Here is a 42,554-nt window from a genome sequence, read left to right on the forward strand (position 1 = left end):
GAAAAATCTGATTCTTGACCTGATAATGCAAAAAGCGACCGATTTCCGTATGGAATGGTCGCTTTGTCTACAGTCTGACAGCTGCATTTTTTGCAGCTGTTTTTTTATTACCCTCTGTTTAGAAGATCCAGTTCTCTCTGAATCATGTCTTTCAGATACTGATCGATGTTTTTTTCATTCTCTTCACTCAGCTGATCAAGATATACCGCAGGAAGAAATTTCAGATGAACATCCACATCAGGCGTTACCCGACCCGTGTCTTCAAATACCTTATAAGCATCATTCACAACCATGGGGATAATCGGTGCGCCGGTTTTCTGTGCAATCTTGAAGCTGCCTTTATGGAATTCCCCCATTTGAGTGGATTTGCTTCTCGTTCCCTCCGGATAGATCAGAACATCATACCCTTCCTGTTTAATGAGCCTAATCGCCTCCAGAATCGTTTTTAATCCTTCACGCGGGTTTTCCCGATCTAGGAAGAGAACATTCATCTCTCGGCCTAACTGACCGATTATGGGAATCCTCAGAATCTCTTTTTTACCGATAAGGATCAGTTTGCGGGAAAGTGCAGTAACGGTCACATAAATATCGATATATGACTGATGATTGCCCATGAAAACAACCGGAACATCAGGAATGTTTTCCATGCCTTCTATGATGAGATTCATTTTGGAGATTCGGACAAGATCTCCCGTATGCTTTTTGCCCAATTTCAGAATTTCATTATAATAGGTATCTTTATCCACTTTCTTCTTTATCGGTTTTTTCCACATGAGACTGAACCAGAGCCCAATCAGCGAAAATCCAAATCGTATCTTACTGATGATATCAAACAACATATTTGCTAACTCCTTTTTCGTCATTATCTCAATTATAAATCATTATCCCATCTTCTCCTATAATTTTAATACTTTCCTCATAAAAATCCTCATGGAAGCTATAATATAGTTGAGAAAGCAATTACTTCTTTGTTATCTTTTTGCAATGATGTTAAAATATAGTTATCGAAATCAGGAGGTCCATATGAAGAAAAGAAGTTATCTGCCTATGATTCTGTTTGTGACAATGCTCATCAGTCTTGTGGGGATTTATGTCCTTCTTGATTATGGTATTGTCGGTGTAGAGAAGTCTTCCGAAGTTACAAGAATTCAGTCAGTCAATAAACCGGTCAAGGTTCATTTCATCGATATCGGTCAGGGTGATTCGATTCTGATTGAAGTGCTGGATAAAAAGATTCTCATTGATGCCGGTGAAAAGGAGCATGCACAGACCATAATAGATTATCTCGGAACCTATGATGTGGAAAAGCTCGATCTTGTGTTTCTTACTCATCCCCATGAAGATCATATCGGCGGCATGGGTGAAGTTCTCTCAGCATTTGAAATCGGAGAATTCTATATGCCGGAAAAGGAACTTGTGACCAGATCCTACCAGAGGATGACTGATGCTCTGATCGAAAAGGGAAAGACAATAAAATATCTTAAAGGCGGAATGAAGTTCGAGTTCGGGGAAACCATAAAGCTGGATATCCTCTCTCCGAATAAAGAAAGCTACATGAATCCGAACAACTACTCCCCTATAATGAGACTGTCCATCGGTAACAATGCATTTGTCTTCACAGGAGATGCTGAAGAAATTGTGGAAACTGAGGTCATACGAACAGGAGCCGAACTTTCTGCGGACGTTCTGAAAGCACCGCACCACGGTTCCAAAACTTCAAGTTCTGTTCCCTTCCTGGAAAAGGTCAGTCCTACGTATATCGTAGTCACCTCTGAACTGGGCAATGATCATAATCTGCCTTCTCCTGAAATTCTGGAGAGATATGGTGTTATCGGCGCCAGAACACTTCTTACTGAAGAGATGGGCAGCATCGTCTTCGGCGCAGACGGCAAAGAAGTGATTCCCTTAACCAATTGACAGAAATGCGCTGAATAGTATAATTAAGAATGACAATGAAGTTTTGGCAGAAGCTGAAACTTCATTAATCTGTAAGGAGGCCAATATGAGTAAAATTAGAACTAGGTTCGCCCCCAGCCCAACAGGCTATATGCATGTAGGTAATCTTAGAACTGCACTGTATGCATACCTCATCGCTAAACATGAGGGTGGAGATTTTATATTAAGAATTGAAGACACAGATCAGGAAAGATATGTTGAAGGAGCAGTAGATGTCATATTCAGCACATTAAGAGAAACGGGTCTGATTCATGATGAGGGACCAGATGTCGGTGGAGATTTCGGACCTTATGTGCAGAGCGAAAGAAGAGACATCTATAAGCAGTATGCATTGGAACTGGTTGAAAAGAAAGAAGCCTACTACTGCTTCTGCACCAAGGAAAGACTGGATATGCTAAGAGAAAATGCGGAGATCCAGAAGAAACCGTTCAAATATGACAAGCACTGCTGTGCACTCACCCATGAGGAAGTTGAAGAAAACCTTGCAAAAGGACTTCCCTACGTCATCAGGCAGAACAATCCTACTGAAGGCGTCACGAAATTTGAAGATGTCATCTATGGAACCATCGCTGTGGACAATGAGGAACTTGAAGATATGGTTCTTCTGAAAAGTGATGGACTTCCTACTTATAACTTCGCAAATGTCGTAGATGACCATCTCATGGAAATTACCCATGTGGTACGAGGAAGCGAATATCTCTCTTCCTCACCAAAATACAACAGACTTTACGAGGCGTTCGGCTGGAATGTTCCCGTATACGTTCACTGCCCTCCGATCATGAAAGATGCTCAGCACAAGCTGTCAAAAAGAACAGGCGATGCATCATTTGAAGATCTCCTTGCAAAGGGTTATCTCAAAGAAGCAGTGCTGAACTACATCACTCTTCTTGGATGGAATCCTGGAACAACTCAGGAAATCTTTACCCTTGAAGAACTGATTGAAGTATTCAACTATAAGAACATCAACAAGAGTCCGGCAATCTTCGATACAGAGAAACTGAGATGGATGAACGGGGAATACCTGAAGAAACTTTCTCTGGAAAAATTCCATGAACTGGCTCTACCTTATATCCTTGAGGACATCAGAGACAAGTCTCTGGACACCATGAAGATCGCAGAAATTCTACAAACAAGAGTTGAAGTGCTTAGTGAAATCACCGGACAGGTTGACTTTTTCTATGAACTGCCCGAGTATGATCTTGCTATGTATACCCATAAAAAGATGAAAACCAACAGTGAGGTTGCGCTTTCCTCACTTGAAACCATTCTGCCGGTACTGGAGTCCATTTCCGCAGAAAACTGGACTATCGATAATCTTCATGAAATCGTACTGGAAAAAGTGAAAGAGCTTGGACTGAAAAACGGACAGATGCTCTGGCCGATCAGAACTGCCCTGACTGGTAAGCAGTTTACCCCTGGTGGGGCATTTGAAGCCGCTGACGTTCTTGGAAAAGATGAATCTTTATCCAGAATCAGAACAGGTATAACCCTTCTGAAAGAAAGTCTTGGCGCTTAACATTTTCAAGAACCAGATCATTGCGATCCGGTTCTTTTTTTTGTCTGAATACTGGATCCTATTTTACGATGAAAAAATCCCGTAACTTTTCCAATGTCTTTTCACCGATCCGATTAACATTGATGAGATCATCGACAGATTCAAATCTCCCCTTTTCTTCCCGATAGGCCAGGATATTGTCAGCAGTTGAAGGTCCTATTCCAGTCACACTCATAAGCTCTTCTCTCGTTGCCCTATTAAGATCAATCTTACCATCTGATTCGCTTCCTCCTACAATAACGGATGTTTCAGCGGATACATCAGCCTCCTCCTCTTGTGAGGGAATATAAAAGGAATCTCCGTCTGTGATTTTCATAGCCAGATTAACACTTCTCAGATTAGCTTGCGCAGAGGCTCCCCCAGATATAATCAGAAGATCGTTCAGTCTAGATCCGGGATCCATGGTGTATACACCTGGTTTTTCCACTTCACCCTTGATTTCCACGATTATGTTCTCTTCAGTTTCCTCAGTTTCGGTTATGACGATTTCACTTTCTTCAGGTACATATATCCCCTCCTTATTTTCACTGCTGCAGGCCATGAGTATGGAGGTCAGACTCAAAACGATCAGGCAGCCTGCAGCTTTAATCCTTTTATCGGGGTTGTTCGTATTTGGCATATCAAACTCCTTCATCTTGTATCTTTAAAGAATACATATTTTCTTACTAGTTATTATGGTTTACTTTTCATTTTTTATAGTGCTATATGATGATATTTGTTATAATAATTTCAGCGAGGTGTGAATAGATTGAGACATAATTTTAAAAATGCATTGAAAACGATTATACTGGCTTTAACGCTCAGTACATCAATCACCCAAATGGCAGCAGGTTCGACAATTGGTACCGAGGTTTCCCCTCCTGCCACATCTTCAGAATCCATCGTCGTTATGGACGCGGAGACTGGAGTTATTCTTTATGATAAAAATGGCGATGAAGCACATATGCCGGCATCGACAACTAAGGTTATGACAGCCATACTTGCTCTGGAAATGCTGGAGCTAGACCAAATGGTCACTGTAGGAGCAAAGCCGCCATATGCAGAAGGTGCTTCCATGGGTTTTAAAGAAGGCGAAGAAGTCATGGTCATTGACCTGATCTATGCACTGATGCTGCATTCTGCAAATGATGCGGCAGAAATCCTGGCTGAGGCGGTCTCCGGTAGTACCGAAGAATTTGCCAAGCTCATGACAGAAAGAGCGCATAAGATCGGAGCGGTCAATACTATTTTCAAGAACCCATCAGGATTGCATGTTGAAGAAAATAATAATTATACGACAGCTAAAGATCTGGCACTTATAACTGCCGAAGCGGGGAAAAACGAAAAACTTCTGGAAATATCTAAAACCAGAAGTCATATGCTTCCTCTCACAAACCTGGTCACGGATATGAACAGATGGGCTACAAATAAAAACAGCCTGATGAGGCAGTCCAGCGAGTATTACTACGAGCCTGTGATTCTGGGGAAAACCGGGTGGACTCCAGCTGCGGGATATGCCCACACCGCAATGGCTGAACAGAATGGGAGGAAAATTGTCGTATCCATCCTTAAAGGTGTCAATCAGAGTACCTACTGGACGGAAACCCGAGAACTGATGGAATGGGCGTTTGGAAATACATCTGTTCATGTGCTTTATAAAAAAGGACAGGAGATGAAAAAAATTCTTCTTCCTAATGGTGATGAACAGACGTTGGTGGCTAAAGATGATTTCAGCTATATTTCAGCGGATCCTGCAGATAAACCCCAACCGATACTCGAATTTGCGGATAAAGAGATTACTGAAGGATATCGCTCTGGTGATACCATCGATACCGTCAAAGTTCTGCTTGGGGATAAACAGATCGGAACCATAGAGCTGGTCTGCGAAAATGATATTGTCTATTCTGAAGCGGAACAGGAAGAAAATTCTTTCCTAGACGAGACGGAGAATAAAGGTATTCTTAAAAAAGTGTTCTCCCTGCTCTTTGGCATAGCAGCCATCTTCGGGATTCTGCTGTTGGGATTCAGAACACTGCATAGGTCAAAGAGAAATAAAAGACGTAAAATGTCAAGCAAACGCCTGGAGTATCTCAAGCGTATAGAAAATACAAGAAACTGAAATGAAGGGGTCCGTATCAGTAATGATAAGGACCCCTTCATTTGCTTCACTGAGATAATCATTTCTTTGAGATATTCATGCAGCTGAACGACGCTCTGCTTAGCGGATATTCATCGGCTAGACATTTTCTGAACTCTTCCGGGACAGCTTCAAGCCCTATAACATCATTGATCACGAGACGGAATTCTTCGGGATCTCTGTTGACTGCTACAAGATAACAGTCATTTTCGTAAAGACGAAGGTAGCCAAAGACGTTTTCCTGATAAAAAGGAATAAAATCACCCTTGGAAAATGCATTACTTGTTTTTCTGAGTCTGATCATTTCGCTGTATGCACCCGTTATCTGAGTCTTTTCTTTGCCCCATGGGTACGGACCTCGATTATAAGGATCAGTCTCTCCTTTCATCCCTGCTTCGTCTCCATAGTAAATACAGGGTACCCCTGGAAATGTAAAGAGCATACCAATGGCTATATAAAGCTTATCAAAATCCGGAATCTCTGTAAATATTCGTCGTGTGTCATGTGTACCAAGGTTGTTTAAAGCGCTGTAAAACGCTTCTCTTGGATAGTTCTCTTTCAATGACATAAACCTCGTGTATAGGTCTCTCGCTCTGCTGGTGCCGTTAATAAATGAAATGACGCCATCTTTGAAAGGATAGTTCATGGTTGCATGGATTTCATCACCAAGAAGATATCTTCTTCTCTGACCGTAAGCGATCTTATTCGACGCGTCCTCCCAAACTTCCCCTATGAGCACAGGATTCTCTGAAACAGCTTCCATAGCTGTCCTGATTTCCCGAATGAAGTCATCAGGCATTTCATCAGCTACATCCAGTCGCCAGCCTCCGATTCCCATACGGGTCCATTTTTCTATGACTCCATCCTTACCCACGATAAAATTGCGGTAGGAAGGTTCATTTTCATTGACATTCGGGAGATCTTTGACACCCCACCAGCTCTCATAGTCATTGGGAAAATTGAAGAAGTTGAACCAGGGGTAATATTTGGAGTCCTTGCTTTCCGCTCCTCCCAGTTCGGGATAGGAACCGAAAGCATTGAAATATCTTGAGTCTGCACCCACATGATTGAATACACCATCCAGGACGATCTTAATTCCTCTCTTGTCTGCTTCACTGATCAGCATTCTAAAGATTTCCTCATTCCCGAACATTTCGTCGATGACCAGATAATCTCCAGTATCATATTTATGATTACTTCTTGATTTAAAAATCGGATTTAAATAGATTCCTCCTATACCCAGCTCATGGAGATAATCAAGTTTTCGGATAACACCAAGAAGATTTCCTCCGAAAAAGTCCCAGCGGAGAATATTATTCAGATTGTCTTTGATGTACATAGGAGAGTCATCCCATGTGGCATAAAGGAATGAATTTTTTTTGGGATTATTGATCTTCTGATCCTCATTACCGTTATAAAACCGGTCCACAAAAATCTGATAGAAAATGGCATCTTTGTACCATGAAGGTGAAGGTTCAACATAATTATGCATTGTAATCTGATAGGGTATAATATCCCAACGATTTTCTTTTATCACCTGTTCACCGCCGATACCATGACCAGGAGAACCGACATAAATCGTACGTCGATAGTCATAATCTGTATAACTGATAATGAAGAAGTAGAAACACAGCCCAGATTCATGAGCACAGTAATTAGAATGATACACTCCGCTACCGGTCGAAGTCATTTTCAGGTGCTGTTCACCATGCCCTTCCCGCTCAATCACTAGTGTGATCTCAGGATCTTTTGCATCCTCGACACGGATGAAAAAGTCGATTTCTTGACCGGTACATATTGCTCCGAATGGTTTTTTGTGTTGTTCGCTGAAAGAATTGTATTCTATATTGATGTCTCTATAATTCATTTTAATTGAGCTTAATGAGTAATTAAGCTGTTCACATCCTTATGGTTATATTAATATAAGTCCTGGATGATCCAGGACTTATATTTTTTTATCAGCATAACTGCAGTATTATCTCTCGATGATTCTTGTATCCCATATTCCTGATGCATACTGCATGACGGTGACATCGGATGAGAATACACCTGAAGATGAAATATTTTCGATGGACATTTTGTTCCAGGTGAATCTGTCTGCATAAAGCTCTTCAATTTTCTTCTGAGCTCCAACATAGGAATCAAAGTCTTTCAGTACGAAGAATTCGTCGTTGTAATCGATCAGACTGTTGAAGATATCATGTCCTTCAACCGGAATCCCCTTTATTGTTCCATCACGTAGACTATCCAGTGCACGCTTGATTCGCGGATCGGATTCATAGAAATCTCTAGAGACATAGCCCCCGTTTCTGTAGTAGCTGAGAATCTCCTTTTCCGTCATACCGAAGATCACGATATTCGGATCACCGACTTCTTCCAGAATTTCCACATTGGCACCATCTAACGTTGCAAGAGTAACAGCTCCATTCATCATGAATTTCATATTGCTGGTTCCTGATGCTTCCTTAGTGGTCGTCGAAATCTGTTCGGATACTTCAGATGCCGGTATGATCTTTTCCGCAAGTGTTACACCGTAATTCTCCAGGAATACGATTTTGATTCTTCCTTTGACTCTGGGATCGTTATTGACCTGATGGGCCAGAGCATTGATGAACTTGATGATTTCCTTTGCAAAATAGTAACCTGGCGCCGCCTTAGCTGCAAAGATATAGGTTTTGGGCAGCATGTCAAAGTTTGGATTTTCCAGAATTTCATGATACTGATGCAGGATATGAAGTGCATTCAGCAGCTGTCGCTTGTATGCATGCAGTCTCTTGACGTGTACATCGAAAATGGAATTAGGATCTACGATGATACCGTTCTTTTCCCTGATGTATTCCGCCAGCTTCTCTTTATTGAATTTCTTGATTTCTTCTACTTTCTTCTGCGCTTCAGGATCTCTTTTATATTTCTTGAACAGTTTGAGATCCTGAGGGTTTCTTCTCCACGATGTTCCGATGGTTTCATCCAGAAGCCCGGACAGTTTCGGATTTGCCAGCATCAGCCATCTTCTATGGGTTATGCCGTTGGTCTTGTTGTTGAATTTATAAGGATACAGCATATAGAAGTCGTTAAGTTCCTGACTTTTCAGAAGCTCTGTATGAAGCTTTGCAACTCCGTTTATGCTGTGTGTACCATGAATGCAAAGATGAGCCATTCTGACATTTCCGCCTGAAATGATAGCCATTTTTTCAATCTGTTCCCAGTTGTCGCCGAATTTTGTGGTCAGAATTTCCCGGAATCTTCTATCTATCTCTTCAATAATGAGATAGATTCTTGGAAGAAGTTCCTTGAAAAGATTGATCTGCCATTTTTCGAGCGCTTCACTCATAATGGTGTGATTTGTATAGCTCATGGTGTTCGAAGTGATGTGCCAGGCCTCTTCCCATTCCATGCCTTCTTCATCCATGAGAATTCTCATAAGCTCCGGTATCGCAACCGCAGGATGAGTATCATTGATATGCACGGCGACAAAGTTATGGAACTCGCTTAAAGGTCTTCCAGACTCTTTATGCTGAGTCACAATACTCTGGAGTCCGGCCGAAACGAAGAAATATTCCTGTTTGAGTCTTAGAACTCGACCTTCCTGATTGGAATCATCTGGATAGAGCACCTCTGATATGCTTTCAATTTCTCTCTTGTTCAGCAGAACTTTATTGAAATTAAGCTCTCCCGGGATATCCCCGTTGTATTGTGGCACTTCAGCATTCCAAAGCCTGAGTGTGTTGACTGTCTTGTTTTCATAACCGACAAGAGCTGTATCATAAGGAACAGCAAGAATTTCCTGGTAGCCTGTATGGATTGGTGTGAGTTTGCCGTCTTCCTCAGGTTTCATCCAGGCATCCCCGTAAAATCTCACCTTTACAGCTTTATCGCTTTTTCTGATTTCCCAGACATTGTCATCTCTCAGCCAGTTTTCAGGAAGCTCAATCTGATATCCATCCACGATTTTCTGCTGAAAAAGACCGTATTTGTAACGTATACCATTGCCGTTTCCAGGAATTCCTGATGATGCCATGGAGTCCATGAAACAGGCTGCCAGCCTTCCAAGTCCACCATTACCTAACCCGGGGTCAACTTCAACATCTTCAATCTGTTTCAGATTGAGACCCATTTCCGATAAGGCATCATTTACTGTATCTCTTATACCCAGGTTCAACAGATTGCTTGCGAGAAGTCTACCCAGCAGAAATTCAATGGAGAAGTAGTAAACCTGCTTTTCTCCATATTTCTTGTATCGGTTGGTCGTTTTTGACCATCCTTCAGAGATATATTCTTTCACGAGATATCCGAGGGTGAAATACTGTGTATAGGTTGAGGACTGATCCACTTCCTGTGCGTATAGTTTAAGCATTTTCTTCTCAAAGTCCTTTTTGAACTGTTCTTTTGTTATTATCATGTAGTTTGCTCCTTTATGATTAAAGAATATCCTTGTAAAGATCCTGATACACCTTAGCCGAAGATTTCCAGCTGTAATCGGTTCTCATGCCCTGAAGAATGATATCCCTGAATTTATTCTTGTCCCGATACGCTTCTAAAGCCCGATATACCGCCTGCATCATATCATAGCTGTCATAGTTTGAAAAGGTAAAGCCGATGCCTTCTCCTGTGAATTTATTGTAAGGAACCACCGTATCTTTCAGGCCGCCCGTTTCGCGGACGATGGGCACTGTACCATATCTTAAGGCCATGAGCTGTGAAAGACCGCAGGGTTCAAACTGTGAAGGCATGAGGAATAAATCTGATGCGGCATAGATTTTCTGAGCCAGTTCACCGTTGTAGGCAAGATTAGTGGAGACTTTGTTCGGATACTTATAGCTGAAGTACCTGAACATGTCCTCGTAACGTCTTTCACCTGTTCCCAGCACCACCAGCTGAAGATCCTGATTCAGCATTTCTTCAATTGCCTCTGCAATGAGATCGAATCCCTTTTGATCAGTCATTCTTGATATGATTCCGACCATGGGCACATCTTCACGTTCATCGAGCCCCAGTTCTTTCTGAAGCGCAAGCTTATTCTTGACCTTATCCTGAATCTTTTTCAGACCGAAAGGATATGGGATATGCTCATCAGTTCTTGGATTGAACAGTTTATAGTCGATCCCATTCAGGATTCCTTTTAGCTTATAATCGACTTTTTCCATCACGCCGTGAAGACCTTCACCGAAATATTCGGTCTTGATTTCTTCTGCATAAGTTGGACTGACTGTCGTCACAACATCTGCATAATTGATGCCACCCTTCAGGTAGTTCACGTTTCCGAAGTACTCAAAACAGAAATCCTGCAGAAGTTCATTTCCTAAGCCCAGCAGGTTACCGAGAACTTCAGGAGGATAAATCCCCTGAAATCTCAGGTTATGAATCGTGAGCATTGTCTTTACATTTTCGAATTTCTTTTCCCAGCGATATTTTGTCCGGATGAGGACCGGTATCACAGATGTGTGCCAGTCATTGCAGTGCAGAATATCCGGTACAAAATCGATTCTCGTCAGTATTTCCAGGATAGCCTGCGAAAAGAAGGAGAAACGCTCTCCGTCATCAAAATATCCGTAAGGTGTTTCACGGTGAAAGTAATACATATTGTCGATAAAGTAGTAATGCACACCTTCATGTATCAGATGTTTGACACCTAAATACTGCTCTCTCCATCCGATCTTGATTGTTGTATCAAAGACATGTTCCATTTTGTCGCTGTATTCTCTGCTGATGGTGCCATAATTGGGCATGATCACCCTGCAGTCTTCTCCGAGACTGATGAGTTCCTTGGGGAGTGCATATGCAACATCTGCAAGCCCTCCCGTTTTTAAAAAAGGATAACATTCTGAAGTGGCAAATAGTATTTTCATGGGTTCCTCCTTAGAGAACAGATCCCTTACTGACTACTACAGGATTTTTGGGGTTTCCTTTAAGTTCTGTATTGTCTGTCAGTATGACCTGTTTATCCGTGATCACATTTTCTAAATTGCAGTTCTCATGAACGCAGGTATTCTGCATGATGATGGAATCTCTGATTACAGCACCCTTCTCAACTTTAACTCTTCTAAATATGATCGAATTGATTACGGTACCTTCGATATGACATCCATTGGCAATGAGAGAATTGGTTACACTGCTGTCTTCAGAATAGTATGTCGGTGTTTCATCCATGACCTTTGTCTGGATTTTATTTTTACCGAAGAATACATCACTTATGTTGTCCTCATTGAGCATATCCATACTTGAGGCGTAATAGCTTTCCACAGAACTGACGTTTTTCAGTAAACCGGAGTATGCAAAAGCGCGAACTTTATACTTTGTAACTGCGTCATGCAGTACATCCGTCAGATATACATTTTCACCTGTGGTCACCGCATCGGTAATCATATCAACCAGAAGTTCTTTCTTGACGATATAGATTTCCATGGATATCTTCTTTTCTTCTGCTGCCATATCGGGTCTTCTGATATTCTTTCCGAAGCTGATCACACTGTTGTACTCATTGGTGTTCACAGTATTGCAACGTTCAAAACCTAAATCATGCTCATTTATGGACTTGCATACGACAGTTACGTCAGCCTTACTCTCCAGATGGCTTTCAAACACTTCTTTAAGGTCAATGTTGCAGACCATAGAAGTTCCTGTTATGACAGCATAATCTGCTGAAGCTTCTGTGAGATAGTCGATGTTCGCAAAATAAGTGGAAAGATCACCTCTTAGCTGGCTTTGAACGTCAGGTGTTGAATAAGGAGAAAGATAGAATATTCCCCCCTTCTTTCTATCCAGATTCCACTGTTTACCGCTGCCGATATGATCCATCAGCGAGCGATATTTATCGTTCAGAAAAATTCCGACCGTATCCACTCCTGAATTCACAAGATTTGACAGAGTGAAGTCGATCAGCCGGTATCTGCCGAGAAACGGTACAGAGGCCAATGGTCTGTTGTTTGTCAGCTGATTCATGTAGTAATCATTTTCGCTTAGGTTGATTACACCGAAAAGTTTGTTTCTAGCCATAACTATTTGCCCTCCTCATAGACTTCATATTCCCCTACTACGCTGATTTCACCATTTCCGTCGATGATGGAATTGTCCGGGATTACAGCATGGGAACCGATCATGGTTTTTCTGATGATACAGTTTTTTCCGATTTTAACGTCTTCCATGATTACAGAGTCATATATTTCTGTTCCTTCTCCTACTATGACTTTTGGAGAAAGGATCGATTTTCTGATTTTGCCGTGAACGATACAGCCTTCTACGACCAGTGAATCTTTCACGTCGGCAGTCTTTGAAAGATATTGAGGAGGCATTGACGGGTTCTTGGAATAAATCTTCCACGAACGGTCATTGATCTGAAGTGCGGATTCCTGATTAAGGAGATCCATATTTGCTTCCCATAATGATTCAAGGGTACCGACATCCTTCCAGTATCCCTGGAATGGGTAGGCATAAACTCTTTCGTTGGCTTCCAGAAAGGCAGGAATGACGTTCTGTCCGAAGTCGTCCATATTTTTCCCTTCATCGATGCTGTCGTTCATATATTTCTTCAACAGTTTCCAGTTGAAGATGTAGATACCCATGGAAGCCAGATTGGATTTCGGATTCTGAGGCTTTTCTTCAAATTCCTCGATTTTGAGCTCTTCATCGGTATTCATGATTCCGAATCTAGGTGCTTCTTCCCATGGAACCTCAAGTACTGCGATGGTCAGTGCGGCATCCTTTTCCTTATGGTAATCCAGCATGGTTTCATAATTCATTTTATAGATATGATCACCAGATAATACCAGGATATAGTCAGGGTCATAATCTTCGATATAGGAGAAGTTCTGATAGATGGCATGGGCGGTTCCTCTGAACCACTTTTCTTCGGTAGCGCTTGCGTAGGGCTGAAGGATGGTTACTCCTCCCTCGTTTCTGTCCATGTCCCATGGTGAACCTATCCCGATATGTGTATTGAGAATCAGCGGCTGGTACTGGGTGAGCACCCCTACTGTATTCATATTGGAATTGGCACAGTTGGAAAGAACAAAATCGATGATCCTGTACTTTCCCCCAAAAGGAACAGCCGGTTTGGCAAGGTTCTTTGTGAACTTACCTAAACGTGTTCCCTGACCTCCTGCGAGGATCATTGCTATGATTTCTGTTTTCATGATTTAGCCCCCTTGATTCTTTTAGGTTTTAGAATTAATACGGATAATGGTGGTACGATGACTTCTATTGCGTGTGATTTCCCGTTTACCTCCTCATTGGAAGTATTGTAGAATTTCTCGGAATAATCCCAGGCTCCACCATACGCACTCAGTTCTGTATTGAGCAGTTCTTCATATTGACCTTCAAAGGGAGCACCAACTTTAACGTTGTCTCTCTGAACTGGAGTGAAATTGCAGACAACGATGAGGAAGTCTCTTGGATTCTTTCCTTTTCTGATAAAGGTAAATAGACTTTCATCCTTATTGTCTGCGTCCAGAATATCGATGCCATCATATGAATCATCTATTTCGCTCAAAGCTTTATAATTGAGATAGATCTGATTAAGTTCTTTGATGAAATTCTGATGCTTCTGGTGGTTTTCGTATTTCAGCCCGACCCATTCCAGGCCTTCTCTGAATCTCCATTCCATCCACTGAGCAATTTCGTTGCCCATGAAATTCACCTTTTTGCCGGGATGGCACATCATATAGGCCATCAGTGTTCTTAGTCCCTGGAATTTCATCTGTTCGTCACCAGGCATCTTGTTCAGCAGTGAGCTTTTTCCGTGAACAACTTCGTCATGGGATAAGGGAAGGATGTAATTCTCATTGAAGACATACATAAAGGAGAATGTGATGAGATTATGATGATTTTTACGGTATAGAGGATCCAGTTCGAAGTACCTCAGAATATCGTTCATCCACCCCATATTCCATTTATGGGTAAATCCGAGTCCTCCACTTTCAATATCATGAGTGATCAGCGGGAAAGCGGTGCTTTCTTCTGCAATCATGAATGCGGATGGAAACTCCTCACGGATTACGGAGTTCAGTTTCTTAAGCAGTGCAACACCCTCAAGATTGGTATTGCCGCCATAGATATTTGGAGTCCATGGACCAGTATCATAATCAAGATAAAGCATGGAAGAGACTGCGTCTACGCGCAGACCGTCGGCATGGAACATATCCATCCAGAAAATGGCGTTTGAAATAAGGAAGCTCTGTACCTGAGGTTTGCCGTAATCAAAATGAGTGGTCCCCCATCTGTTGTTGGTCGCTTTATCCGGATCCTGATATTCATAAGTAGGTGTTCCGTCAAACTGGTACAGACCATGAGCATCTCTGCAGAAATGGGCTGGTACCCAGTCAAGGATGACACCGATATCCTGTTTATGGCATTCATTGATGAACTGCATCAGTTCCGTGGGTTCTCCAAAGCGTGAAGTCACGCTGTAATACCCTGTAATCTGATAGCCCCATGAATCATCAAGCGGATGTTCCATGACCGGGAGAAGTTCAACGTGTGTGTACCCCATTTCTTTTACATAAGGAATGAGCTCACTGATATATTCCTTAAAAGTGAAAAACCCGCCATCCCAGTGCTTTTTCCAGGAGCCGAGGTGTACCTCATAGATGTTCATTGGGCTGGCATTATGATTCTTACGCTTGTTTTTCGCTCTCCATGTGCCATCTGACCATTTAAACTGTGAAAGATCCTTGACTATCGAAGCTGTATTAGGTCTGTGTTCAGAATAAAAAGCAAAAGGATCGGCCTTCATGAACTCATATCCGTCATGTCTTCTGATTCGATATTTGTAGAGGACATCCTCCCCGATCCCTTCTATGAAAGCGGTCCAGATTCCTGTTGACCCTTGCGGGAACATTTCACCGTATCCCCACTCGTTGAAGTCTCCTGCAATGAATACACTCTGTGCATTGGGTGCCCACACGGTGAACTGTACCCCTTTTTTCCCTTCAAATTCTATGATATGTGCACCCATAAATTCATAACTTCTGATATGTTCACCTGTGTTGAACAGATAATGATTAAATTCGGTATTGAGAACTCGTTTAGGGTCTTCTTTAGTCTTAGCCATAACTTCCTCCTACTTCATTATTGCATTCTATCGATTAAGTCTTGAACTGATCTGTTCATAGTTGACTGTTTCATAACACCTCATCACTATGAAAATGAGCGTCTCTAATGTGCGAATATTTACTATTTTCTATCTATAATATACCATATTCCCGTGAAATCTAATAGCCCGAAGATAGTTAACAAGCCATGAACCATGAGCCTTGACAACCTTCCGGGCTATTCTGAATGCATATTTTCGTCTGCCTTCCTTCTTTTGCAGATGATGATTCTTCGGGATTATCAGTCATTATCTGCTCAGCCATAAAAACAGGAAAACAAGAAGACCCAGTACCAGGAAAAGTGACGTAAGGATCGAAACGATTCTTTTTATCCTTTCCAATTTGAACTTTTTTTCATCCAGATTATGAGAATCACTTCCTGTAGTGCAGTTTTCTTCACTGTAGGATTTTTCCTTTCTCTTATAATCTTCCAGGATATAATCCAGCGGTCCTCCTGAATCCGGACCTTTCTTTCTGCTGTCTGCCATGTTTTATCTCCTTTACAATCAGTTCCTCATTTACTCTTGATTAATTGTAACATTGGACATCTGTATCTTCAATAAGGACAGAAATATCAAAAAATAAAAGATGACAGGAATATCCCGTCATCTTGGTATCATATCAACAGTTATTTTGGTCATATCAAATCCGATTTCAGTACCTGCCTTTACCATATCCTCCAGAAGATCCGCAAATAGTTCCATCTTCTGGCCGGTTACAGGGTGTGTAAATGAGATATAGGTCGCATGAAGCGCCTGCCTGTCTATATACTGCAGTTCTCCACCGTACAGTTCATCACCTATAATCGGATATCCGATATGGCTGAGGTGAACTCTGATCTGGTGTGTTCTACCTGTCAGAAGCTTGAGAAGAAGCAGTGAATATCCGTTTCTTCGTTCAATTACCTCAACCTCTGTGCGGCTTTCCTGTCCTCGAGCATCGATGATTCTCTGATAGGCACCTTCCCCGTCTCGATAGATGGGCAGATCAATCAGCCGGATCTCCTCTGGAAAATCACCTTTGACTATGGCAGTGTAATACTTGTCGTAGTGCTCGTCCTGCATATCCTGAGAAATACGCGAATGCACAAACTGATTCTTGGCAAGAATTGTCAGTCCTGAAGTATTCATATCCAGTCTGGAAATCAGTCTGATTATGGTGTCCTCGTTATTCGATCTGTAATGATGAACAACAGCATTTGCCAGCGTCCCGGTCTGATGTCTCCTCGTCGGATGTACCACCATATAAGGCGCTTTATTTACGATGAGAAGCGCATCATCTTCATGAACAACATGCAGAGGGAGATCTTCCGCTTCAATATTCTGAGTCTCTTTACTGATAAGTGAAATGGAGAGATGATCTCCTTCTCTCAGTATATAGTCGAGTTTTACCGATTTCTGATTGATCCGTATCCTCTTGTCCATTGCGGCACTGCGTATGAATCTGGAAGACAGATCCATTTCTTCCTTAAGGTATGTTTTAATTTTATTTCCAGTGTAAGATAGGGGAATGTCTTTCTCAATGACTTTCATTGCGTTTTTCATTTGCTGTCCTTTCCGAAATCAGATTCTCATAGTAAATCCGGGCTTCTAATGAGGTTGACATGACATATTCATTCTTCTTTCTCAGGTAGGATATGCTGCTGTTCAGAGATTCAAACACAGCCCGGTCAAGATCCGATTCTGCTATAGCCCGGATCTCATCGACACCATCAAAAGTTCTTCCGGCTTCAATAAAATCAGCGACAAAAATGATCTTTTCCAGCAGACCCATACTTGCTCTTCCTGTTGTATGATAGCGCACAGCATTGAGAATTTCCAGGTTACTGATACCACCCTCACTTTTTGCGAAAATCGCTCCTGCCTGAGCATGCAGCGTTTTCCAGGCCAGCAGCCCTTCTCCCGGGTCTTCTCCCTCTTCTCTGATATAGGAGACCAGCCATTCTTTGTTTCTGTCCTTGAGGATATCATGATAATATGCAGCAACCTCAGCATCAGCAATGCTTTCACCATAATGGACGGCTAAAGATTTTGCCGATTCTGCAACACCCATGATATGCTGGAAACGCTCCTGTTTCACATTATTCATCAGAAAATGTCTGATTTTATCTATGCTCCATACACTTTTATCTGTATAATCCATGTTCATCAATATAATCCCTCACTTTAGATGGAACCAGGTATCCGATTTCTCTTTTGTTTTTTATCCGTTCCCTGATATCACTGCTGGATACTTCAAGAATAAGTGTATCAAGTATGATCGGCTCATAGTGATGCTCTTCAAAAAATCTGACTGAATCACGCATCTTATCGGCACCTACCAGTTCACGCTGAATGACGACAAGTTTTGACAGTTTCATGATGATTTCAGGATTTCTCCAGGAAGAAAAATTCACGTAAGAATCTTCCCCGATGATAAAATAAATTTCATCATTGGGGTAAGTCTTCGTGAAGTATTCTAAGGTTTCATATGTGTAGCTTAATCCTTTTTTCATCAGCTCATACGTGGAAAGATGAAAATCATCATAATTCTCAATGGCCAGTTTAATCATATTAAGCACATCTTCCGGATTCCTGTCCATCGCCTCTTTATGTGGAGGGATGTAATTAGGGACAAAGATGATCCGATCAAGATTCAGGGTTTTCTTGGCTTCAAAAGCCATATACAAATGACCATTGTGAATGGGGTTGAAGGTCCCCCCTAGAATACCTGTCTTCATCTCTTTGGAAGTTCAATTTTTTTGTTGTTCTTGCTTTCTTTATAAAGAACGATCTTTGAACCAATTATCTGAACACCTTCACATCCAATGGCTCCAACAAGATGGTCATGTGCCTCTCTGGCAGTCAGACCGCTATTTTCAAGCACTGAAATTTTGACGATTTCTCTTTTTTCTAAAGCGACTTCCACCTGTTTGATGAAAGGTGCTTCTATACCGCCCTTGCCGATCTGAAATATTGGTTCGATCTTATTTGCAAGACTTCTTAGGTAAGCTCTCTGCTTTGTTGTTATCATATGATTATTCTCCTATGCATAATATTCGAATTCGAAATCATTGAGTCTGATGGAATCTCCATCTACTATGCCCATTTCTCTCAGACGGTCGAGGACGCCTTTGTTTCCAAGTACTTTATGGAAATATCTCAGGTGGCTCGGATTATTCAGGTTAACTGCATTAAGCAGCCTATCTACAAATGTTCCATAAACCACGTAAACGCCTTCTTCATCAATTTCGATGTCATAGGTAAAGTGTTTCTCCTCAGGAATAAAGAAGTCATCCTCATCGTAGATGGTATCAACGATCGGAATGGACTGCAGCTTATCCGCACAGACCTTCATGATCGCTTCGACACCTTCTCCAGTCGCTGCGGACATTGCGTATACTTCCTTGTATCCAAGTTCATTGACTTTCGCCTTGAATTCTTCAAGATAGGATTTATCGTAGAGCAGATCGACCTTGTTCATGACCACGATCTGAGGTCTGTCTGTGAGGTCCAGTTTATACTTCTTGAGCTCTTCATTGATGAGTTTGAAGTCTTCCACAGGATCTCTTCCTTCTATACCGGATACGTCGACAATATGAAGCAGAAGTCGTGTTCTTTCAATATGTCTCAGGAACTGTATACCAAGTCCTATGCCTTCTGATGCTCCCTCAATGATTCCGGGGATGTCCGCGATGACGAAGGGATTGATTCCAGTCAGTGCAACGACACCAAGATTTGGCTCCAATGTTGTGAAGTGATAGTTTGCAATTTTAGGTGTTGCCTTGGACACTTTTGAAAGAAGTGTTGATTTACCGACATTCGGGAATCCAAGAAGTCCTACATCAGCAAGAAGCTTAAGCTCGAGAGTGATGTCTCTTTCTTCTCCTGGCATGCCTGGCTCTGCAAAATCAGGAGCCTGCCTTGTCGGGGTCGCGAATTTAGCATTACCTTTACCGCCTTTACCGCCTCTAAGGACAACAAAACGGTCATCAGTCTTTGAGAGATCTGCAATGATTTTGCCCGATTCCTTATCTTTCACGATGGTACCTAGCGGTACAGGAATCTCAAGATCTTCAGCGGCTGCGCCATAACATTTTGTCTGTCCGCCGTTTTCTCCGTTCTTCGCTACAAACTTTCTCTTGTACTTGAAGTTCAGCAGAGTAGTCATGGAATTATCAACGACAAAAACGACATCTCCGCCATCACCACCGTCTCCACCATCGGGACCGCCGTGGGATACATACTTATCTCTTCTGAAGGATATGGCACCATCGCCACCGTCTCCACTTCTCATATATACATCTGCTATATCTATAAACATGTTCATTTTTCTCACCTGCCTTAATTTTAGGTTTTTTATTTGCCCATCCTTAAAAGGATAGACTGTTCTTTTGTCATTATACTATAAAATCCTTACAATATCATTTAAGGATGCACTACTTCAAAAAAGAGGACCTGCTGTTGAAGCAGGCCCATTCTTTGCTTACTATTCTGCTACTGCTTCCAGTTCAACTGGGTAAACACTCGCTTTTTTTCTTTCCTTACCAAGTCTTTCGAATCTTACAACTCCATCAACTTTGGCGAATAGAGTATCATCACTACCCTTACCTACGTTTGTACCAGGGTGGATCTTGGTTCCTCTTTGTCTGACAAGGATATTTCCAGCAAGAACAAACTGTCCGTCTGCTGACTTAACCCCAAGTCTCTTTGACTCAGAATCTCTACCGTTCTTTGTACTTCCCATACCCTTCTTGGATGAGAAGAACTGAAGGTTTAATATAAGCATGGTGTTACACCTCCTCTTCAATTAGCTTTATAAAATTACCGTGCTGCAATTCAATTGCTTTGATTCCTAATAATAATGTTTCCATTAATATCTGCGCATCCTTCTTTTCATCGGGTGCTGCGCTGTCGATACTGACTGATAAATATCCGCCATCCTGATTCATGTCAATTACGTTTCTGATTTTCATGACTTCGTCCAGTCCGTTATATGTCATCATACACTGAGCAGTGACTGCTGCGCATACAATATCCTTTCCGTACTCATCAAAATCTGCATGACCCTCATAGGTAAATGCAACGAGTTGACCAGATTTTCTTAAAAACCTTACTTCAATCATGACTAAGCTTCGATTTTCTCAATAAGAATCTTTGTGAAAGGCTGTCTGTGACCCTGCTTCTTTCTATAATCCTTCTTTGGCTTAAACTTGAAGACAATAACCTTCTTTGCCTTGCCGTGACCGATAACCTTAGCGGTTACCTTAGCTCCCTCAACTACAGGACTTCCTATAGTAAGTTCACCTTCTCCGTTAGACACTGCCAAAACATCTGTTAGTTCGATTATAGAGTCCAGTTCAGCTGAAATCTTCTCAACTTTGAGAATATCGCCTTCGGAAACTTTATACTGCTTACCACCTGTGTTTAAAACTGCATACATATGAAACACCTCCTCATATCAGTACTCGCCTTTGAGGCACAGCAAAAAATGCTGTTTAATTAAACCTCTTCTGAGCGGCCTACATAGTATTATAACAATGATATTTCTCTATGTAAAGAAATATTTATATTGTGACAAGGAATTTCTCTTTTTCCTGAATCTGATTTTTAAAAACCAGAGGTTCGATACTGAAGTCATCATGAATGCCTGAAAATTCAAGATAGATTCTTTTACCTTCCGCACCGATATCAGAAAGGAAGAGCTCAAGTTCTTCTCTAATTCTTGATTCATAGGGCTTCCCGACAACAATCAGGTAATCTCTGATCTCAATATTGTCCACTTTTTTCATCAGTTCATTTTTGATCAGCTTTTTGAGATACTGATAGTTCAGCCTCTTTCCTTTATCGTCACAGGAATCGCAGGGTTCTTCGATATAGTGATGGATCGGATGCCCCTTCTTTTTCCGGGTCAGCTGCATGAGATTCAGTTCTGTAAGCGGATAGGTTCTCGAGAAAAGCGGATCATCATGAAGTTCTTTATCCATGGCATTCTGAAGCTTCTTTCTGTTTTCTTCTGAAGCCATATCGATGAAATCGATGATGATGATTCCCGAAAGGTTTCTCAGCCTGATCTGACGTGCGATTTCGTTAACTGCGGAAAGATTCATGGACACAGCCATATCTTCCTTATTCATCTTTTCTGTAAACTTTGCGCTGTTGATGTCAATGACCACCATGGCATCAGTTACATCTATTATGAGGTTTCCGCCTTCTTTCAGATGAACTTTGCGATGTCTCAGCTTCAGCAGATCCTGCTCTATACCGTAGAAGTCAAAAAGACTTCTGCCGTTTCCATGGACCAGTGAAGGCAGAGAATACTCGGCTTTAAGTCTTGCTGCAGTTTCCTTAGAATCTGAGTAGATCATGTTGATCTCATTGAACCGGTCTCTTAGGATGCGGTCAAGTATAGATGACTCGCCGTAAAGTTTCTTGGGACCGATGCCCGTATCGGACTTTTTCAGAATGTCCTTAAACTCCGCATAGAGTTCATCGATTTCCTTTTCAATCTCTTCCTTAGCTGCGTCGAATGAAGCCTCTCTGAAGAGAATTCTGACACCCTCTCTGGGTGTCTGGCTGCCATGTTTCTCAAGAAAATCATCTTTGCTGATCTTTTTGGAATAGTTGAAGCCTTTTCCCTCAAACAGAACCACGTATCGGCCGCCAACCGATATTTTTTCTGTGACTTTAGTCCCTTTGCTTCCTTCTTCTTCTTTGATGACTTCCACAAGAATGCTCTGACCTTCTTTATAATCCTGAAATTTATTTCTGTCGGTTACAAAGAGAAATGCATTCTTCTTCAGTCCGATATCGATAAAAACCGAATTGAGGGATTTCACCTTTTTCTTGATGATTCCGAGAAAAATATCTCCTGAACGCACTTCCTGATCCGTATCTTCAAAGTAGCATTCGGATAGGATGCTATTTTTCTTCAGAACGATTCTTCTATACTGATCTTCTTCAATAAATAATTCAATCATGATGATGCCTGCCTTTCAATTGCGGTACGACCCGTGATGTCTGCTAGTTTATCTTACAGGAATAATGTCGTTTTCTTCTTCATACCTACATTGAGGACCATTCCTATGGCGATGAATGTAGTCAGTACTGAACTTCCTCCATAAGATACCAGAGGAAGTGTGATACCGGATATCGGCATGATTCCCATGGTCATACCCATATTCTGGAGTATGGAGAACAGGAAGGAAGAGAATACCCCTACTGCTATACATCTACCGAAAATGGTATCGGTCTTTCTTGCGATTCTCAGCATACGATAGAGAAGAATCCCGTATAGAAGTAAAAGTGCAATACCTCCAATCAGACCGAAATTTTCCGCAACTACTGAGAAGATAAAGTCTGTATGATTTTCTGGAACTCGATTAAAGAACTGGGTACTTGCCTGAGCCTGTCCGCTCATATCCGTAATGAACTGGCCAAAATCGAATTTACCGGCAATTTTACCGGATCCGATACTGATCACGCTTCTGCTGAGCTGATAATTAATGCCAAGTTCACTTCCCTCACTGAAAAGAAAACTGGTTAGCCGATCACTCCAGTGAGAAGGGAGAAAATTCGTTTTAAGGACCACAAGTACGGAAAGTCCGATGAATCCGAAACCTGATAGGATGACCTTCATAGAGAGTCCCATAACGTAGTAGATTCCAAGTACAATAAAGAAAGTAATCATGGTGATTCCCATTTCGGGCTGAAGCAGCATGAGCACTACAGGAATCAGCGCGTATATTGTGACCTGAACAAAATTTCTTAAGTTATTGAGATTTCCATCAACTTTCTGAAGCTGCTTGCCCACCATGAGCATGGTAGTCAGTTTAGCAAACTCTGCAGGCTGAAGTCCTCTTGTTCCTATACTGAACCAGCCGGCTGCTCCCTTAACTTTAGTGGTGAAGAGAACAACTACAAGGAGGAGAACTACAATCCAGTAGAGAACATCCACTATCTTATAGACTTTTCGATAATCCATAAGAAGAATGACATAAACGACACCTAAGGATAGAACCAGCCATATGAGCTGAAGCCTCGCATAATAAATGCTTGTCGCAGTATAAATATTGAATACACCGAAAATCAGTATGGCTACAGCACTCAGCAGCATTCCGAAGTCCAGTTCTTTCAGTTCTTTTTTATCTAAGAATAAACCTTTGATCAAATTCATTTAAAACCATCCCATCATCTTATAAGAGCAAAGTAAAAGCTGTATGCATTAATATATTAACCCATACAGCCTTTACTTTCAATTTAACATTTCCTTAGTTTTTAGAGTCTTATTTCTTTTTTCTTATCGGAATATTCGCAACCAGTGCAGGCACCGAACCGAATTCGCTGTCGGTCTGAGTAATCTGCAGATCAAGTTCCTGATCATTGTCAATTTCAACGTATTTTCTCAGAACTTCTAAAATATCATTTTTAATGTTCTCAAGCAGTTCGGGAGAAACATCTCCTCGGTCGTGCATAAGAATGAGTTTTAGTCTGTCTTTTGCTGTGTCCTTTGATCCGTTCTTTTTCTTGAAAAATCCGAAAATATCCATACCGTACCCCCTTTACTTTCTCTTGAATAGTTTGGACAGTTTACTGAAGAAACCTGCTTCCTCTGGTTTCAGATTTAAAAGAGGGATGTCTTCACCGGTTATTCTTCTTGCAATATTGATGAATGCAGTACCTGCAAGTGTTCCTTCAACTGTTACAATCGGTTCACCTTTATTGGTTGAGATCGTGATGTTCCGATCATCAGGCACGATACCTAAAAGCTTGACGGACAGAATTTCAAGAATATCCTCGACATTAAGCATTTCGCCACTTTCAGTCATTTCATGATTCAGTCTGTTGATGATGACTTTATGATCTTCGATTCCCTTAGAATCCAGTTTCCCGATAACTCGGTCGGCATCTCTTACAGAAGTGACTTCAGGGTTTACCACGATGATTGCGCTGTCTGCGGCCGCAATGGAGTTTTCGAAGCCCTGCTCTATACCTGCTGGACAGTCGATAAGGATGTAGTCAAAATCCACCTTAAGATCTTTAATGAGTTCGATCATCTGATCTGTTGTGATATCGTTTTTGTCTCTTGTCTGGGCTGTCGGTAGAAGACATAGATGAGGTAGTCTCTTATCCTTGATTAAAGCCTGTTTCAGCTTGCATCTGCCTTCAAAATAATCAAGCAATGTGTAGACAATTCTGTTTTCAAGGCCCATGAGTACATCCAGGTTTCTAAGTCCTGTGTCTCCGTCGATAACAACAACCTTGTGTCCGAGCTGTGCAAGCGCTGTTCCGATGTTGGCAGTAGTTGTTGTCTTACCTACGCCACCTTTACCGGATGTAATTACAATCGATTCTGGCATTTAAGTCTCTCCTTCTCTTCTTTTCTAATATTCAAATTTTGTCGGGATATATGGCTCTACATAGATATTATTATCCAACAGTCTGGCAACTTCCGGGAAATTGGGATCACTTTGTGCAGGTCTGCCAAATGTCCCTGCGATTGATAAAAGCGATGGTGTCAGTTTAATGGCTGCCACAAATGCTTTTTCATTTCCTGAAGTTCCTGCAAATGCTCTTCCCTTCAGTTGTCCGAGAATGACAATATTGCCTTCGGCAAAAATCTCTGCACCAATGTGGACATCTCCGATAACCACGACATTCCCTTTGAAGTCAACCATCTGGCCGCCTCTCATGGACTTTGTGATAAACTTCGTGTTACCTTCCTCTACTCCCGCGAATACTTTTGGAAGATCCTCTTTACGATTTGATTCCTCAAAATTAACACTGGTTAGTGCGATGGTATCGTACAGAACTTTCTCCAGTACGATTCTTTCATCGTCCTTCAGTCTTATAGGGTAGGTTGTAACATATACTGCATTTCCACTGTAGAAACTTTTCAGTGGTTCCAACTTATTCTTCAGTGCTTCAACCAGTTCTTCGGTTGAGGTGAATTCCAAAAGATTGATGATCAGGTTAAGTCCCTTTCGGTTGCCTTTTACCTGAATCCTATCGATACTACTCATTGAGTTCCTCCATAAATGCTTAAAAATAACATCTAAAATCTATTTTATAGGATTTAGACGAATAATTCCACTAAATAACTGAAAAATGGAAAATATAGAACGATATCACAGGTTTCAAAAAAAAAGAAAACCTGCGAAGCAAGTTTTCAGAATCTCCACTCTTTTTTAACAACAGGAATCCTGCTGTAGGAAACGACGATTTTATAAATAAACATACCGATGATCAGTGTATAAACAGGTGTAACAACCACTGAAATGATATTACCTCTGATGCCGAAAATAAACAGTATGATCAGAATGACAAGGGTTTTCACACCCTGCGCCAAAGTGACAAAAAGTATGGGAATGGTTTTCTTTCCTTCTTTGAGGGTCAGACCGATCTTTGCCAGTCCCAGATAAAGAAAAAGATTCACAAGGGTATTGAGTCCGAATGCATAAGGGAAGAACAGATCCTGGAGCATTCCAGAGATGACTGCAACGAGAATTGCATCATCAAAGTCGGTTCTCATGGCAAAAAGACCAAAGAACGTAAAAAGTATGCTGCCAAAGGAATCATAAACCGATAAAAATGGAAGGATCGTCTGATCGACGAGCAGCAGGAGTATTGCGGTGAGGAAAATAAACACTCTTCTCATCAGTACTCCACATCCTCGATATTCTTAGGTTTGATGACAAACAGCATGCGCGCATCATCAAAGTTTACAGCTGTCTCCACAATTGCGGTTTTCATCAGATTACCCTTATCTTCATTGACTTTAACCACTTTCCCCACATAGAAATCAGGTGGATAGAAACGTCCCAGACCGGAAGTGACGACATTGTCCCCTTCCTTTACGGTTGAATCAATCGGCAGGTAGGATATCTTGGCCATCTGTTTACGACCGCTGCCGATATGTCCTTCGAGAATTCCGCTGTTTTCCTTGTCTTCAACAAGGGTAACATGTATAGAAATATTCTCGCTGGAAAGTGTTTCAACAACTGACCATGTGCTGGCGGTTTCTGTAACCTGTCCGACGATACCTTCCTGGGTCATGACAGCCATGCCTTTTTTCAGCCCGTCTGCTTCACCTTTATCTATAATGTAGGAAGTGATGATTCCACTTCCGGATTTCCCGATGACATTTGTGCCCAGATATTCGTACTGTTCCTGCCTGTTTTTAAACTCAAACATTTCTTTCAGCTTCACATTTTCATCAGCCATCGAATCGAAATTTCTAAGCTTCGCTTCAAGTTCAATATTTTTGATCAGAAGCGATTCATTTTCCTGTTTGACGTCTTCATACCGCAGAAAGAAATCGATGAGACTTTCCATTCTTTTATTTGTGGAATAGATCACTTTCTGTACAGGATTAAGGGCTGCTCCTGCTCCACTTTCCACAAGTGATTTATTGTCCTTATAGACCGTAATTCCAAAAATTACGACCAGAACAGCTGTAAGGAGGATAATCTTCCTGTACAGCTTGTTCTTTAATAGATTCGCCATGAATTAATAACTTCTTGCTATCTTATCAAAATTATCTAATGCTCTTCCTGCGCCAAGTACGACACAGTCTAATGGAGATTCGGCGATTTCAACAGGCATATGGGTCTCATGTGTAATCAGTTCCCCAAGTCCCTTAAGTAGTGCGCCTCCTCCAGCAAGCATTATGCCCTTATCCATAATATCAGCTGATAATTCTGGTGGTGTCTTTTCAAGTGTTGTCTTTATGGCTTCAATGATATCAGAGATCGGTTCATGCAGAGCTTCTCTGATCTGGGTTTCTGAAACAGAAATCACCTTAGGAAGTCCTGTCACAAGGTCTCTACCCTTGACATCCATGTATTCTTCTTCACTGCCTTCAATTTTGAATGCAGATCCGATGGTCATCTTAATTGCTTCTGATGTTCTTTCACCGATCATCAGGTTATATTCTCTCTTGATATAAGCGACGATCGCCTGGTCCATTTCGTCCCCACCTACTCTTAGGGATTTAGCAACAACGATACCACCAAGGGAAACTACAGCAACTTCTGTTGTACCACCACCGATATCTACGATCATTGATCCAGTTGGTTCATCAACCGGCAGTCCTGCACCGATTGCAGCGGCCATTGGCTCTTCCATAAGAATAACGTCTCTTGCTCCAGCCTGTTTTGTAGCCTCAAGTATTGCTCTTCTTTCCACTTCAGTGACTCCTGAAGGGAAACAGACGATAATTCTTGGGGATGTGAATGCGGACTTAGAAGCAGTCTTTTCAATGAACTGTCTAAGCATGGTCTGAGTAACATCAAAATCAGCGATAACTCCATCCTTAAGTGGTCTTACAGCCACGATGTTTCCGGGTGTTCTGCCGATCATTCTCTTTGCCTCTTCACCAACAGCCAGAGGTTTGTTTGTGTGGGTGTTGAAAGCAACAACTGATGGTTCTCTGAGAACAATCCCCTTTCCTTTTACATATACCAGAGTATTTGCTGTTCCCAGGTCAATACCCATATCCTTGCTCATTCCAAATAATCGCATGAATAAATAACTCCTTTCAAAATTACAATAGATTTTTCTCTCTTAAACTGATGTATTTTCCGTCTCCGATGATTACATGGTCTAGAAGTTCTATACCAATAATCTTTCCAACTTCCTTGATTCTTCCCGTTGCAGCAATATCTTCACTGCTAGGGGACGGATCTCCCGAAGGATGATTGTGCACCATTATAATGGATGCGGCACTTTTTCTGATGGCTTCTTTATAGATCTCTCTGGGATGTACAATAGATGAATTCAGGCTACCTACAGATGCATTGTATATACCGATTACTACGTTTTTGGTATTAAGAAGCAGCACCTTAAGAATTTCCTGTTTGAATTCTCTAAGCTCCACCATAATCAGATCTGCGGCATCCCCGGGAGAATTGATTTTGTAGCGGTCTCCACTTCGATAAGTCTGGAAACGCTTGGCCATTTCAGCCATGGACAAAATCTGAGAAGCCTTGGCTTCTTTAATTCCTGAGATTTTCATGAGATCTTCCTGAGAAGCTTCCAGGAGACCGTTGATTCCATTAAAAGCAGTGATGATTCTCTGAGACAGATTCAGTATGTTCTCATTTTTTGTGCCTGTCCTGAGAATTACAGCCAGAAGCTCGCTGTTGGAAAGGCTGTCTGCACCGTAACGCAGAAGTCTCTCCTGTGGTCGTTCATTTTGGGGCATATCCATGATTTTATTTTCCATAAAATCCTCCTAGATTGCCCATTCCATTACATGATGATCTGGTGCTTTTTCAGTATTTTATAAAGTGTATTAAGAGGTAGACCCATTACATTATAATAGTCTCCTTCAATACCTTCGATAAAAAGTCCGGCAGATCCCTGGATGCCATAAGCACCAGCTTTATCCTGCCATTCATTTTTATCCAGATACTGTGTGATTTCCTCATCTGTCATAGGTGAGAACTGAACTGAAGTCCTGATGGAAGCTGTCTCGCAGATGCCGTCACTTTCATGTATAAGTGCCAGACCGGAGTATACTTCATGTGCATTATCCTGCAGTGACTTCATCATTGAAAACGCATCTTCTCGATTTTCAGGTTTACCCAGGATTTTTCCCTTTACGCAGACAACAGTATCTGCACCTAGAATAAAGGAGTTACGTGTCTTATCATTCAGAATGTTTTCCGCCTTTTTCAAAGCCAGTGTCTCCACATAGGATTCAGGATCGCCTTTGTAAGGAACTGAACTCTCATCGAACTGAGAAACCAGGATCTGAAAATCAATACCCAGTCTTTCTAACAGTTCCTGTCTTCGTATTGAACCTGATGCCAATATAAATTCCACCAAAACACCTCCAGACAAGTCAAAATAGAAATTTTTGCTTCTAAAAAATTCCTACTTATTAGTTTACCATCATAGAAATTTTTGTACAAGGTAGCAGATGTGATTTAAACACAATTTAAGTTAATTCAGCTTAGTTTAATATTTGGAATGAATTAAAGCTATGGTACATGTTTATTATCCTTCAATCAGATTTTTCTATACCATCGTATGATCAGTATCATGATTTCTGATGTAAATCTAAAAGGAATCTGCTTTTACGAGCAGATTCCTTTTGATCAGAACTTGTTTTGATCATTCATAAACACTTTTTCTCTCAATACTTTTTCCAGCGCTGAAATAAGTTTCGCCAGATTATAGTTATAGATCATATCTTCTCTGGTTGAGCTTTGCGGAGTAACGAACTCACTCTGCTGAATGTCCCGGGAAAGGAGTTTTGTCAGTTTCTGGTTGTTGTCAATTGTCATTCTTACGCCAGGTTCACTCAGTGAAATCGCTTCAGCATAGATCAGGACTTTTTCGCTGGCTTCAATCATCTGAGCATAATAGTCAAACTCTTCTTTATCGTATTTTCTCAGGATGGGCAGTTCTTTGTTCAGGGAAATGAACTTGTCTTTCAGATCTTCCAGGCTTCCGGAAAGACTGGAAAGACTTTCGTCTATACTGAATATGACGACGTCTCCAATCACCTGCTTTGCAGTATGTCTGAAAGTATTGAAGCTTTCTCTGACTCTTTTCATCTGATCAGGCGGGTAGATCAGCATATTCACAATTGTCGCGATAACGATACCGATTACCGTATCAAGCGTCCTCTGCATAGCATAAACTGCAGGAGCAGAATCTGAGGAACCCATGATGATGATGATGACAAGAGTTATGGCGATTCCAGTCGCTTTCTTGATGTTCAGAAGGTTACAGAAGATGATGGTGATGATGATGCCAAGGGCCATGGCGATCCCACCATATATGGGCAGGTAGGTCATAATCAGACCAATCACACCCCCGACTGCAGTCCCAAGCACACGATTATATCCGATCTTGAAGCTAGAAACAACCGAAGTTTCGATGCAGATTACTGCAGCGTAGATCAGTGCAAAGGAAAGTTCATCATTGATGAGTGAGGATACGAAGTAGGAGATGATTACAACAATGGCTGTCTTGATGGTTCTCATTCCGATGAGCCTGTTCTTCATCAATATTCCCTTTCTACCGTATTTTCCTCGTAACTTACAAAGTCACTGAAGCTACCGACATAGAGTCTTGAGCTTTTGCCAAGTTCGTCTAAAGCCATGATGTTTGTACAGGCTGTAACACCGGAACCGCAATGGAAAATCACATCGTTATATGCTAATGTGTTTTTGAAGTTGTCTTTTAGTGACTCTTCGACAATTTCTCCGTTTTCATCAAAATGGGATCGGAAATTTATGTTCTGTGCATGACGTATATGTCCTTTTTTTCTGTCGATAGGTTCCACCAGACCCTTATATCTTTCCTCACTGCGTGAATCAATGAGAATCTGGTTCTTCAGATGATCTGACTTTGAATATTCAAGAACTTCCTCATAGGAAGCGGTCATGGTTTCATCAGGTTTCAGCTCAATGTCCCCTCTTTCAAATGTCTCTTCTTCGCTGGTGAGATCCTCTTCTTTAAGTTTTCCGAATCCGCCGTTAAGGACATAGACTTCATTTAGCCCATAGTACTTCAGCATCCACCACAGTCTACCAGCTGCTGAATTATCTCCGTCATCATAGATAAGCACTTTTGAATCATTGCGGATTCCGATGGATCTCAGCTTTTCCCGAAGAGTTTCCTGATCGGGTAATGGATGCCTCCCTCCATGTTCCTTTACAGGACCGGCAAGGTCCTGATCCAGATCAAGGAAGGCAGCACCTCTGTAGTGTTCTTTAGCATAGGCTTTCTTTCCGTAATCCGGATCGCTCATATTGTATCGGACATCAATGACTTTAAGATTTTCACTTTTCAGGAGAAAGTCTCTGTCTTTAAAATTCTTCATGTTTCACCTCTATGATTATAGTACACTTTATTTCATGTGCTTTAATACTTCCAGAAGATACTCATATACATTCTTGACTGAAGCCAGATCCATATGTTCATTTGGTGTGTGCACATCAAACAGGTTTGGTCCCAGACTGATCATATCAAGATCAGAAATTCTTCCTGCAAGGATTCCACATTCAAGACCTGCATGAATGGCTTCGATCTTAGGCGTTTTACCATATTTGTCTTCATAAACCTTAATGAATGTGTCCCGAAGTACAGATTCCTTGGCATATTTCCACTCCGGATACGAAGATGTGATCTCCACTTCTGCACCGTAGGTTTCCCCTATGACTTTCACCTTATCAAGCACCATTTCTTTACGTGATCCCACACTGCTTCTTACTGCAAAATCAAAGTGCAGATGATCATCCGATTCATGAAGAACACCCAGATTCAGGGAAGTCTCCACAAGACCTTTAATGTCCTGACTCATACTGATGACTCCGTTAGGAAGCGCAAACAGCATAGATACAGCTTTCTTTGTCGTATCTTCATCATAGCATTTTTCTGGTGTTTCAATTCTGGTGAAAGTGATATTGAAATCATCATCCTGAGTATCGATCTCGCTGCCTAAAGTGGTTTCAATTTCAGCCACTTCCTTTAGAAGACCATCGATATTCCCTCTGAATATGACTACAGCCTCGGCTTCTCTTGGAATCGCATTATTTTTTGATCCGCCATGGAGTGCAGTAATCAGGAAATCGTATTTATGGCTCAGTATCCTTAACGTTCTGCCAAGAAGCACATTGGAATTTCCTCGTTCCTTATTGATGTCTATTCCGGAATGTCCTCCTTTAAGACCTGAGATGTTCAGCATATAAGCAAAACCTTCACAGTGTGTATATTTCAGCGGCAGCCTGACTGTCTGTCTTGCGCCGCCCGCACAGCTTACAAGGAAGGTGCCCTCTTCTTCAGAATCGATATTGATGAGCATTCTGCCGTCAAAGTGACGTCCTTCTACAGCAGCCGCGCCCAGCATACCTGTTTCTTCTTCAACTGTTATAAGCACTTCCAGAGGCGGATGGGGAATATCATCACTGTCGAGCAAAGCCAGAGCATAAGCGACAGCAATTCCATTGTCAGCGCCAAGTGTTGTTCCTGTCGCATAGAGATAGTTGTCTACCACTCTAAGCTTCAGCGGATCATTCTTAAAGTCATGGACGGTGTCGTTGTTCTTTTCATCCACCATATCCATATGCCCCTGAATGATTACAGGTTTGCTGGATTCATATCCTGGTGTACCAGGCTTCTTGATGATGATGTTCATCACTTCGTCCTGAATGACTTCCAGATTTCTTGCCTCGGCAAAATTCTTCAGGTAATCCGAAACTGCCTTCTCATTTCCTGATCCCCTTGGGATTTTTGTCAGTTCCTCAAATAACGAAAGAACTTTTTTTGGTTCATACTGATTTAATACGCTCATTTTAATCTTCCCCCGTAAATTTATCCATCAGATTTTTAAACATGTCACCTATTGTTACAGATTCTTCCTGATCATAGAAGCTCTGATCTTCCTCATGGGCATCTCTTATCGAGAAGCTGACTCTTTTACGTTCATCATCAATAGCCAGAAGCTTTACTTTGAGCTTCTGTCCTTCCTTAAGCACTTCATGAACATCCGTTACATGATCGTTGCTGATTTCACTGATGTGAACCAGTCCGTCGACACCACCATCAACCTGAACAATTGCTCCTGCGTCGATGATTTTCTTCACCGAAGCGTCGTAGACCTGACCGATCTTCATTTCGTGGACTCTTTTCCATGGATCTTCATCTCTGCTCTTCAGGGATAATGAGATTTTCTCATTCTTTCTGTCGATTTTAAGGACATGGACCACTACTTTGTCTCCCACCGATACCACTTCACTTGGATGACTGATTCTTCCATAAGAAAGATCAGAGATATGTGCAAGACCGATGAGACCGCCAAGATCGATGAATGCACCGTAGGAAGTGATGTTTGATACAGTTCCCTCAACAGACTCTCCTTCCTTAAGCTCTTTGAGAAGCCTTGCCTTCTCCTTCTCTCCTCTGATTTTGAGAAGAGCTTTTCTGGAGAAAATCAGTTTATTCTGCTCTTCATCATATTCTTCCACAAGAGCTTCGAGTTTCTTGCCCTCAAAGACTTTCAGATCTTCCACATAGCTGTCGGAAATGAGTGAAGCCGGCATGAATCCGGATAAACCGTTGTAGAAAACACGAAGTCCGCCTTTGACAACTTCTTCAACCTTCACGGTAATGGGTGTCTTTTCTTCAAGTGACTTCTGCACTTCTTCTCTGGACACGATCGCGTCTGCCTTAAGCTTTGAAAGCAGCACATTTCCCTCTCCGTCATCTGATTTCAGTACGATGACTTTGATCTTATCTCCCACTTCATGTGTAGCTGTGATGTCTTCGTGATGGTCATTCGTAAGCTCTTCTCTTGGGACTACTCCATCTGCGAAGTAGTTGATATTCACAATGACTTCATCCTTATTTACTTTTAAAACCGTGCCTTCAAGAATATCCCCATCTTTAACTTTATTCAATGAGAATCCTTCCATAGCTTCTTCCATAGACATATCATTCATGTTCTTCTCGTCCATTCTGATCTTAACCCCTTTCGTACATTGATAGCTTTGTTAACTCCCATATTAACATAAAAAAGCTGAAGTTTCTTCAGCTTTTTAGTGGTTCTTCAGCATCAGCCGATCATTTTATTATCTGAAATCATGTTATAGCAGTAATCTATGATATCACTTCTTTTGATGATACCAATAAATACACCTTCATCGTCTACCACGGGAACAAAATTCTGGGTCCGTGCGAGAATGATGATGTTGTTGATGTCCGCACTTATTGAAACGACTTCATGTTTTTTTCTTCTCTCAATATCCTTAACCTGCACTTTGTTGGTGTTTCTGAAAGAAAGACCGGGAGTGTTTTTGATCTTCCAAAGCAGATCACCTTCGGTCAGCGTACCAACATATTTTCCTTCATTATTGATGATAGGAATTGCAGAATAGCCATGGTGTTCCATTCTCTCCAGAACCTGTCTCATGGTTGAATCAACCATTTCGTAGATCAGCTCCGACTTTGGAGTAAGAAAAAAAGCGATATTCATATGCACAAAACCTCTTTCATTGTTTTCTTTTACACTCATATTATAACATAGAAATAACTCTGTAACCGTATTCATCGTCTTTTTCAGAGAAGATTTACAACGCCTTCACAATATGGAATTGTTTAATTCATGCTAAAATAACTCCAGAATATTCGCTTCATTCAGCAGTATATCGATTTCTCTTTTATGGCAGGTGAAAATGAAGATCTGGTATCTGTCCGACACACTCTTTAAGTATTTCAGGACGCTTTTCAATCTGTTTTCATCGTAACTTGAAAATGCTTCGTCAAGGAACAGTGGTACTTTCCTGCCCTCATACACAAGCTCAGCCATTGCCAGTCTCAGGGAAAGATAAAGCTGTTCCTTGGATCCATGGGACAGAAATGTATCATTCCATAACATCCCGGTTTCCCGGTAGCTCATGGAAAAAAGTTCACTGACCTTGACGGATCTTTCGGTTCCTGTAATCTCATTGTAGATCTGTGTCACTCTGTCATTCAGTTTTCCTGAAAATTCCTTACGTAATTTGTCATAGGAGTCTTTCATGATGCTTCTGGTCAGTTCAAGTACTTCGTATCTTCTTTTTAATCTGGTCTCCTCATCCTGTAGGGTCAGAATGCAGTCTTCAAAGTAAAGTGGCTCCTGATGATTCATCTCATTCAGAGAGAGTCTGACTCGGCTGATCTCCTCAAGAAGTTCCGCTTCCTCATCGCCCAGCTTTCTTTCCTTCTCTTCAAGCGTCTTCAGGTCTAGACCTTCAGAAAGCCCTAAGGAATCAAGTGTATCCAGCTCGCTCTTCACTTCTTCCTCACTTCTGTCCCCGATGAGGCCTTTTATGGCATATTTCAGAGCTTCTTCACGGAGAGTATGTTCCTTCATCCGCATGACTTCAAGTTCGTATTCTTCAAGGAAGTCATAAACGTTATGCTTCGTCTCATCAAAACCCAGTTTTGATATGAGTTTTTTATAGCCTTCCAGAAGCTGATTTTTCTGTTCGGATATCCTCTCTACTTCAGCTTCAAGTCTTCTGATTTCTTTAAAGTGTTCTTCCCTCTTCTCCTTCAGCACACGATAGTCTTCTTCATTTCTGACCAGGTCTTCAATGGATCTGGTGTTTGTAAGGCTGAGGATGTGCTCCTTATGGCTGATGACTTCCTCGTAACGTTTTGTGAGTTTAAGTTTCTCGTCATTTCTGGGCATCCTGTCAATCAGCGTTTTTGCACGAATGACCTCTTCAGGATCCATGCCTAGTTCTCTGGACATGACCTTAATGGTCTCTTCACTTCTGTCTGCCATCTTCAGATGATGGGATACTCTCATTTTTTCTACGGCTCTTCCGACAGGGTAGATTAAAACACCCAGAATGAAAATCACCGCAGATAGAGGAATCTCTTTGAACAGTGAATAATAGACAAGAGATATCAGAACTGTGACGACAGAGAGAATCACAACGATTGTTTTCTTTGACTTCAGACCCAGAAGATGTTTCTCATAGGTGCGAAGAACTGCTCCCATTTCCTCCCTACGCTCGAGAAGATTTCTGTTCATGGTAGAACTCTGGTCGAAATATTTGAGTTTCTCTTCAAGAAGCATCTCTTCACCCTGCATTCTGACCATATTAAGAATGGCATCTCTTCCGATTTCCTCGAATCCTCTATATGCATCCAGACCCAGATCAAGCTCAATCTGTCTACGTTTAAGGACTTCCACATTTTCACGAAGAAGAATAAGATTATCTTCGGCATCTGTAAGTTTTATTTCTTTTTCTCTCGCTGATTTCAGATCTTCATCAGAAGCCGACGGAAATCTCATCCTCTTTTCTTCCTTAAGTGCCTTAAGGTCATCAAGATTTTTCCGTATTCTCAGGAACTCATTCTTCACTTCATACAGATGAATTCTGTCTTTCAGCTGATGGATATCCTGTTTTCTGGATTTCATCACTCGATGACTCTCTTCAAGAGCTGCCAGTTTTCCTGTAAGGTCCTGTGATTTCTTCTCCATATGCCTGGCTTGATCAAGTTTAGCGTATAGTTCTGAGAGTTCGAGGTAAATATCATCAAGTCTGCCGTTTTTTCTGATTCCTTTAATGAGTTTCATTTCCTTGTCGATTCTGTCCATGGCTTTAGTGAATGAAATCTCTTCATCTCCGGTCTCCAGAATGTTTGTGAGTTTAGTGGAAAGTCCTTCATCCTTTTCATTCAGAAATTTGGTTGCATTCTGATTGATGTAGAGTGTCTTGATGAACTCCTCCAGTTCCACATCAAACAGAGTTTTCCCCAGATTTTCCGACATATTCACCTGGTCGAAGGTGTCTTTTTCATAAGCTCTGAAAAAATCGTCTTTCTTCTTCCCGGAAATTTTCCGCTCGATGGTAATCTCTTTATCCTCAAATTCTATGTTCATATTACCAAAAGCGTAGTCTTCCCCATATGGGATATACTGTTTTCTGACATCCACATTGTTCTTTCGGGATGCCCTTGAGCCATAGAATATCGAAAGCATGAAATTTTCAAGTGTGCTCTTTCCTGCTTCATTATTCCCGTATATGATGTTGATTCCTTCATCAAATCGGAAACTCTGGTTTTTCAGTTTACCGAACCGATCTATGTAAATATCTTTAATGTGCATCAGAAATCCTCCTGACTGAGAATACGCAGCCCCAGATTTGCAGCTTCTTCAAGTAGAGCGGTATCCAGACTGGATAGTTCTCTTTTTTCTTCAATGGTTTTCATGAACAGACCTTTCAGAGAATTGTCCCCAAATTTTTCAAATCTGTCTTTGACCATAGTATTATCCGAAAGAGAAAAATCAGAAAGCTTAAATTCCAGTTCTTTTTCGATATCCTGGATATTGATGCTCACATATGATGGTACTTCTCCAGTGAGGGTGATTTTGTAGATATCATTTCTCTGATCAATCTGACTGAGAATCTTCAATGTAATTTCAGCTGTCGTCAGTACATCAGAAACATCCACTGGCAACTGCCTGTAGCTTCGTCTGTTCATTTTCCGAAATGAGAGATTAGTTCCGTCCTTATAGATTGTGCCTTCTATGATGCCCTTATCACCCAGTTCATCAAAACCTCTGCCCTCAGGAATTCCGGCATAGGCATAGCTTGTCTGACCGGCTTTCTGGATTCCGCTGAAGTCATGTCTGTGGCCCAGGGCGATATAGCTGAATCCGCTTCTCTCGATACTCTCACGGGTGATGGGATTATAGACATTGGTTCCCGTGGTGACTTCACCATGCATGACAAGAATCTTGATTTCAGCTTCATGCAAGGACATCTTCCCTTCAAGCTGATTCTTCTCTTCATAGAGATCTGTGAATCCCTGACCGCAGACGAGACAGTCAAGTTCAGGGATGTAGATTTCTTCATATTCTCTGAATACATGCGTATTTTCCGGGAATCTATGATAGGCATAAGGGCTTTCTGCTGTATAAGGATCATGATTGCCTGGTGAGATGAATATTCTCCCGGGAAATCTGTCCATTTCCTTATGAAGAAACTCCAGGGTAATCTGGGTCACTCTTTTTGAGTCAAAAATATCTCCTGTCAGAAGAAGAAGATCCGCTGAGATCCTGATAGAGCGATCTATGATTCCTGAAAAAGCCTGCAGGAGTTCTTCACGTCTCTTCTTTCTGAACTCCATATGATGAAGCGCCAGTGGTGAGTCCAGATGGAAATCTCCGCTCTGGACAATTTTTACAGATTTCAATGTCTTCCCTCCTCAGAACTTAAGTTCTTTTTTTAAATTGTAACATATTTCACTCTCAGTTAAAACGGGACAGACACTTGTATTTATCTGATTTCACATAACAGTACCCTTAAAAGAAGAATTTTTGATATAATTTACATGATATATGAGAATACCAGTAAAGGAGCAATTCATGGTAAATAATATTGCCCATAGAGGATTCAGTAAATTCTATCCGGAAAATACGATGATCGCTTTCCAGATGGCGGTTGAGGCGGGATGTGACGCCATCGAACTGGATCTTCAGGTTACTAAAGATGGTGAACTTGTTATTTTTCACGATGATACCCTTGAACGAACGACCACAGGAGTGGGCCTGATCAGCGAGTTTACGAAGAAAGAGCTGATGAATCTTAGTGCCAGCAAACTGTTCTACGGGAAGCTCGATGATCAGAAAATCCCTTCACTGGAAGAATATTTACACTATATTCGGGGTAAGAACATCATTTCTGTTATTGAACTGAAGAAAAAAATCAATGCAGACGCTAAAATGGAAGAGAAAGTGATTGAGATGATCAGATCATTCGGGCTCGGTGATAAAGTGATTCTGTCGTCATTCAGCCAGGAAAGCATACTGAGATCACGCATTCTGGCACCTGAAATCAGCACGGCCCTGATTACCGATTACTGGCTTTACAGAGGGGGCAGCGTGGCTAAATCGCTGGGTGCTTCCTATATCCATCCGAGACATCTCTTTCTCCTTCCCTTTGTGCTTTCAGAAATGAAAAAGGAAGGTATACTTGTTCAGCCGTGGACAGTGGACACTGAAAATAGGATGAGATGGCTGATCAGAGCAGGAGTCAACGGGATTATCACGAATGATCCCAAACTTCTCCATGAGGTCATTCAGTCAATGTAGCAATATCATCAGAAAAGAGGTGCGCATAATTTCTTTATGTCGCACCTCTTTTCTATGGTTTTTATAAGAATGATTATTTTTCGGATTTTGTGGGTTTACTGTCCTTTTGCGCATCTGAAGGCTTCTTTTCCTTCGCAGTTCCCGTCTGCTTCTTTGCAGGAGAGCTCTTTGCTCCTGACGGTTTTCGTGGTGTCGGCGCTTTTTTTGTGGTCTGTTCTTTATCTGATGTTTCTTCTGTCTTCGAATCCTCCCGCTTTGCGGAATCGGTTTTTTTCTCTACTTTCGTTTCAGAAGCTTTTACCTCCATCTTCGAAGGCTTTTCTTCCTTTTCAGGCTTTTTCACTTCATATGTGGAACTTGGTTCACCATACTGAGTGAATTTTATGTTCAGATTAAGATCATTTAAGCTGAATTTTTCAGAAGGAATATCCAGAATGATATCATTATTGATGGAAGTCATGGATATATCATCTGATCCCAGAACCCTCTCCTCTTCATTTATACCGTCATCATCTGTATCTTCGATTTCCTCCACTTCGTAATGAAGTGTCTGTTCGCTGCTTTCATAGGAACTGCTTTTTTCGGAATGTGATCCAAGTCTCAGTTTGATGTTCAGGTCACTGAGATTATACTTTTCCACAGGTATTTCCAGCAGAAGTTCTTCTACTTCTCTTCTTTCTCCAAGTTCTTTAGGGTCGATATCCTGCATCTTTGCCTTTGTTTTCTTGCTGTAGTCTTTATCCGTCAGGCTCAGGATCTTCTTAGCCTGATTGACGAACTCTTCGACCGTATCAAACTCATAGAGTTTCTTCCTGTATTTGAAAGACGGTTTGTCTTCTCCCCACGACCTTTCCTTGCTGCGAATCGTCAGTTCAGGGAGCTCCTCTGATAGTCGTTTTACAATTTTGTCATGTTCTCTGTAGCTTGAATTCAGTTTGATTTTCATCTCTTTACCCTCCATTTCTTAGTGACCTTCACGCTGAAGCTTTGCAAGTCTCTTCTTGTACTTTTCAAATTTTTTCTGAGTACGCAGAATCAGTTCTTCCTGACAGTTGAACGGTTCATCTTTTGCCTGGATTTTCTTATAAGTTCCATCCGCTTTTAAAACTCTTGCTTTCATATTGTCTTTCAGGTTGTATTCCAGTATGGTTTTAAGTTTATGTTTGGCCGCACTGTCCTCTATAGGGATAAGGAGTTCAATACGTTTGTTCAGATTTCTTTCCATCCAGTCGGCACTGCCGATGAATAACTCTTCGCTTCCATTGTTATGGAAATAGAATATCCTTGAATGTTCAAGAAAACGTCCCACGATGGAGGTAACGGTTATATGATCACTCAGTCCTTTAACACCAGGTCTCAGGCAGCATATCCCTCTTATGATCAGCTGTATCTCAACTCCGTCTCTGGATGCCGCGTAGAGTTTTTCTATGATATCTTTATCCACCAATGAGTTCATCTTCGCTATGATCAAGGCTTTTTTACCGTCTTTTGCATATTTCCGTTCGTTTTCGATGAGCTCCGTAAACTTGTCACGCATATCCTCAGGTGCAAGTGTGGCCAGTCTCATCTTTTCATATTTATAATGACCTGACAGCCGATTGAAAATATCCGAAATATCCTTGGCCAGTTCGCCGTTGCAGCTGACGAGGGAGACGTCCGTATACAATTTTGCGGTGATATCGTTATAATTTCCGGTTCCCACATGGAAATACCGTTTAATTTCATTACTCTCTCTTCGGATGATCAGAAGAGCCTTGCAGTGGGTCTTCAATCCCGTCACACCGTAAATGACATGACATCCCGCTTTTTCCAGTCTGAGTGCCCAGTTGATGTTGTTCTCCTCATCAAACCTTGCTTTGAGCTCTACAAGCACCGTAACCTGCTTTCCGTTCTCAGCTGCCTCAGCCAGAGTCTTTACAATAGGTGAATTCCCTGATACTCTGTACAGCGTCTGTTTTATGGCAAGAACATCCGGATCGACTGAAGCCTGTTTAATGAGTTTGATGATGGTGGAGAAACTGTCATAGGGATGATGAAGAAGAACATCTTTACGTGCTATGGACTGAAAGAGATCTTCATGAACAAGCAGTTCAGGAACCGGAAGAGGTATGATTTCTTTAAACTTAAGAGAATCATCTGCTGGCAGCCTGCTCACTTTATGAAGGAAACTGAGATCCAGCGGACCGCTGATTTTGAAGACATTGTCTTCTGTAATTTCAAACTCATCCATCAGGTATTCAAGCAGCTCATAGGAGATATTATCTTCCACTTCGAGTTTTATGATATTTCCCCATTTTCTGAGTTTAATGGTTTCTTTGATGACTTCAAGCAGATCATCCGCTTCCTCCTCATTGTACTCAAGATCAGCATTTCGGCTGATTCTGTAGCAGGAAAACCCAAGGACGTCGAAAGCGTTGAAGAGATCCCTGATCTGAAGCTTTATGATTTCCTCCAGCATGATGAACTGTCTGACGTCCTTACCACTGCTCGGAAGATAATAGTATCTGTCCAGTACATTCGGAACCTGTATTGTACCGATATGATGTTTCTCCAGTGACTTCTTGTCTTCAAGAAGAGCTGCAATGTTCAAAGTCTCTGATGTGATCAGAGGGAAAGGTCTTGAAGAATCCACGACCATCGGTGTCAGAACCGGGTAGATACTGTCCTGATAAAGATTCCTGATGAATTCAAGCTGCTCTTCATTAAGCTGATCGTATCTGATAAATTCAATGCCGATCTGCCTGAGTTCTTTCTTGATGTCCCCGTTGATGAAATCATAAAGATCATTCAGAAGGATTCTTGTCCTTTTATTGATTGCCAGTGTCTGTTCCTTAGGGGTCATACCCGACGAATCCCTTTTATAGATTTTAGCGTGTATCTGGTCTGATAACGTTCCATAGCGGATCATAAAAAATTCATCAAGGTTTGATATGACGATTGCCGCAAACTTCAGGCGCTCAAGAAGAGGATTGTTCTTATCCATCGCTTCTTCCAGCACACGATGGTTGAACTCAAGGAAACTGAGTTCTCTATTGATAAAATCCTTAGGACTTGATAAATACTGATCCATACACACATTCCTTTCTTAGGTTATATAAGACCATTATAACTTATTATGTATTCAAAATTATATAAAAATTGAGACTTAATTGTAACAAATGCTACCTTCTGTTCATACGGGATGCTCTTGGTTGAAAAGTCCCAATGCTAGTGTAAAATTATTGTAGGAAAAATAAAAGAGAATAGAACCCCGTATGAT

40 protein-coding genes are annotated in these 42,554 nt (G+C 41.5%); 4 read left to right on the forward strand and 36 right to left on the reverse strand.

The genetic code is table 11. From position 1 onward, the window contains the following. Window positions 1–107: 107 nt before the first annotated feature. Window positions 108–839, reverse strand: coding sequence for a lysophospholipid acyltransferase family protein (locus RTX25_RS12010; protein WP_312654002.1), 732 nt, complete (start codon window positions 837–839; stop codon window positions 108–110). A 184-nt stretch (window positions 840–1,023) separates the two neighbouring features. Between RTX25_RS12010 and RTX25_RS12015 the strand changes: the two genes are divergently transcribed. Both RTX25_RS12015 and gltX read left to right on the forward strand, forming a co-directional pair. Next, a complete protein-coding gene (locus RTX25_RS12015; protein ID WP_312654004.1) occupies window positions 1,024–1,917 on the forward strand; it encodes an MBL fold metallo-hydrolase in 894 nt (297 codons plus the stop codon). A gap of 85 nt (window positions 1,918–2,002) precedes the next feature. After that, a complete protein-coding gene (gene gltX / locus RTX25_RS12020) occupies window positions 2,003–3,472 on the forward strand; it encodes a glutamate--tRNA ligase (RefSeq protein ID WP_312654006.1) in 1,470 nt (489 codons plus the stop codon). A 58-nt stretch (window positions 3,473–3,530) separates the two neighbouring features. Here the strand turns inward: gltX and RTX25_RS12025 are convergent, their stop codons facing one another. Continuing rightward, the gene (locus RTX25_RS12025) at window positions 3,531–4,130 is read right to left on the reverse strand and encodes a helix-hairpin-helix domain-containing protein (RefSeq protein ID WP_312654008.1); all 600 of its coding nucleotides are present in this window, start codon (window positions 4,128–4,130) and stop codon (window positions 3,531–3,533) included. A gap of 129 nt (window positions 4,131–4,259) precedes the next feature. Between RTX25_RS12025 and RTX25_RS12030 the strand changes: the two genes are divergently transcribed. After that, on the forward strand, window positions 4,260–5,609 hold the full coding sequence (locus tag RTX25_RS12030) for a D-alanyl-D-alanine carboxypeptidase family protein (RefSeq protein ID WP_312654010.1): 1,350 nt from the start codon (window positions 4,260–4,262) through the stop codon (window positions 5,607–5,609). A 58-nt stretch (window positions 5,610–5,667) separates the two neighbouring features. Here RTX25_RS12030 and RTX25_RS12035 read toward each other — a convergent pair whose 3' ends face one another. From RTX25_RS12035 to RTX25_RS12190, 32 genes are all read right to left on the reverse strand, one after another. Then, entirely contained in the window at window positions 5,668–7,494 is a 1,827-nt protein-coding gene (locus RTX25_RS12035) for a glycoside hydrolase family 13 protein (RefSeq protein ID WP_312654011.1), read from the reverse strand. A 108-nt stretch (window positions 7,495–7,602) separates the two neighbouring features. Next, entirely contained in the window at window positions 7,603–10,026 is a 2,424-nt protein-coding gene (locus tag RTX25_RS12040; protein WP_312654013.1) for a glycogen/starch/alpha-glucan phosphorylase, read from the reverse strand. 19 nt (window positions 10,027–10,045) lie between these two features. Beyond that, window positions 10,046–11,473, reverse strand: coding sequence for a glycogen synthase GlgA (glgA, locus tag RTX25_RS12045; RefSeq protein WP_312654015.1), 1,428 nt, complete (start codon window positions 11,471–11,473; stop codon window positions 10,046–10,048). A 10-nt stretch (window positions 11,474–11,483) separates the two neighbouring features. Then, a complete protein-coding gene (gene glgD, locus RTX25_RS12050; protein ID WP_312654017.1) occupies window positions 11,484–12,620 on the reverse strand; it encodes a glucose-1-phosphate adenylyltransferase subunit GlgD in 1,137 nt (378 codons plus the stop codon). 2 nt (window positions 12,621–12,622) lie between these two features. After that, window positions 12,623–13,759 (reverse strand): glucose-1-phosphate adenylyltransferase, encoded by a 1,137-nt coding sequence (locus tag RTX25_RS12055; protein ID WP_312654077.1) that lies wholly within the window; start codon window positions 13,757–13,759, stop codon window positions 12,623–12,625. Beyond that, on the reverse strand, window positions 13,753–15,672 hold the full coding sequence (gene glgB, locus RTX25_RS12060; protein ID WP_312654019.1) for a 1,4-alpha-glucan branching protein GlgB: 1,920 nt from the start codon (window positions 15,670–15,672) through the stop codon (window positions 13,753–13,755). The genes RTX25_RS12055 and glgB overlap by 7 nt, the downstream gene beginning before the upstream one ends. 288 nt (window positions 15,673–15,960) lie before the next feature. Then, window positions 15,961–16,200 carry a hypothetical protein gene (locus tag RTX25_RS12065; RefSeq protein ID WP_312654021.1) on the reverse strand — a complete coding sequence of 80 codons (240 nt, stop codon included), beginning with the start codon at window positions 16,198–16,200 and terminating at the stop codon, window positions 15,961–15,963. Between the two features lie 117 nt (window positions 16,201–16,317). Then, window positions 16,318–17,256: an RluA family pseudouridine synthase gene (locus RTX25_RS12070; protein ID WP_312654023.1), complete on the reverse strand. Its 939-nt coding sequence runs from the start codon at window positions 17,254–17,256 to the stop codon at window positions 16,318–16,320. Then, on the reverse strand, window positions 17,231–17,860 hold the full coding sequence (yqeK, locus tag RTX25_RS12075) for a bis(5'-nucleosyl)-tetraphosphatase (symmetrical) YqeK (RefSeq protein WP_312654079.1): 630 nt from the start codon (window positions 17,858–17,860) through the stop codon (window positions 17,231–17,233). Before yqeK ends, RTX25_RS12070 begins: the two co-directional genes overlap by 26 nt. After that, on the reverse strand, window positions 17,838–18,431 hold the full coding sequence (gene nadD / locus RTX25_RS12080; RefSeq protein WP_312654025.1) for a nicotinate-nucleotide adenylyltransferase: 594 nt from the start codon (window positions 18,429–18,431) through the stop codon (window positions 17,838–17,840). The genes yqeK and nadD overlap by 23 nt, the downstream gene beginning before the upstream one ends. Then, window positions 18,428–18,724, reverse strand: coding sequence for a ribosome assembly RNA-binding protein YhbY (yhbY, locus tag RTX25_RS12085; RefSeq protein ID WP_312654027.1), 297 nt, complete (start codon window positions 18,722–18,724; stop codon window positions 18,428–18,430). Before yhbY ends, nadD begins: the two co-directional genes overlap by 4 nt. A 12-nt stretch (window positions 18,725–18,736) precedes the next feature. Further along, window positions 18,737–20,014, reverse strand: coding sequence for a GTPase ObgE (obgE, locus tag RTX25_RS12090; protein ID WP_312654081.1), 1,278 nt, complete (start codon window positions 20,012–20,014; stop codon window positions 18,737–18,739). A 165-nt stretch (window positions 20,015–20,179) separates the two neighbouring features. Then, complete coding sequence (rpmA, locus tag RTX25_RS12095; protein WP_312654029.1) at window positions 20,180–20,479, reverse strand: 50S ribosomal protein L27; 300 nt, start codon at window positions 20,477–20,479, stop codon at window positions 20,180–20,182. A 4-nt stretch (window positions 20,480–20,483) separates the two neighbouring features. Then, window positions 20,484–20,816 (reverse strand): ribosomal-processing cysteine protease Prp, encoded by a 333-nt coding sequence (locus tag RTX25_RS12100; RefSeq protein ID WP_312654031.1) that lies wholly within the window; start codon window positions 20,814–20,816, stop codon window positions 20,484–20,486. A gap of 2 nt (window positions 20,817–20,818) precedes the next feature. After that, the gene (gene rplU / locus RTX25_RS12105; protein WP_312654032.1) at window positions 20,819–21,133 is read right to left on the reverse strand and encodes a 50S ribosomal protein L21; all 315 of its coding nucleotides are present in this window, start codon (window positions 21,131–21,133) and stop codon (window positions 20,819–20,821) included. Window positions 21,134–21,257: 124 nt separating this feature from the next. Then, window positions 21,258–22,670, reverse strand: coding sequence for a ribonuclease E/G (locus tag RTX25_RS12110; protein WP_312654034.1), 1,413 nt, complete (start codon window positions 22,668–22,670; stop codon window positions 21,258–21,260). A gap of 53 nt (window positions 22,671–22,723) precedes the next feature. Further along, on the reverse strand, window positions 22,724–23,866 hold the full coding sequence (locus RTX25_RS12115; RefSeq protein WP_312654036.1) for an FtsW/RodA/SpoVE family cell cycle protein: 1,143 nt from the start codon (window positions 23,864–23,866) through the stop codon (window positions 22,724–22,726). A gap of 109 nt (window positions 23,867–23,975) precedes the next feature. Further along, window positions 23,976–24,239, reverse strand: coding sequence for a cell division topological specificity factor MinE (gene minE / locus RTX25_RS12120; RefSeq protein WP_312654038.1), 264 nt, complete (start codon window positions 24,237–24,239; stop codon window positions 23,976–23,978). Between the two features lie 12 nt (window positions 24,240–24,251). Then, window positions 24,252–25,049 (reverse strand): septum site-determining protein MinD, encoded by a 798-nt coding sequence (gene minD, locus RTX25_RS12125; protein WP_312654040.1) that lies wholly within the window; start codon window positions 25,047–25,049, stop codon window positions 24,252–24,254. A gap of 24 nt (window positions 25,050–25,073) precedes the next feature. After that, window positions 25,074–25,712, reverse strand: a complete 639-nt coding sequence (minC, locus tag RTX25_RS12130) for a septum site-determining protein MinC (RefSeq protein ID WP_312654042.1) — start codon at window positions 25,710–25,712, stop codon at window positions 25,074–25,076. Between the two features lie 146 nt (window positions 25,713–25,858). Next, window positions 25,859–26,347 (reverse strand): hypothetical protein, encoded by a 489-nt coding sequence (locus RTX25_RS12135; protein ID WP_312654044.1) that lies wholly within the window; start codon window positions 26,345–26,347, stop codon window positions 25,859–25,861. Next, window positions 26,347–27,195: a rod shape-determining protein MreC gene (gene mreC / locus RTX25_RS12140; protein WP_312654046.1), complete on the reverse strand. Its 849-nt coding sequence runs from the start codon at window positions 27,193–27,195 to the stop codon at window positions 26,347–26,349. The genes RTX25_RS12135 and mreC overlap by 1 nt, the downstream gene beginning before the upstream one ends. 3 nt (window positions 27,196–27,198) lie before the next feature. Next, window positions 27,199–28,212: a rod shape-determining protein gene (locus RTX25_RS12145; protein ID WP_312654048.1), complete on the reverse strand. Its 1,014-nt coding sequence runs from the start codon at window positions 28,210–28,212 to the stop codon at window positions 27,199–27,201. 22 nt (window positions 28,213–28,234) lie between these two features. Next, complete coding sequence (gene radC / locus RTX25_RS12150; RefSeq protein ID WP_312654050.1) at window positions 28,235–28,915, reverse strand: DNA repair protein RadC; 681 nt, start codon at window positions 28,913–28,915, stop codon at window positions 28,235–28,237. Window positions 28,916–28,941: 26 nt separating this feature from the next. Further along, window positions 28,942–29,517 (reverse strand): Maf family protein, encoded by a 576-nt coding sequence (locus RTX25_RS12155; RefSeq protein WP_312654052.1) that lies wholly within the window; start codon window positions 29,515–29,517, stop codon window positions 28,942–28,944. Window positions 29,518–29,792: 275 nt separating this feature from the next. Beyond that, the gene (locus tag RTX25_RS12160) at window positions 29,793–30,707 is read right to left on the reverse strand and encodes an aromatic acid exporter family protein (protein WP_312654054.1); all 915 of its coding nucleotides are present in this window, start codon (window positions 30,705–30,707) and stop codon (window positions 29,793–29,795) included. Further along, window positions 30,707–31,528, reverse strand: coding sequence for a sulfurtransferase (locus RTX25_RS12165; RefSeq protein ID WP_312654058.1), 822 nt, complete (start codon window positions 31,526–31,528; stop codon window positions 30,707–30,709). Before RTX25_RS12165 ends, RTX25_RS12160 begins: the two co-directional genes overlap by 1 nt. Window positions 31,529–31,555: 27 nt before the next feature. Next, entirely contained in the window at window positions 31,556–32,998 is a 1,443-nt protein-coding gene (locus RTX25_RS12170) for an aminoacyl-histidine dipeptidase (protein ID WP_312654060.1), read from the reverse strand. 1 nt (window position 32,999) lies between these two features. Then, complete coding sequence (gene rpsA / locus RTX25_RS12175; RefSeq protein ID WP_312654062.1) at window positions 33,000–34,160, reverse strand: 30S ribosomal protein S1; 1,161 nt, start codon at window positions 34,158–34,160, stop codon at window positions 33,000–33,002. Window positions 34,161–34,258: 98 nt separating this feature from the next. Further along, complete coding sequence (locus RTX25_RS12180) at window positions 34,259–34,678, reverse strand: CBS domain-containing protein (protein WP_312654064.1); 420 nt, start codon at window positions 34,676–34,678, stop codon at window positions 34,259–34,261. A gap of 132 nt (window positions 34,679–34,810) precedes the next feature. Further along, the gene (locus tag RTX25_RS12185) at window positions 34,811–37,306 is read right to left on the reverse strand and encodes an AAA family ATPase (protein WP_312654066.1); all 2,496 of its coding nucleotides are present in this window, start codon (window positions 37,304–37,306) and stop codon (window positions 34,811–34,813) included. Then, window positions 37,306–38,397: a metallophosphoesterase gene (locus RTX25_RS12190; protein ID WP_312654068.1), complete on the reverse strand. Its 1,092-nt coding sequence runs from the start codon at window positions 38,395–38,397 to the stop codon at window positions 37,306–37,308. The genes RTX25_RS12185 and RTX25_RS12190 overlap by 1 nt, the downstream gene beginning before the upstream one ends. A 172-nt stretch (window positions 38,398–38,569) precedes the next feature. Here RTX25_RS12190 and RTX25_RS12195 point away from each other — a divergent pair, with 172 nt between their 5' ends. Then, window positions 38,570–39,295 (forward strand): glycerophosphodiester phosphodiesterase family protein, encoded by a 726-nt coding sequence (locus RTX25_RS12195; protein WP_312654071.1) that lies wholly within the window; start codon window positions 38,570–38,572, stop codon window positions 39,293–39,295. Window positions 39,296–39,368: 73 nt separating this feature from the next. On the opposite strand, the gene RTX25_RS12200 is transcribed toward RTX25_RS12195, so the two are convergent. Both RTX25_RS12200 and ppk1 read right to left on the reverse strand, forming a co-directional pair. Continuing rightward, a complete protein-coding gene (locus RTX25_RS12200; protein ID WP_312654073.1) occupies window positions 39,369–40,241 on the reverse strand; it encodes a hypothetical protein in 873 nt (290 codons plus the stop codon). A gap of 18 nt (window positions 40,242–40,259) precedes the next feature. Beyond that, a complete protein-coding gene (gene ppk1 / locus RTX25_RS12205) occupies window positions 40,260–42,365 on the reverse strand; it encodes a polyphosphate kinase 1 (RefSeq protein WP_312654075.1) in 2,106 nt (701 codons plus the stop codon). Between the last annotated feature and the right edge of the window lie 189 nt (window positions 42,366–42,554).

It is taken from the genome of Proteiniclasticum sp. (assembly GCF_032054185.1).
Classification (GTDB): Bacteria; Bacillota; Clostridia; order Clostridiales; family Clostridiaceae; genus Proteiniclasticum.

Excerpts from the sequence above, each read along its gene's own strand:
- RTX25_RS12010 (WP_312654002.1), bottom strand. The coding sequence starts at position 839 with ATGTTGTTTGATATCATCAGTAAGATACGATTTGGATTTTCGCTGATT.
- RTX25_RS12015 (WP_312654004.1), top strand. The coding sequence starts at position 1,024 with ATGAAGAAAAGAAGTTATCTGCCTATGATTCTGTTTGTGACAATGCTC.
- gltX (WP_312654006.1), top strand. The coding sequence starts at position 2,003 with ATGAGTAAAATTAGAACTAGGTTCGCCCCCAGCCCAACAGGCTATATG.
- RTX25_RS12025 (WP_312654008.1), bottom strand. The coding sequence starts at position 4,130 with ATGCCAAATACGAACAACCCCGATAAAAGGATTAAAGCTGCAGGCTGC.
- RTX25_RS12035 (WP_312654011.1), bottom strand. The coding sequence starts at position 7,494 with ATGAATTATAGAGACATCAATATAGAATACAATTCTTTCAGCGAACAA.
- RTX25_RS12040 (WP_312654013.1), bottom strand. The coding sequence starts at position 10,026 with ATGATAATAACAAAAGAACAGTTCAAAAAGGACTTTGAGAAGAAAATG.
- glgA (WP_312654015.1), bottom strand. The coding sequence starts at position 11,473 with ATGAAAATACTATTTGCCACTTCAGAATGTTATCCTTTTTTAAAAACG.
- glgD (WP_312654017.1), bottom strand. The coding sequence starts at position 12,620 with ATGGCTAGAAACAAACTTTTCGGTGTAATCAACCTAAGCGAAAATGAT.
- glgB (WP_312654019.1), bottom strand. The coding sequence starts at position 15,672 with ATGGCTAAGACTAAAGAAGACCCTAAACGAGTTCTCAATACCGAATTT.
- RTX25_RS12065 (WP_312654021.1), bottom strand. The coding sequence starts at position 16,200 with ATGGCAGACAGCAGAAAGAAAGGTCCGGATTCAGGAGGACCGCTGGAT.
- RTX25_RS12070 (WP_312654023.1), bottom strand. The coding sequence starts at position 17,256 with ATGAAAAACGCAATGAAAGTCATTGAGAAAGACATTCCCCTATCTTAC.
- yqeK (WP_312654079.1), bottom strand. The coding sequence starts at position 17,860 with ATGAACATGGATTATACAGATAAAAGTGTATGGAGCATAGATAAAATC.
- nadD (WP_312654025.1), bottom strand. The coding sequence starts at position 18,431 with ATGAAGACAGGTATTCTAGGGGGGACCTTCAACCCCATTCACAATGGT.
- yhbY (WP_312654027.1), bottom strand. The coding sequence starts at position 18,724 with ATGATAACAACAAAGCAGAGAGCTTACCTAAGAAGTCTTGCAAATAAG.
- obgE (WP_312654081.1), bottom strand. The coding sequence starts at position 20,014 with ATGTTTATAGATATAGCAGATGTATATATGAGAAGTGGAGACGGTGGC.
- rpmA (WP_312654029.1), bottom strand. The coding sequence starts at position 20,479 with ATGCTTATATTAAACCTTCAGTTCTTCTCATCCAAGAAGGGTATGGGA.
- RTX25_RS12100 (WP_312654031.1), bottom strand. The coding sequence starts at position 20,816 with ATGATTGAAGTAAGGTTTTTAAGAAAATCTGGTCAACTCGTTGCATTT.
- rplU (WP_312654032.1), bottom strand. The coding sequence starts at position 21,133 with ATGTATGCAGTTTTAAACACAGGTGGTAAGCAGTATAAAGTTTCCGAA.
- RTX25_RS12110 (WP_312654034.1), bottom strand. The coding sequence starts at position 22,670 with ATGATTGAATTATTTATTGAAGAAGATCAGTATAGAAGAATCGTTCTG.
- RTX25_RS12115 (WP_312654036.1), bottom strand. The coding sequence starts at position 23,866 with ATGAATTTGATCAAAGGTTTATTCTTAGATAAAAAAGAACTGAAAGAA.
- minE (WP_312654038.1), bottom strand. The coding sequence starts at position 24,239 with ATGGATATTTTCGGATTTTTCAAGAAAAAGAACGGATCAAAGGACACA.
- minD (WP_312654040.1), bottom strand. The coding sequence starts at position 25,049 with ATGCCAGAATCGATTGTAATTACATCCGGTAAAGGTGGCGTAGGTAAG.
- minC (WP_312654042.1), bottom strand. The coding sequence starts at position 25,712 with ATGAGTAGTATCGATAGGATTCAGGTAAAAGGCAACCGAAAGGGACTT.
- RTX25_RS12135 (WP_312654044.1), bottom strand. The coding sequence starts at position 26,347 with ATGAGAAGAGTGTTTATTTTCCTCACCGCAATACTCCTGCTGCTCGTC.
- mreC (WP_312654046.1), bottom strand. The coding sequence starts at position 27,195 with ATGGCGAATCTATTAAAGAACAAGCTGTACAGGAAGATTATCCTCCTT.
- RTX25_RS12145 (WP_312654048.1), bottom strand. The coding sequence starts at position 28,212 with ATGCGATTATTTGGAATGAGCAAGGATATGGGTATTGACCTGGGAACA.
- radC (WP_312654050.1), bottom strand. The coding sequence starts at position 28,915 with ATGGAAAATAAAATCATGGATATGCCCCAAAATGAACGACCACAGGAG.
- RTX25_RS12160 (WP_312654054.1), bottom strand. The coding sequence starts at position 30,707 with ATGAAGAACAGGCTCATCGGAATGAGAACCATCAAGACAGCCATTGTT.
- RTX25_RS12165 (WP_312654058.1), bottom strand. The coding sequence starts at position 31,528 with ATGAAGAATTTTAAAGACAGAGACTTTCTCCTGAAAAGTGAAAATCTT.
- RTX25_RS12170 (WP_312654060.1), bottom strand. The coding sequence starts at position 32,998 with ATGAGCGTATTAAATCAGTATGAACCAAAAAAAGTTCTTTCGTTATTT.
- rpsA (WP_312654062.1), bottom strand. The coding sequence starts at position 34,160 with ATGGACGAGAAGAACATGAATGATATGTCTATGGAAGAAGCTATGGAA.
- RTX25_RS12180 (WP_312654064.1), bottom strand. The coding sequence starts at position 34,678 with ATGAATATCGCTTTTTTTCTTACTCCAAAGTCGGAGCTGATCTACGAA.
- RTX25_RS12185 (WP_312654066.1), bottom strand. The coding sequence starts at position 37,306 with ATGCACATTAAAGATATTTACATAGATCGGTTCGGTAAACTGAAAAAC.
- RTX25_RS12195 (WP_312654071.1), top strand. The coding sequence starts at position 38,570 with ATGGTAAATAATATTGCCCATAGAGGATTCAGTAAATTCTATCCGGAA.
- RTX25_RS12200 (WP_312654073.1), bottom strand. The coding sequence starts at position 40,241 with ATGAAAATCAAACTGAATTCAAGCTACAGAGAACATGACAAAATTGTA.
- ppk1 (WP_312654075.1), bottom strand. The coding sequence starts at position 42,365 with ATGGATCAGTATTTATCAAGTCCTAAGGATTTTATCAATAGAGAACTC.